Annotated in this window: 56 protein-coding genes (2 of these 56 only partly in view); 24 read left to right on the forward strand and 32 right to left on the reverse strand. The window is 67.4% G+C overall.

What is annotated here, in order from left to right:
• Positions 1-59, forward strand: partial view of a dihydrodipicolinate synthase family protein gene (locus VGN82_RS07385; protein WP_327526486.1) — the final stretch only. It extends 871 nt beyond the left edge of the window; only the last 59 of its 930 coding nucleotides appear in the window; its start codon lies off the left edge, out of view; the stop codon is at positions 57-59.
• Between the two features lie 93 nt (positions 60-152).
• On the opposite strand, the gene VGN82_RS07390 is transcribed toward VGN82_RS07385, so the two are convergent.
• Positions 153-641 (reverse strand): copper chaperone PCu(A)C, encoded by a 489-nt coding sequence (locus VGN82_RS07390; RefSeq protein ID WP_327526345.1) that lies wholly within the window; start codon positions 639-641, stop codon positions 153-155.
• 101 nt (positions 642-742) lie between these two features.
• On the reverse strand, positions 743-1,117 hold the full coding sequence (locus tag VGN82_RS07395) for a hypothetical protein (protein ID WP_327526346.1): 375 nt from the start codon (positions 1,115-1,117) through the stop codon (positions 743-745).
• 477 nt (positions 1,118-1,594) lie between these two features.
• On the opposite strand from VGN82_RS07395, the gene VGN82_RS07400 reads away from it, so the two are divergent.
• From VGN82_RS07400 to VGN82_RS07420, 5 genes are read left to right on the forward strand one after another with little or no spacing between them, the layout of a single operon-like run.
• Complete coding sequence (locus tag VGN82_RS07400; protein WP_327526347.1) at positions 1,595-1,843, forward strand: hypothetical protein; 249 nt, start codon at positions 1,595-1,597, stop codon at positions 1,841-1,843.
• 10 nt (positions 1,844-1,853) lie between these two features.
• Positions 1,854-2,048, forward strand: a complete 195-nt coding sequence (locus VGN82_RS07405) for a hypothetical protein (protein ID WP_327526348.1) — start codon at positions 1,854-1,856, stop codon at positions 2,046-2,048.
• Positions 2,049-2,055: 7 nt separating this feature from the next.
• Positions 2,056-3,162: a methionine ABC transporter ATP-binding protein gene (locus VGN82_RS07410; protein ID WP_327526349.1), complete on the forward strand. Its 1,107-nt coding sequence runs from the start codon at positions 2,056-2,058 to the stop codon at positions 3,160-3,162.
• Positions 3,152-3,832, forward strand: coding sequence for a methionine ABC transporter permease (locus VGN82_RS07415; protein ID WP_414644221.1), 681 nt, complete (start codon positions 3,152-3,154; stop codon positions 3,830-3,832). The genes VGN82_RS07410 and VGN82_RS07415 overlap by 11 nt, the downstream gene beginning before the upstream one ends.
• 54 nt (positions 3,833-3,886) lie before the next feature.
• The gene (locus VGN82_RS07420; RefSeq protein WP_327526350.1) at positions 3,887-4,687 is read left to right on the forward strand and encodes a MetQ/NlpA family ABC transporter substrate-binding protein; all 801 of its coding nucleotides are present in this window, start codon (positions 3,887-3,889) and stop codon (positions 4,685-4,687) included.
• Between the two features lie 120 nt (positions 4,688-4,807).
• On the opposite strand, the gene VGN82_RS07425 is transcribed toward VGN82_RS07420, so the two are convergent.
• Positions 4,808-7,009 carry an esterase-like activity of phytase family protein gene (locus VGN82_RS07425; RefSeq protein WP_327526351.1) on the reverse strand — a complete coding sequence of 734 codons (2,202 nt, stop codon included), beginning with the start codon at positions 7,007-7,009 and terminating at the stop codon, positions 4,808-4,810.
• 145 nt (positions 7,010-7,154) lie between these two features.
• Positions 7,155-7,574, reverse strand: coding sequence for a hypothetical protein (locus VGN82_RS07430; protein WP_327526352.1), 420 nt, complete (start codon positions 7,572-7,574; stop codon positions 7,155-7,157).
• A gap of 136 nt (positions 7,575-7,710) precedes the next feature.
• Between VGN82_RS07430 and VGN82_RS07435 the strand changes: the two genes are divergently transcribed.
• Both VGN82_RS07435 and VGN82_RS07440 read left to right on the forward strand, forming a co-directional pair.
• On the forward strand, positions 7,711-8,544 hold the full coding sequence (locus VGN82_RS07435) for a helix-turn-helix domain-containing protein (protein WP_327526353.1): 834 nt from the start codon (positions 7,711-7,713) through the stop codon (positions 8,542-8,544).
• An 89-nt stretch (positions 8,545-8,633) separates the two neighbouring features.
• Positions 8,634-8,825, forward strand: coding sequence for a CsbD family protein (locus VGN82_RS07440; protein ID WP_327526354.1), 192 nt, complete (start codon positions 8,634-8,636; stop codon positions 8,823-8,825).
• 57 nt (positions 8,826-8,882) lie between these two features.
• On the opposite strand, the gene dnaJ is transcribed toward VGN82_RS07440, so the two are convergent.
• Complete coding sequence (gene dnaJ, locus VGN82_RS07445; protein WP_327526355.1) at positions 8,883-10,013, reverse strand: molecular chaperone DnaJ; 1,131 nt, start codon at positions 10,011-10,013, stop codon at positions 8,883-8,885.
• A 155-nt stretch (positions 10,014-10,168) separates the two neighbouring features.
• Entirely contained in the window at positions 10,169-12,094 is a 1,926-nt protein-coding gene (gene dnaK, locus VGN82_RS07450; RefSeq protein WP_327526356.1) for a molecular chaperone DnaK, read from the reverse strand.
• A gap of 306 nt (positions 12,095-12,400) precedes the next feature.
• Between dnaK and VGN82_RS07455 the strand changes: the two genes are divergently transcribed.
• The 3 genes from VGN82_RS07455 (at position 12,401) to VGN82_RS07465 (ending at position 16,341) form a co-directional block, all read left to right on the forward strand.
• Positions 12,401-13,330, forward strand: coding sequence for a hypothetical protein (locus VGN82_RS07455; protein ID WP_327526357.1), 930 nt, complete (start codon positions 12,401-12,403; stop codon positions 13,328-13,330).
• Positions 13,331-13,477: 147 nt separating this feature from the next.
• Positions 13,478-15,643, forward strand: coding sequence for a protein-disulfide reductase DsbD family protein (locus VGN82_RS07460; protein WP_327526358.1), 2,166 nt, complete (start codon positions 13,478-13,480; stop codon positions 15,641-15,643).
• A 56-nt stretch (positions 15,644-15,699) separates the two neighbouring features.
• Complete coding sequence (locus VGN82_RS07465) at positions 15,700-16,341, forward strand: redoxin domain-containing protein (RefSeq protein WP_327526359.1); 642 nt, start codon at positions 15,700-15,702, stop codon at positions 16,339-16,341.
• Between the two features lie 123 nt (positions 16,342-16,464).
• On the opposite strand, the gene VGN82_RS07470 is transcribed toward VGN82_RS07465, so the two are convergent.
• From VGN82_RS07470 to ugpB, 4 genes are all read right to left on the reverse strand, one after another.
• Positions 16,465-17,544, reverse strand: coding sequence for a sn-glycerol-3-phosphate import ATP-binding protein UgpC (locus VGN82_RS07470; protein WP_327526360.1), 1,080 nt, complete (start codon positions 17,542-17,544; stop codon positions 16,465-16,467).
• 7 nt (positions 17,545-17,551) lie between these two features.
• Complete coding sequence (gene ugpE / locus VGN82_RS07475; RefSeq protein WP_327526361.1) at positions 17,552-18,400, reverse strand: sn-glycerol-3-phosphate ABC transporter permease UgpE; 849 nt, start codon at positions 18,398-18,400, stop codon at positions 17,552-17,554.
• Positions 18,400-19,281 (reverse strand): sn-glycerol-3-phosphate ABC transporter permease UgpA, encoded by an 882-nt coding sequence (ugpA, locus tag VGN82_RS07480; RefSeq protein WP_327526362.1) that lies wholly within the window; start codon positions 19,279-19,281, stop codon positions 18,400-18,402. The genes ugpE and ugpA overlap by 1 nt, the downstream gene beginning before the upstream one ends.
• 132 nt (positions 19,282-19,413) lie before the next feature.
• Entirely contained in the window at positions 19,414-20,739 is a 1,326-nt protein-coding gene (gene ugpB, locus VGN82_RS07485) for a sn-glycerol-3-phosphate ABC transporter substrate-binding protein UgpB (protein WP_327526363.1), read from the reverse strand.
• A gap of 204 nt (positions 20,740-20,943) precedes the next feature.
• On the opposite strand from ugpB, the gene VGN82_RS07490 reads away from it, so the two are divergent.
• From VGN82_RS07490 to VGN82_RS07500, 3 genes are read left to right on the forward strand one after another with little or no spacing between them, the layout of a single operon-like run.
• Positions 20,944-22,122, forward strand: a complete 1,179-nt coding sequence (locus tag VGN82_RS07490; protein WP_327526364.1) for a fumarylacetoacetate hydrolase family protein — start codon at positions 20,944-20,946, stop codon at positions 22,120-22,122.
• Entirely contained in the window at positions 22,119-23,048 is a 930-nt protein-coding gene (locus VGN82_RS07495) for a PfkB family carbohydrate kinase (RefSeq protein ID WP_327526365.1), read from the forward strand. Before VGN82_RS07490 ends, VGN82_RS07495 begins: the two co-directional genes overlap by 4 nt.
• A gap of 13 nt (positions 23,049-23,061) precedes the next feature.
• Positions 23,062-24,084 (forward strand): proline racemase family protein, encoded by a 1,023-nt coding sequence (locus VGN82_RS07500; RefSeq protein WP_327526366.1) that lies wholly within the window; start codon positions 23,062-23,064, stop codon positions 24,082-24,084.
• A gap of 46 nt (positions 24,085-24,130) precedes the next feature.
• Here VGN82_RS07500 and VGN82_RS07505 read toward each other — a convergent pair whose 3' ends face one another.
• Positions 24,131-25,108, reverse strand: a complete 978-nt coding sequence (locus VGN82_RS07505; RefSeq protein ID WP_327526367.1) for a methylated-DNA--[protein]-cysteine S-methyltransferase — start codon at positions 25,106-25,108, stop codon at positions 24,131-24,133.
• 132 nt (positions 25,109-25,240) lie between these two features.
• Here VGN82_RS07505 and VGN82_RS07510 point away from each other — a divergent pair, with 132 nt between their 5' ends.
• Positions 25,241-25,879 (forward strand): class I SAM-dependent methyltransferase, encoded by a 639-nt coding sequence (locus VGN82_RS07510; RefSeq protein WP_327526368.1) that lies wholly within the window; start codon positions 25,241-25,243, stop codon positions 25,877-25,879.
• Here VGN82_RS07510 and VGN82_RS07515 read toward each other — a convergent pair.
• The gene (locus VGN82_RS07515; RefSeq protein ID WP_327526369.1) at positions 25,876-26,400 is read right to left on the reverse strand and encodes a hypothetical protein; all 525 of its coding nucleotides are present in this window, start codon (positions 26,398-26,400) and stop codon (positions 25,876-25,878) included. The genes VGN82_RS07510 and VGN82_RS07515 overlap by 4 nt on opposite strands.
• Complete coding sequence (locus VGN82_RS07520) at positions 26,401-26,913, reverse strand: DUF2244 domain-containing protein (protein WP_327526370.1); 513 nt, start codon at positions 26,911-26,913, stop codon at positions 26,401-26,403.
• Between the two features lie 47 nt (positions 26,914-26,960).
• Between VGN82_RS07520 and nth the strand changes: the two genes are divergently transcribed.
• The 4 genes from nth to VGN82_RS07540 all read left to right on the forward strand — a co-directional run bounded on the left by nth (position 26,961) and on the right by VGN82_RS07540 (position 30,941).
• Positions 26,961-27,662, forward strand: a complete 702-nt coding sequence (gene nth / locus VGN82_RS07525) for an endonuclease III (RefSeq protein ID WP_327526371.1) — start codon at positions 26,961-26,963, stop codon at positions 27,660-27,662.
• 105 nt (positions 27,663-27,767) lie between these two features.
• Complete coding sequence (gene xylF / locus VGN82_RS07530; protein ID WP_327526372.1) at positions 27,768-28,829, forward strand: D-xylose ABC transporter substrate-binding protein; 1,062 nt, start codon at positions 27,768-27,770, stop codon at positions 28,827-28,829.
• Positions 28,759-30,156, forward strand: a complete 1,398-nt coding sequence (locus tag VGN82_RS07535; protein ID WP_414644222.1) for a sugar ABC transporter permease — start codon at positions 28,759-28,761, stop codon at positions 30,154-30,156. The genes xylF and VGN82_RS07535 overlap by 71 nt, the downstream gene beginning before the upstream one ends.
• 5 nt (positions 30,157-30,161) lie before the next feature.
• Complete coding sequence (locus VGN82_RS07540; RefSeq protein ID WP_327526373.1) at positions 30,162-30,941, forward strand: ATP-binding cassette domain-containing protein; 780 nt, start codon at positions 30,162-30,164, stop codon at positions 30,939-30,941.
• Positions 30,942-31,031: 90 nt separating this feature from the next.
• On the opposite strand, the gene VGN82_RS07545 is transcribed toward VGN82_RS07540, so the two are convergent.
• On the reverse strand, positions 31,032-31,406 hold the full coding sequence (locus VGN82_RS07545; protein ID WP_327526374.1) for an SPW repeat protein: 375 nt from the start codon (positions 31,404-31,406) through the stop codon (positions 31,032-31,034).
• Between the two features lie 197 nt (positions 31,407-31,603).
• Positions 31,604-32,962: an esterase-like activity of phytase family protein gene (locus tag VGN82_RS07550; protein WP_327526375.1), complete on the reverse strand. Its 1,359-nt coding sequence runs from the start codon at positions 32,960-32,962 to the stop codon at positions 31,604-31,606.
• A gap of 206 nt (positions 32,963-33,168) precedes the next feature.
• On the opposite strand from VGN82_RS07550, the gene VGN82_RS07555 reads away from it, so the two are divergent.
• On the forward strand, positions 33,169-34,026 hold the full coding sequence (locus VGN82_RS07555) for an SDR family NAD(P)-dependent oxidoreductase (RefSeq protein ID WP_327526376.1): 858 nt from the start codon (positions 33,169-33,171) through the stop codon (positions 34,024-34,026).
• Here VGN82_RS07555 and VGN82_RS07560 read toward each other — a convergent pair.
• The 10 genes from VGN82_RS07560 to VGN82_RS07605 form a co-directional block, all read right to left on the reverse strand.
• Entirely contained in the window at positions 34,020-34,964 is a 945-nt protein-coding gene (locus tag VGN82_RS07560) for a 2-hydroxyacid dehydrogenase (protein ID WP_327526377.1), read from the reverse strand. The genes VGN82_RS07555 and VGN82_RS07560 overlap by 7 nt on opposite strands.
• A complete protein-coding gene (gene deoA / locus VGN82_RS07565; protein WP_327526378.1) occupies positions 34,961-36,289 on the reverse strand; it encodes a thymidine phosphorylase in 1,329 nt (442 codons plus the stop codon). Before deoA ends, VGN82_RS07560 begins: the two co-directional genes overlap by 4 nt.
• Position 36,290: 1 nt before the next feature.
• Positions 36,291-37,055, reverse strand: coding sequence for a deoxyribose-phosphate aldolase (deoC, locus tag VGN82_RS07570; RefSeq protein WP_414644224.1), 765 nt, complete (start codon positions 37,053-37,055; stop codon positions 36,291-36,293).
• Positions 37,055-37,867 carry a purine-nucleoside phosphorylase gene (locus tag VGN82_RS07575; protein WP_327526379.1) on the reverse strand — a complete coding sequence of 271 codons (813 nt, stop codon included), beginning with the start codon at positions 37,865-37,867 and terminating at the stop codon, positions 37,055-37,057. The genes deoC and VGN82_RS07575 overlap by 1 nt, the downstream gene beginning before the upstream one ends.
• Positions 37,868-37,921: 54 nt before the next feature.
• Positions 37,922-38,335 (reverse strand): cytidine deaminase, encoded by a 414-nt coding sequence (locus VGN82_RS07580; protein WP_327526380.1) that lies wholly within the window; start codon positions 38,333-38,335, stop codon positions 37,922-37,924.
• Positions 38,336-38,340: 5 nt separating this feature from the next.
• Positions 38,341-39,315, reverse strand: a complete 975-nt coding sequence (locus VGN82_RS07585; RefSeq protein ID WP_327526381.1) for an ABC transporter permease — start codon at positions 39,313-39,315, stop codon at positions 38,341-38,343.
• A gap of 2 nt (positions 39,316-39,317) precedes the next feature.
• A complete protein-coding gene (locus tag VGN82_RS07590; RefSeq protein WP_327526382.1) occupies positions 39,318-40,418 on the reverse strand; it encodes an ABC transporter permease in 1,101 nt (366 codons plus the stop codon).
• On the reverse strand, positions 40,415-41,950 hold the full coding sequence (locus VGN82_RS07595) for an ABC transporter ATP-binding protein (RefSeq protein ID WP_327526383.1): 1,536 nt from the start codon (positions 41,948-41,950) through the stop codon (positions 40,415-40,417). The genes VGN82_RS07590 and VGN82_RS07595 overlap by 4 nt, the downstream gene beginning before the upstream one ends.
• Positions 41,947-42,690 carry an MBL fold metallo-hydrolase gene (locus VGN82_RS07600; protein ID WP_327526384.1) on the reverse strand — a complete coding sequence of 248 codons (744 nt, stop codon included), beginning with the start codon at positions 42,688-42,690 and terminating at the stop codon, positions 41,947-41,949. Before VGN82_RS07600 ends, VGN82_RS07595 begins: the two co-directional genes overlap by 4 nt.
• A 109-nt stretch (positions 42,691-42,799) precedes the next feature.
• Complete coding sequence (locus tag VGN82_RS07605) at positions 42,800-43,795, reverse strand: BMP family lipoprotein (RefSeq protein WP_414644231.1); 996 nt, start codon at positions 43,793-43,795, stop codon at positions 42,800-42,802.
• Positions 43,796-43,930: 135 nt separating this feature from the next.
• Between VGN82_RS07605 and VGN82_RS07610 the strand changes: the two genes are divergently transcribed.
• Positions 43,931-44,707 (forward strand): HesA/MoeB/ThiF family protein, encoded by a 777-nt coding sequence (locus tag VGN82_RS07610; protein ID WP_327526386.1) that lies wholly within the window; start codon positions 43,931-43,933, stop codon positions 44,705-44,707.
• Positions 44,708-44,835: 128 nt separating this feature from the next.
• Here the strand turns inward: VGN82_RS07610 and gshB are convergent, their stop codons facing one another.
• From gshB to rsmI, 3 genes are all read right to left on the reverse strand, one after another.
• Positions 44,836-45,786 (reverse strand): glutathione synthase, encoded by a 951-nt coding sequence (gene gshB, locus VGN82_RS07615; protein WP_327526387.1) that lies wholly within the window; start codon positions 45,784-45,786, stop codon positions 44,836-44,838.
• A gap of 86 nt (positions 45,787-45,872) precedes the next feature.
• Entirely contained in the window at positions 45,873-46,268 is a 396-nt protein-coding gene (locus tag VGN82_RS07620; protein ID WP_327526388.1) for a YraN family protein, read from the reverse strand.
• Positions 46,265-47,179, reverse strand: coding sequence for a 16S rRNA (cytidine(1402)-2'-O)-methyltransferase (gene rsmI / locus VGN82_RS07625; RefSeq protein WP_327526389.1), 915 nt, complete (start codon positions 47,177-47,179; stop codon positions 46,265-46,267). The genes VGN82_RS07620 and rsmI overlap by 4 nt, the downstream gene beginning before the upstream one ends.
• A 191-nt stretch (positions 47,180-47,370) precedes the next feature.
• Here rsmI and VGN82_RS07630 point away from each other — a divergent pair, with 191 nt between their 5' ends.
• Positions 47,371-48,573 (forward strand): penicillin-binding protein activator, encoded by a 1,203-nt coding sequence (locus VGN82_RS07630; RefSeq protein ID WP_327526390.1) that lies wholly within the window; start codon positions 47,371-47,373, stop codon positions 48,571-48,573.
• A gap of 89 nt (positions 48,574-48,662) precedes the next feature.
• Here the strand turns inward: VGN82_RS07630 and hemW are convergent, their stop codons facing one another.
• The 3 genes from hemW to rph are packed head-to-tail and all read right to left on the reverse strand — an operon-like array spanning position 48,663 to position 51,215.
• Positions 48,663-49,865, reverse strand: a complete 1,203-nt coding sequence (hemW, locus tag VGN82_RS07635) for a radical SAM family heme chaperone HemW (RefSeq protein WP_327526391.1) — start codon at positions 49,863-49,865, stop codon at positions 48,663-48,665.
• Positions 49,862-50,497, reverse strand: coding sequence for an RdgB/HAM1 family non-canonical purine NTP pyrophosphatase (rdgB, locus tag VGN82_RS07640; protein ID WP_327526392.1), 636 nt, complete (start codon positions 50,495-50,497; stop codon positions 49,862-49,864). The genes hemW and rdgB overlap by 4 nt, the downstream gene beginning before the upstream one ends.
• Before the next feature lies 1 nt (position 50,498).
• On the reverse strand, positions 50,499-51,215 hold the full coding sequence (rph, locus tag VGN82_RS07645; protein WP_327526393.1) for a ribonuclease PH: 717 nt from the start codon (positions 51,213-51,215) through the stop codon (positions 50,499-50,501).
• Positions 51,216-51,365: 150 nt separating this feature from the next.
• Here rph and hrcA point away from each other — a divergent pair, with 150 nt between their 5' ends.
• Both hrcA and VGN82_RS07655 read left to right on the forward strand, forming a co-directional pair.
• Positions 51,366-52,451 (forward strand): heat-inducible transcriptional repressor HrcA, encoded by a 1,086-nt coding sequence (gene hrcA, locus VGN82_RS07650; protein WP_327526394.1) that lies wholly within the window; start codon positions 51,366-51,368, stop codon positions 52,449-52,451.
• Positions 52,448-53,107 carry an ankyrin repeat domain-containing protein gene (locus tag VGN82_RS07655; protein ID WP_327526395.1) on the forward strand — a complete coding sequence of 220 codons (660 nt, stop codon included), beginning with the start codon at positions 52,448-52,450 and terminating at the stop codon, positions 53,105-53,107. Before hrcA ends, VGN82_RS07655 begins: the two co-directional genes overlap by 4 nt.
• A 56-nt stretch (positions 53,108-53,163) precedes the next feature.
• Here the strand turns inward: VGN82_RS07655 and VGN82_RS07660 are convergent, their stop codons facing one another.
• Positions 53,164-53,858 carry the 3' portion of a homocysteine S-methyltransferase family protein gene (locus VGN82_RS07660; protein WP_327526396.1) on the reverse strand. It continues 262 nt past the right edge of the window, so the window shows 695 of its 957 coding nt (coding positions 263-957); its start codon lies beyond the right edge, outside the window — the gene reads right to left on this strand; its stop codon occupies positions 53,164-53,166.

The following is a 53,858-nucleotide window of genomic DNA, read 5'->3' on the forward strand; positions in this document are numbered from 1 at the left end:
CCGAGGTCGATTACCTGCTGGCGCGCGTCGCGAAAGTCGATCCGCGCGCGAAGATCTGAGCGTGACGTCATTCTCGGGCGCCGCGCAGCGGTGACCCGAGAATCTCATCCCTAAGATGCTCGGGGCAGGCCCGAGCATGACGATTGCGGGCTTCAGTGCCCCTTGTGGGCGCCCTGGTCGCTGCTGCCGCGGGCGCCGACGGCCTCGACCTTGAACTCGACCTCGACAGGGCCGGCCTTCTCGAAGGTCAGGGTGCCCTTGACGCCCTCGCCCTGCTTCAGCGGCTGCTTCAGTTCCAAGAACATGATGTGGTAGCCGCCGGGCTTGAACTCGACCTTGCTCCCTGGTGCGATCGCGACGCCGCTCTCGAGCAGGCGCATCGTCATCACGCCGTTGTTCACCGCCATTTCGTGGATTTCGGCGCGCCCGGAGATGGCCGGAGCCGAGATCGAGACGAGACGATCGGCGCTCGTGCCGGTATTCTCGATTGTCAGATAGCCGCCGCCGACCTTGGCGCCACCTGGCGTGGCGCGGCTCCAGGGATGGTCGATCTTGAGCGCGCCGGCCTTGTAGTCATGGGCGAGCGCGGCTCCGCCTAGCGACAGGGAGATCGCAAGCGCGGCGAGAATGGACTTGGTCATGGCATGTCCTGATCGGATTGGCAGCGCTGTCGCGCTTTGAGAGGGCGGATGCGCGGCGGTCGATTTCGCTCGCGCAGTCACGCAGAAACAGAGGATTCGGATCAAGCGGCCCAAGCGATCGGCGGGGCTCGCGCCGGAGGCAGCCTCAAGCTCGGCGAAGGCGCTGTCCGTTCCACCGGTGGGCGTTTCGCGAGGAGCGCGACCGGCTCCCTGGCGATACCGGCCGGGGCTAGCGGGACCGGAGAGGCCAGCACCGGGTTCAGCGGGCAGCCCTTGCAATGAGTGGGCTCGCCAGCCGGCTCCGGGACCGGCGTGGAGGCCTCCTGCGCCGGCAGCGGCAGGCCAGAGCAGAGGATCGCGCCGTCGAGGAAGCCATGTGCCGCCGCCGGCGCAGGCGCCAGCCCGGAAGCCAGCATCGTCAGCGCATAGGCGACCGCGAGCCAGGCTCCGAGCGCGGAGCGGCGCAAGCGTCCCAACAGAGGCATCCTGACGGTCATGCCGGGAGATGGCGCTCCACCCGCTCTGGCGTCAAGCCGCGACGGTGCCGCAGGTTGATGCGGTGCAAGCGGAGAATGATTTTCTCCCGCGCGGCTGTCTCTCGGTAATCCCATCTCGATCAGATCGTTTCTTTAAAAGAACGATCGAGTTGACAAAAAGGACATGAGGCTGCATCTTGCATTCTGTCATCCGGCGCTGCCGGAAGGCCGCGGGGATTTGAGCGAGCAGCTTGCGCCGCGTCACCAAACGCTAAAGCGCCACGACGTGGTCGTGGGCTCCAGTCGATAGGAGACGAACATGACCGACGCGACCCTTCGCCGAACCTCCTCGCGCCCTCAGGGCGGCGCCTGTTGTTGTCGACTCTGATCCAGGCCTGGAAGCCGCGCTGACACGGCTTCGCAAACCAGTCTCATCGGATGTCCACAGGCGCCGCGTGGCGCGGCGGGAGCGCAGTCATGACCACATTCCAGCAGGGCAGCGGCCGGCCAGTGCCGGGTCGGCAAGCCTATGTCATCGAGATCGGCGAGACCCAAGCGGGGCTCGTAAGCCGGCGCGGTGACGAACGCTACTTCACCTTCATCGCCGCCTCGTCCGTCTTCAATGCGATCGAGGGCCACCGCTTCGCCTCGCCGAGTGCAGCCGAGCTCGCGGCACGGCAACTCGCAGCACCGCGTCGCCACGACGCGACCCGACTGGCCGTCTGAGGCGTTGGCCGTGAGCCTGCTGTCTCATCTCTGGCATCGCCTGGTGGAGTGGTTCGCCAAGGCGGTGCTGGCGGGCGCGCCCGAACCGGATCATCGCCCGGCGCTTCTGGATGAAGAAGACGACGAGGCGCGCCGGACATCCATCCATGACGTGACGCTCGAACAGCTGGGCGTTGCCCATTGGTCCAGCCACGCCCATTTCTGAGGCCATGATGAACGCCCCCGTAAAGCCCGGCGCCTTCGAGGCCGGTATCGCAATTTCCGTGGCGCAAGCGCCGATCATCCGCTTCGAGCGGATCGGGAAGACCTATCCCGGCCGAGGCACGCAAGGCGCCGTTACGGCCCTGACGGGCATCGATCTCGACGTGCCAAAGGGCGCCGTCGTTGGCGTCATCGGCCGTTCGGGCGCCGGAAAGTCGACCCTGATCCGCCTCGTCAACGGGCTCGAGCAGGCGACCTCCGGGCGCCTCCTGATCGACGGCGAGGATGTCACGAGCCTCACCGAGGCGGGATGGCGGACGCGTCGCCGCTCCACCGGCATGATCTTCCAGCATTTCAACCTGTTGTCCTCGCGCACGGTGTTCGACAATGTCGCGCTGCCGCTCGAGATCGCGGGGACGCCGAAGGCGGAGATTGAGGAGAAGGTCGCGCGCCTGCTCGATCTGGTCGGCCTTGCCGACAAGCGCGGGCGTTATCCGGCCGAGCTTTCCGGCGGCCAGAAGCAGCGCGTCGGCATTGCCCGTGCGCTGGCGACCGATCCGAAGGTCCTGCTCTGCGACGAGGCGACCTCGGCGCTCGACCCCGAGACGACGAAGTCGATCCTGGCCCTGCTGCAGCAGGTCAATCGCGATCTCGGCATCACCATCCTGCTGATCACCCACGAGATTCCGGTCATCAAGGAGATCTGCGACCGGGTGGCGGTGATCGAGGACGGCCGGATCGTCGAGGAGGGCGACGTCTTCTCGGTACTGACGCGCCCGCAGCACCCGACCACGGCGCGCTTCGTCGAGGCGGTCACCGGGGTCGAGCTGCCGGCCTATCTTGCTGGCCGCATCCGGGCACAGGCGAAGCCCGGCGACGACACCGTGCTGCGCATCACCTTCACCGGCGAGAATGCGACGGCGCCCGTCATCAGCCGGCTGTCCTCGACCATCGGCGTCGACGTCAACATCCTCGCGGGGCGCATCGATGCGATTGCGGGCAAGCCCTTCGGCAGCCTGCTGGTCTCGGTGCCGACGCGGGAGCCGGAACTGGCGGCCGTGCTCGGCGCGCTCAACAGCCTCGAACTCAAGGCGGAGGTCATCGGCCATGTTTCCTGAGATCATCTCGCCGCAGATCCTCGCGCTGATCCTGCAGGCCACGCTCGACACGCTCCAGATGGTCGCGGTTGCTGCCGGTCTCGGCACGCTTCTCGGCCTGCCGCTCGGCGTCTTCCTCGCCACGAGCAAGCGCGGCGAACTCTTCGCCGCGCCCGTCACCAACGCGGTGCTCGGCACGCTGGTCAACGCCACGCGCTCGACGCCCTTCATCATCCTCGTCGTCGCGATCATTCCCTTCACACGGTTGATCGCCGGCACTTCGATCGGCACCACCGCGGCGATCGTGCCGCTCACCGTGGCCGCCACCCCTTTCATCGCCCGCCTGATCGAGGGCGCCGTCCGCGAGGTCGACCAGGGCCTGGTCGAGGCCGCCCGCGCCATGGGCGCGACGCCGGTCCAGATCGTCCGCAAGGTACTGGTGCCCGAGGCGCTGCCGGCCATCGCGCTCGGCCTGACGCTCGCCATCGTCAGCCTGATCGGCTTCTCGGCCATGGTCGGCGCGGTCGGCGGCGGCGGGCTCGGCGATCTCGGTATCCGCTACGGCTACCAGCGCTTTATGCCCGAGGTCATGGCCGCCGTCGTCGCCGTCCTGATCGTACTGGTCCAGACCGTCCAGACCATCGGTGACCATCTCGCCCGCCGTCTCAACAAGCGCCTGCGCCACGCCTGAGCCAACCGCTTCCCGTCCTGTTCATCATCCCGACTGCCTGAAGGAATAGCATCAATGTCCAGCATCACCCGCCGCGCCGCGCTCGCCGCCTCGGCTGCCCTCGCGCTGACCCTGTCCATTCCCGCCCTCGCCCAGACCACGCAGGTCGTCCGCATTGGCGTCTCGCCCGGTCCGCATGCCGAGATCCTGGAGAAGGTGAAGCCGCTCCTCGCCCAGAAGGGCATCGACCTCAAGATCATCGAGTTCTCCGACTACGTCGTGCCGAACCAGGCGCTCGATGCCGGCGAGCTGGAGGCGAACTCCTTCCAGAACAAGCCTTATCTCGACAATCAGGTGAAGGATCGCGGCTTCAAGATCGAGAGCGTCGGGCTGACCGTGAACTTCCCGCTCGGCATCTACTCCGCGAAATACAAGAGCTGGGCCGATGTGCCTGACGGCTCCTCGGTCGCGATCCAGAACGATCCGACCAATGGCGGGCGTGCGCTCCTGCTCCTGCAGGACAAGGGCGTGATCAAGCTGAAGGACGGCGTCGGCTTCAAGCCCAGCCCGGCCGACATCGTCGCCAACCCGAAGAAGCTGAAGATCATCGAGGTCGAGGCGGCCCAGACGCCGCGCACTTTGGCCGATGTCGCCGCTGCCGCGATCAACACCAACTACGCCGTGGACGCCAAGATCGAGCCGACCTCGGCGATCCTGCGCGAGGACCCGAAGGGCCCCTATGTCAACCTGATCGCCGTGCGAACGGCTGACAAGGACAAGCCTTGGGTCAAGACGCTGGTCGAGACCTACCAGACGCCCGAGATCAAGGCCTTCGTCGCCGAGCGCTTCAAGGGCAACGTCCTCGCCGGCTGGTAATCTTTCCTCCCCACCTGGCCTCATCGCGGTCAGGCGACTGCCCCGGATGCGAAGCGCATCCGGGGCTTTTTCTTCGTCGCGTCATGGTCGGGCTTGACCCGACCATCTTCCGCGGCTGCATCAGTTCGGCAACTTCCCGAAGGCGAAGAACTGCGTCTCGCCCGAGGAATCATCGACACCGTCATTGTCGGTGACGACGAACAGGTTGCCGTCCTTGTCGACCGTCATGCCCTCGACCTTGTCGAGGCCGTAGCCGCCGACCGCCATCAGGTCCGGCGTCAGGTCGCGCAGCAGCTTCTTCTCGACGGTCGGGATCGTGGCGGAGCCCAGAGCGGCCGGGGTCAGGCCTTTGACCGAGAAGGTCGCGAGCGTCTTCACCGCCTTCGCGCCGAAGAGGTTGTCGCGCTCGATCACGGCGAAGGTGTCGTTGCCGAGATAGGTCAGCTCGGACAGGCCCATCCAGGCACCGGCTGCCGGCGTGCTAAGCGGGTAATGCAGGGCGCCCCAGCTCTTCGTCGAAGGCTTGTAGGCCAGGATCTTGGTCTTGCCCTTGGGATCGTCCTTCCACTCGCGCTGAACGGCGAGCCAGACGGTCTCGTCCGCGCCGGTGCCCGTGACGGCGACGCCCTCGAAGCCGAAGCGCGTCGCGTGCTTGGCCAGTTCTTCGGGGAGAAGGATCTCCTCCTCGACCTCGCCCTTGGCCGAGACCCGCAGCAGGATGTTCTGCGTCGGCTTGTCCTTGATCTCGGGATTGCCCTCGGAGGCCAGCCAGAACCCGCCGCCGCTGCGGTTCGCGATCGCCTCGACATCATAGGAGGCCGGCTTGCCGTCCTTGGTCAGCGTGATCTCGCCGACGATCCGGGCGGGCTTCTGAGTGGCGTCGATCTCGAGGATACGGGACGGCGTGTAGGCGCTGTCGGTGACGGCGTGCAACCGGCTGGCGGTCGTGGCGTGAGCAGCGAGGCCCGATAGGGCGCCCCAGCCGATCGGCGCACCACCGACCTCGACTGACGCGATCGTCGGATAGGCGGCAGGCCGCTCGGAGCGCTCATAGATCGTCACGACCGAGCGGGCTCCGCCCTTCTCGCCGACATCGGTCTCGGAAGCGGAGACGAAGAGATTGCGCTGCGGGATCGCGAGCAGGCCCTCGGGTCCGATGCCGCCCGGCAGGGCCTGAAGGTAGCGCGGCGCGCGGCCCGGTCCCTCGTCCTTGTAGACCAGCACCAGCGAGGCCCGCTCGAGCCCGACGAAGATCAGCCTGTCATTGCCGTAAGTGCCGACCTCGATGCCTTCCGGCTCGCTGCCCTTGGCGGCCGAGCGGCGCTCCGGATAGTGGCCGAGCTGGATCGCGAGCCGATCGACGGTGTTGCCGGAATCGAACTCGATCGTGCCGTCCTTGCGGAAGATCGTGAAGCCGCGCGAGCCGCCCTTCCAGTCGCCCTCATTGGCGGTGACGAAGCGGTCATTGTCGAGCCAGCGCACGGCGTCGGGCTCGCGCGCGACGCCCTTGAGTTCCTCGACCGGCTTGATCTGGCCGTCACGGGTCTTGTCGATGCCGGTAAGATCGGCCGTGCCAGCCGGAAAATGCGTCACCAGCTTGCCTGTCTTCGTGTCGATGATGGCGAGGTGGTTGTTCTCCTGCAGCGTCACGACGGCGAGCCCGTCCAGGTTGACGTCGACGAATTCCGGTTCCGGATCCGTCGGCTCGACCGCGGCGATGCCTGTCAGGTCGACGACCTGGCGCGAGGCGCAGTCGATCGCGCCGTCCTTGATCCCGATCAGCGTCAGGTTGCCGCCCGGCAGCTGGGGCAGCGCGCCCTTGTTGAGCTTCTCGTCGCGCTCGTTCTCGATCGCGATGACGATCTTCGTCTTGTCCTTGCTGAGCGTGACGGAATCCGGCTGGCCGCCGAGATCGCAGGTTGCCACGACCTGCTTGCTCTTCAGGTCGACGGTGGCGAGATGGCCGGCCGGTTCCTTGAAATTGTCCCCGGAGGTGACGACGGCGACGAAGGCCTTGTCGCCGAGGATCGTGACGGAGGTCGACTCGCCGCCGAGTGGCACGAAGCCGGCGGACTTCGGCGCTTGTGCCGTCGTGATGTCGACGAGGCCGAGCGCCTTCTGCTCGGCGTCCGTATAGGCCAGCAGGGTGCCGTCCTCGGTCGCGGCGATGATCTCCGCGACGGTCTTCTTCGATGCGTCCCGATCCGCCGGCAGGTTCAGCGGGACCTGAAAGGTGGCGATGCGGTTGAACGTCGGCTCGGCAAGCGCGGTGCCGCCGAGCAGAACGGTCGCTAGGGCGGCGAGAACGAAGGGATTGCGCATGGGACGGTCCTGTCCGGCTGGAGAGTGAAACAGCAGGTTGACCGGCTAGTGAGTGTGGATGACAGTTTCGTGACGTTCCGTCATCGGGCTCCGGATCGCCGTGCCCCGCTCGCTGCGAGAGGGCACGGCATCGGGTCCTTCGGGATCATTGCGCAGCGGTGGCGACGCCCGCCGCCGAGGCCGAACGCTTCAGCCCGATCACCTCGAGTTCGGTCACCAGGGCGACAGCCGCCGCCTGCGTCAGCACGAAGGCGATACCGAGACCCGTCGGGGCGAACCAGCCGGCGAGCAGGATGGCGACACTGTCGGCGATCCAGAGCAGGTTGACGCCGATGACAGCGAACACCGCGAGGCGATGCAGCGTTTCGCGGCTGGCGAACCAGGCCAGAAGGGCGGCGCAGGGCAGGAGCACGAGCCCGGCACCCCGCAGAAGTCCTTCAGGCAGGCCGAACACGCCAGCGAGCGGACCGGCGGCGAACGAGAGCAGCAGGCCCATGGCGGCGCAGGCGGCGGCATCGAGGGCAAGAGCGGTCCGCAGGAAGCGCGAGGACTGGATCATGGACATGGAAGGTCTCCTTGGCTGGGAGGCTGCCGAAAGGCGCCTCGTTGTCGATGGAGGCCATGCTGACGGGATCGGGTCCGACGGTCGATTAAGCGGGAGGTAATTGGAGCAGGTCCGCCCGCCAGCTAGGTTCGTCTGCATGAACAGGCATCATCAACCGACCATCGGTCATCTCATTCGCGACTGGCGTCAGCTGCGCCGGCTCAGCCAACTCGACCTCGCGCTTGAGGCCGAGATCTCGCAGAAGCATCTCTCCTTCGTCGAGAGCGGCCGCTCGCAGCCGAGCCGCGACATGGTCCTGCTGCTGGCCGAGCATCTCGGCGTGCCCCTGCGCGAGCGCAACGCCCTGCTGCTCGCCGCCGGCTATGCCCCGGTCTATCTGGAGCGTGCGCTGGAGGACCCCGGCCTGCAGGCCGCGAAATCGGCAATTGACCTGGTCTTGCAAGGACACGAGCCCTATCCGGCTCTCGCCGTGGACCGGCATTGGACCTTGCTTGCGGCCAATGCCGCCGTCGGCCGGCTGCTCGGTCTCGTCACCGACCCCGACCTGCTGCGCCCGCCTGTCAACGTGCTCAGGCTGTCGCTGCATCCCGAAGGCCTGGCGTCGGCGATCGCCAATCTGGAGGAATGGCGCTCGCATCTCGTCGCGCGCCTGCGCCAGCAGGTCAGGACGACGGCGGACCCAGTGCTCGCGGATCTGCTGGCCGAGCTTCTGGCCTATCCCGTCCCGGGTTCGCGCAACGGGAGGGGGCATGGGGCCGGGCCCGCGGACGAGCCGGCCATCGTCGTGCCGCTGCGGCTGCGGGTTGGCGAGGCAACGCTGTCCTTCATCTCGACGACCACGGTCTTCGGCACGCCCGTCGACATCACCCTGTCGGAGCTGGCGCTGGAGACATTCTTTCCTGCCGACGCCATGACGGCTGGCGCGCTGCGCGCGATGGCGGAAGGCGCGGCGCAGGCTGCCGGCACCTAGAAAAATTCTTTTGGAACCTTCCGCAGCCCCACCGGTTACCTCGTCACAAGCCGCGAGGCGGTACGGAATTCATCAGAAGGATCAAGATGATGGGCGCCACCATGGACAAGGTCAAGGGTCTCGCTAACGAGGCCGCCGGCAACGTCAAGCAGGCTGCCGGCAAGGCGCTGAACAAGCCCGAGCTCGAGGCCGAAGGCTTCGCTCAGGAGCGCAAGGGCGAGGCCCAGCAGGCGCTCGGCAAGGGCAAGGAAGCGATCAAGAAAGTGGTCGACAAGGCCTGATCTCGATCAGAGCCTGACCAAGAACGGGCCGCCGTGAGGCGGCCCGTTTTTTCGTGCTCAGGCGGCGCCGCCGATGCCGCCGAGGAAGTCCTTCACGCGGCCGAAGAAGCCGGCGGATTCCGGATGCGTCGCGCCGGAGCTCTCGCGCTCGAATTCCTGCAGCAGCTCGCGCTGGCGGGCGGTCAGCTTCTGCGGCGTCTCGACCACGACCTGGATGTAGAGATCGCCGACATCGCGCGAGCGCAGCACGCTCATGCCCTTGCCCTTCAGGCGGAACTGCTTGCCGGTCTGCGTGCCCTCGGGGATCTTCACCCGCGCCTGCTCGCCGGTCAGCGTCGGCACTTCGATCTCCCCGCCGAGCGCGGCCGAGGTCAGCCCGAGCGGTACGCGGCAGAACAGGTCGGCTCCGTCGCGCTGGAAGATGGCGTGCGGCTTGATCGACAGGAAGATGTAGAGATCGCCCGCCGGGCCGCCGCGTAAGCCGGCCTCGCCCTCGCCGGCGAGCCGGATCCGCGTGCCGTCCTCGACACCGGCCGGGATGTTGACCGAAAGCGTGCGCTCGCGCGTGACGCGACCGGCGCCCTGGCAGTTCTTGCAGGGGTCGTCGATGATCTCGCCGCGGCCCGAGCAGGTCGGGCAGGTCCGCTCGACCGAGAAGAAGCCCTGATTGGCGCGCACCTTGCCGTGGCCGCCGCACGTCGGGCATTGCCGCGACTTGGAGCCGGGCTTGGCGCCGGTGCCGGAGCAGACTTCGCAGGCGATCGAGGTCGGCACGCGGATCGAGGCGTTCTTGCCTGCGAAGGCGTCTTCGAGGCCGATTTCGAGGTTGTAGCGCAGGTCGGCGCCGCGCTCGCGGCCGTTGGCACTGCGAGGCCCCCCGCGCCGCGCATCGCCGAAGAAGGAATCGAAGATGTCCGACATGAAGTCGGAGAAATCGGGGTTGCCGCCGCCACCGCCGCCATTCTCGAACGCCTGGTGGCCATAGCGGTCATAGGCGCCGCGCTTCTGGCCGTCCGAGAGTACCTGATAGGCCTCGTTCAGCTCCTTGAACTTGGCCTCGGCCGCCGTGTCGCCAGGATGGCGGTCGGGATGGCAGCCCATGGCGAGCTTGCGGAAGGCGCTCTTCAGCTCGGCGTCGCTGGCGGTCTTGGAGACGCCGAGGATTTCGTAATAGTCGCGCTTGGACATCAAACAGCGGCCCCTTCGTTCCCCGCCGCGTCAGTGCCGGGCCGGCCCGGCACATCCTCGCGGGAGAACGAGAATGTTGTCTTCACGACGCATTCCTTCAGCGCAATGGCCGGGTCAAGCCCGGCCATCACGTCGTCGTGGATGAAAGAGCGCGATCAGGCGCTCTTCTTCTTGTCACCCTTGTCGTCGCTGACGTCCTTGAAGTCGGCGTCGATCACGTCGTCTTCCTTCTTGGCGTCCGCGGCCGGCTCGCCATCCTCGGCCGTGGCTTCGGCCTGGCTGGCGGCATACATCGCCTCGCCCAGCTTCATCGAAGCCTGCATCACGTCCGTGGTGCGCGAGGTGATCGTCTCGGCATTGTCCTCGGCCAGCGCCGCCTTGAGCGCGTCGAGAGCCGTCTCGATCGCCGTCTTGTCGGCGGCGGAGACCTTGTCGCCATAGTCCTTCAGCGACTTCTCGGTCGAGTGGACCAGGCTTTCGCCCTGGTTCTTGGCCTCGACCAGCTCGCGGCGCTTCTTGTCCTCGGCGGCATTGGCTTCTGCGTCCTTGACCATCTTCTGGATGTCGGCGTCGGACAGCCCGCCCGAAGCCTGGATGCGGATCTGCTGCTCCTTGTTGGTGGCCTTGTCCTTCGCCGTCACCGAGACGATGCCGTTGGCGTCGATGTCGAAGGTCACCTCGATCTGCGGCATGCCGCGCGGGGACGGCGGAATGCCCATCAGGTCGAACTGGCCGAGCATCTTGTTGTCGGCCGCCATCTCGCGCTCGCCCTGGAAGACCCGGATCGTCACAGCCTGCTGATTGTCCTCGGCAGTCGAGAAGACCTGGCTCTTCTTGGTCGGGATCGTGGTGTTGCGGTCGATCAGGCGCGTGAACACGCCGCCGAGCGTCTCGATGCCGAGCGACAGCGGGGTCACGTCGAGCAGCAGCACGTCCTTGACGTCGCCCTGCAGCACGCCGGCCTGGATCGCGGCGCCGATGGCGACGACCTCGTCAGGATTGACGCCCTTGTGCGGCTCCTTGCCGAAGAACTGCTTCACGACCTCCTGAACCTTCGGCATGCGGGTCATGCCGCCGACCAGGACCACTTCGTCGATCTGGCCCGCCGACAGGCCGGCATCCTTGAGCGCCTTCTTGCAGGGCTCGATGGTGCGCTGGATCAGGTCGTCGACCAGGCTCTCGAATTTGGCGCGGGACAGCTTGATGGCGAGATGCTTCGGGCCCGAGGCATCGGCCGTGATGTAGGGCAGGTTGATTTCGGTCTGCGCGGCGCTGGAGAGCTCGATCTTGGCCTTCTCGGCAGCTTCCTTCAGGCGCTGGAGCGCGAGCTTGTCCTTCTTCAGGTCGATGCCCTGCTCGCGCTTGAACTCCTCCGCGAGATACTCGACCAGGCGCATGTCGAAGTCCTCGCCGCCGAGGAAGGTGTCGCCATTGGTCGACTTCACCTCGAAGACGCCGTCGCCGATCTCGAGGATCGAGACGTCGAAGGTGCCGCCGCCGAGGTCATAGACCGCGATCGTGCCGGCCTGCTTCTTGTCGAGGCCATAGGCCAGCGCCGCAGCGGTCGGCTCGTTGATGATGCGCAGCACCTCGAGGCCGGCGATCTTGCCGGCATCCTTGGTCGCCTGGCGCTGGGCGTCGTTGAAATAGGCCGGGACCGTGATGACGGCCTGGGTGACCGGCTGGCCGAGATAGGCCTCCGCCGTCTCCTTCATCTTGGTCAGGGTGAAGGCCGAGATCTGCGAGGGCGAATAGTCCTTGCCGTCGGCTTCGACCCAGGCGTCGCCGGTCGAGGCCTTCTTGATCTTGTAGGGGACGAGATGCATGTCCTTCTTCGTCATCGGATCCTCAAAGGTCCGACCGATCAAGCGCTTGATCGCGAAGAAGGTGCGCTCGGGATTGGTGACGGCCTGGCGCTTGGCCGGCTGGCCGACCAGACGTTCGCCGTCGTCGGTGATGGCGACGATCGACGGCGTGGTGCGCGCGCCTTCCGAGTTTTCGATGACTTTCGGCGTAGTGCCTTCCATGACCGCGACACAGGAGTTGGTCGTGCCGAGGTCGATACCAATGACTTTACCCATGGATGGGATCCCTTTCGATTGAGCAGATCGCCGGCCTGCAGCGCTTGGCGCCACCTGCCGGCCCATGGACCGGTTCGCCCCCACCTGTCGCGGCGAACGAAACCGGCATTCCACGTTTGACGGTCGTGAAACCGCCCCTTGGCGGCGTATATAGTGAGGGTGTTCCTGCCCTTGCAAGACAGGCGAGCCGATTAAGAATCCGCGCGCGCAAGGTTTCGCCCGTCATCGACGACGCTTGCGCGCTCTTGCATCGCATTGACGGCAAGTGTTGCGGATGTGCCCTTGCGCGGCGCGCCGCGACATTTCATGCAGAAGCGGTTGTTTCAGTTCCAAACTGGCCGCCTCGTGACCCGACGGACGCATCTTGCCCTCTGCCTCGCGCTGCTGGCCTTCGCCGGCGCGTCGCAGGCTGCGCTGGCCCAGCCGCTGCAACTGCCGGGCGCGCAGCCCTTCAATGCGCCTGGCACACAGCAGGCCGCGCCCACCTCGTCCATCGCGCCGGCGGCGCCGCGTGCCCCATCCATGCCGGCGATCAAGGTTGCCGGCGAGGATGCGATCGTCGGGCGTGTCCTGCGTCATAATGGTGGCCCCGGCGAGGCGGTCTTCGAGAAGACGTCGGCGGGCTTCGGCTTGAAGCTCACCGTCGACGGCTTCCAGTCGAGCAATCTGGTCGAGCCCTGTGCCGTGTCCTTCGGCGACGCGCCCGTGCCGGTGACGTCGCTCGGCCGGCCGGCCGGAGTGCCCCGCTACCGGCTCGAGGCGCCGATCTGCCCGATCGTCTTCGACGTGCTCGATGGCGCTTTCCTCGTGGTCGAGCCGGCGCAGCCCTGCGTCGTCGAGGCGGCCGCATGCCGGATCGATCCGCGTGGCCTCTGGGGGCCGGATGCGCGCACCCTGCCGGCGCGCGCCAAGGAGATCGAGGCCGCGCGCGGCGCAGCCGAGCGCGCCGTTCGCGAAGGCTATCGCACCTTGACCGCCAAGGCCGATGCGGTCGACCAACGCGCGATCGCACGTGAGCAGGCCGGCTTTTCGGCCGAGCGCGAGCTGATCTGCCGGGCCTTCCAGCGCGAAGGCCAGATCGGTTTCTGCGGCGCACGCCTGACCGAGGCCAGGGCCGCCTCGATCCGCGCGCGCCTCGGCATCAGCAGCGAGCCGGCCAAGCCGGCCGCCAAGCCGAGGCCCCGTCCGGCGGCGCCGGCAGCCGGAGCCGGGCCGCTGCCCCTCACGCCGCAATAGACGGCCATCCTCACCGCCGCTTCCGGCAGTTCGCCCCGCATCCGCGGCCATATCGCGCATCGTCCTCACTGCCTTGTCATTGGCCACTTCGGCTACGATGAGGCATCTGCTCGGCGTAGGGCCGAGCCGAGAGGAGGCGACGTGAAGATGGTTTCGACTCTGACCGGGCGTTTCTGGCGGCAGGCCGTCCTGGCCCTCGCGCTGGTAGCGCCGGGCTTGGCAGTGGCGGCGGAATCGGTTGCCGTCTCCTCGCCACGGGTGACGGCGACGCTGCTGTCGAGCCGTGACGCGGTGGCTCCCGGCGAGCGCTTCCAGGTCGCGCTGGTCCAGAAGATCGCGCCCGGCTGGCACACCTATTGGCGCAATCCCGGCGATTCCGGCGAGCCGACGCGCATCGACTGGACGCTGCCGGCCGGCATGAGCGCCGGGGACATCCAATGGCCTGCTCCGAAAGCGCTGCCGGTCGAGCCGCTGGTCAACTTCGGCTTCGAGGGCACGGTCCTGCTGCCCGTCGAGATCGCCGTCCCGCCGGACGCCAAGCCAGGCGAGCGCCTGACGCTGAAGGCCGATGCGACCTGGCTGGTCTGTGAAAAGATCTGCATCCCCGAGGAGGGCGCCTTTACGCTCGACCTGCCGATCGCGCCGGTCGCGGCCGTCGATGAGGCCGCGCAGGCCCGCATCGAGGCCGCCCGTGCCGCGCTGCCCGCTCCCGCCGACTTCAAGGGCCGTCTGGCCGCCGATGGCGAAGGGCTCGCGCTGACGCTGCCGGGCCTGTCCGGGTCGCACAGCGATCTGCGCTTCTTCCCACTCTCGGACACGCTGATCGAGCATGCCGCCAAACAGGATTCTTCAGCCGGTACCGACGGGACTGTGCTGCGCCTGATCCGCTCGAGCGCCTTCAAGATCACCGGGGCGGAGATCGAGGCCGTCCTGACCTTCAAGGAGGGTGGCAGTACCCGCGCGCTCAGCCTCCTCGCTGCAGTCGATCCCGTTCTGGTCGCGAGCGGCGCGGATGCCGCCGCCTCGCCGCGTCCTGCGGTCGTTCGGATACCACTGCCGGCCGAGGGCGCGGACCTGACGCTCTGGGCGGCGCTGCTCTTTGCCTTCGCGGGTGGACTGATCCTCAATCTGATGCCTTGCGTGCTGCCGGTCCTCTTCATCAAGGCGCTCGGCTTCGCGCAGCTCGCGCGGGCGAACCGCGCGGAAGTGCGCGAGCAGGGTCTGCTCTTCCTTGCCGGCGTGGTCGTTACCTTCATGGCGTTGGCCGGGATGGTGATCATCCTCGGCGCGCTCGGTTCCAGTGTCGGCTGGGGCTTCCAGTTGCAGTCGCCCCCGCTGGTGATTGCGTTGGCTGTGGTGATGACGCTGATCGGCCTCAATCTGCTCGGCGCCTTCGAGGTCGGCACGTCCGCGGCCGGCGTCGGTCATGGCCTCGCCAGCCGGGGCGGCCGGCTGGGTGCGTTCATGACAGGCGCCCTGGCCGTGATCGTCGCGACGCCCTGCACGGCGCCGTTCATGGGCGCGGCCGTCGGCTATGCGGTGACGCAGCCTCCCACGCTCGGACTGGCCGTGTTCATGGCGTTGGCGCTGGGCTTCGCGCTTCCGGTCGTGGCGCTGTCCTTTGCGCCCGGCCTGTTGCGCCTGCTGCCGAAGCCCGGCCGCTGGATGCTGATCCTGAAGCAGGCCTTCGCCTTTCCGATGTTCGCCACCGCGATCTGGCTGATCTGGGTCGCCTCGGTTCAGGCCGGGCCGGGCGGTGTGCTGGCGGCGCTGGTTGCGGTGCTGGCTGCCGGCTTCGTGGTCTGGCTCGTCGGCGTCACGCGGAATGCAGGGCGCGGCCGGATCGCCGCCTCGGCGCTCTCTGTCCTCGTCGCCTTCGCAGCTGGCTGGTTCGTGATCCAGAGCGCCGTGCCCGAAGTGACGACGCAGGCCCGTGCCGGCGACATCCAGGCCTGGACGCCGGAACGCGTCGCGGCCTTGCAGGCGGAAGGGCGCCCGGTCTTCGTCAACTTCACCGCTGCCTGGTGCATCACCTGCCTCGCCAATGAGCGCGTCGCGCTCGCGCGCCAGGAGGTCAAGGACGCCTTCGCCGAGCTGAAGGTCGTCTATCTCAAGGCCGATTGGACCAACCGCAACAGTCAGATCGCCATGGCGCTCGCCGAGCAGGGTCGTGCCGGTGTGCCGCTCTATCTGTTCTACCCCGGCACGAAGGGCGCTCAGCCCGAGGTCCTGCCGCAATTGCTGACGCCCGACATGATCGTTACCGCCGCGAGGCGTGCCGCCGGCAAGGAGATGAAGACCGCCGCCCGCTGACTGCGTTTCGTCGGCGAAGCCTCACAAGGAATCCACCCCGAAGACAGGAGACAGACGTGAAAGCCAAACTGACCCGCCAGACTTTCATCGCCGGCCTCGCCATCGCAGGTCTTTCGTTCGCTGCCGGATCGGCCCTGGCCCAGGCCTCGGCCAAGATCGGGGCGCCCGCACCCGCCTTCGAGGCTGTCGACGCCGACGGCAAGGTCCGCAAGCTCTCCGAGTTCACCGGCAAGACCGTGATCCTCGAATGGACCAATCACGACTGCCCCTATGTCCGGAAGCACTACAACAGCGCGACCATGCAGACGCTGCAGAAGGACATGGCCAAGGAAGGCGTCGTGTGGCTCTCGGTCATCTCCTCGCCTGTGGGCGAGCAGGGCCATGTCGATGGCGCCAAGGCCAAGGAACTGACGAAGACTCGCGACGCCGCGCCGGCCGGCATCCTGCTCGATCCCAACAGCAAGATGGCGCGTGCCTATGGCGCGACCACGACGCCGCACATGTACATCGTCGATCCCAAGGGCACGCTCGCCTATATGGGCGCGATCGACGACAAGCCGTCCGCCAGCGCATCCAGCCTCGACGGCGCCAAGAGCTATGTCCGCCAGGCCATGTCCGAGCTCAAGGCTGGCAAGCCGGTCTCGGAAGCCGCGACCAAATCCTATGGTTGCGTGGTGAAATACGCTCCGGTTAGCTGAGCGGCCTCGCGCCCGCTCTTTGCTGCGTCATGGTCGGGCTTGTCCCGACCATCCACGCCTGCTTCGACAGAGAGCGGTGTTCGCCTCGTGAATGCTCGCCACAGGCGGGCATGACGATGGGCGTCAGGCCCGCCCCAGCCGCGCGCCCGTCTTCGAATCGAACACATGGACGCGGTCGGGATCGACCGTGATCCAGATCCGCCCGGTATGCGCCGCCAGGGCATCGGTCGCGGCCTGCATCACGAAGGGTTGGCCGGCGAGCTGGCCGTGGAAGAGCTGCGTCGCCCCCAGCTCCTCGATGAACTCGACATCGAAGGGCAGGGATCCGGCCTGGCCCTCGGAGGCGATCTCGATATCCTCCGGCCGCAGGCCCACCTCGACCGGCATCTGGGCGGGCAGGTCCTCGCGCAGATCGCGCGCTTCCAGGATCGCATCGCCCAGCGCCACGATGCCGGGGCCGTCCGTCGTGCCGGGCAGGATGTTCATCGGCGGCGAGCCGATGAAGGTCGCGACGAACTTGCTCGCCGGCTTCCTGTAGACTTCCGATGGCACGCCGATCTGCTCGACCTGGCCGCCATTCATCACCACGAGCTTGTCCGAGAGCGTCATCGCCTCGACCTGGTCATGCGTGACGTAGATCGAGGTGACACCCAGCGCCCGCTGCAGCTTCTTGATCTCGACGCGCATCTGCACGCGCAGCTTCGCATCGAGATTGGAGAGCGGCTCGTCGAAGAGGAAGACCTGCGGTTTGCGCACGATGGCGCGGCCCATGGCGACGCGCTGGCGCTGGCCGCCCGAAAGCTGGCGCGGCCGGCGCTCCAGCAGCCCCTCGATCGCGAGGATGCGCGCCGCTTCCTTGACGCGCTTCTCGATCTCGTCTTTCGGCGTGCCGCGATTGCGCAGCCCGTAGGCCATGTTGTCGTAGACGCTCATATGCGGATAGAGCGCGTAGTTCTGGAACACCATGGCGATGTCGCGGTCGGCGGGACCGACCTCGTTGACGGTGCGCGAGCCGATCGAGACCTCGCCGGCCGAGATCGTCTCGAGCCCCGCGACCATGCGCAGCAGCGTGGACTTGCCGCAGCCGGACGGGCCGACGAGCACGCAGAAGCCGCCATCGGGAATGTCGAAGGAGACGCCCTTCACGGCCTCGACGCCGCCGGGATAGATCTTCTTGACGCTGGTGAGGGTGACCTGAGCCATCGGCGGATTATTTCTCGGTTTCGACCAGGCCCTTCACGAAGAGCCTCTGCATGGCGATGACGACGAAGACGGGCGGCAGCATCGCGAGCATGGCCGTGGCCATGGCGAGCTGCCATTCGGTGAGGGCGTCGGAGGTGACGATCATCTTCTTGATCGCGATGACGATGGTCTGCATCGAGTCCTTCGTCGTCACGAGCAACGGCCAGAGATACTGGTTCCAGCCATAGATGAACTGGATCACGAACAGCGCTGCGATCGTGGTGATCGAGAGCGGGATGACCGTGTCCTTGAAGAACTTGAACGCGCCGGCGCCATCGATCTTCGAGGCCTCCAGCAACTCGTCGGGGATCGTCATGAAGAACTGCCGGAACAGCAGCGTGCCCGTCGCGGACGCGATCAGCGGCACGGCGAGCCCCTGATAGGTGTCGAGCATCCGCAGATCCGAGACGACCTTGAAGGTCGGGAAGATGCGGACCTCGACCGGCAGCATCAGCGTCACGAAGATGATCCAGAACGCCGCCATCCGGAACGGGAAGCGGTAATAGACCACTGCATAGGCCGAGAGCACGGAAATGAAGATCTTGCCGAGTGCGATCGCCATGGCCATGACGAAGGAGTTGAACATCATGCCGAGCACCGGCTCACGCGTCGTGCTCGACGTGCCGATGAACAGGATGCGGTTGTAGTTCTCGAAGAAATATGGCCCCGGATAGAGCGGCAGCTTGCCGTTGATGATGGTCGCGGCGTCCCAGGTCGAGGCGACGAAGGTCAGCCAGACCGGGAAGGCGACGATCAGCACGCCGATCGAGAGAATGACATAGGCGATCGCATCACCCAGGCGGCGGTCCTCGACCATCAGTAGCTGACCCTGCGCTCGATGAAGCGGAACTGGATGGCGGTCATCGCGATGACCATCACCAGCAGCACGACCGACTGAGCCGCCGAGCCGCCGAGATTGGAGCCGCCCTTGCCGTCGGCGAAGACCTTGTAGACAAGCGTCTCGGTCGCGCCCGAGGGGCCGCCGCCGGTGACCGTGTCGATGATGCCGAAGGTGTCGAAGAAGACGTAGACGATGTTCACCACCAGCAGGAAGAAGGTCGTCGGCGAGAGCAGCGGGAAGACGATCGTCCAGAAGCGCCGCATCGGCCGCGCGCCGTCGATCACGGCCGCCTCGATCACGCTCTTGGGGATCGACTGCAGGCCGGCGAGGAAGAACAGGAAATTGTAGCTGATCTGTTTCCAGGTTGCCGCGAGGATCACGAGCAGCATCGCGTCATTGCCGTTCAGCCGTGGGTTCCAGGCAATCCCGAGCGACTGCAGCCCGCGCGCCAACATGCCCAGCGACGGATCGAACATGAACAGCCAGAGCACGCCGGCGACCGCTGGCGCCACCGCATAAGGCCAGATCATCAGCGTCTTGTAGATTTCGGCGCCGCGGATCTGCCGGTCGGCCATGACGGCGAAGAGCAGCGCCAGCGACAGCGAGAGCACGCAGACGAAGCTCGAGAAGATCGCCGTGTTGATGAAGGCCCTGAGATAGCCGGGGTCGGAAAACAGCTGGATGTAGTTCTCGAACCAGACGAATTCGGTCGAGGTGCCGAAGGCGTCCTCCAGCAGGAAGGACTGCCAGACGGCCTGGCTCGCCGGCCAGTAAAAGAACACGATGGTGATCGCCAGCTGCGGCAGGAGCAGCATCAGCGGGATCGTCAGGCCATTGAAGACGGCGTTCTTCTGCATCGTGTCGCTTTAGTCCGCTCCGTCGTCCCGGGCGACCGTAGGGAGACCCGGGATCCAAGCAGGAACCGTTCCGGCATGGATCCCGGGCCTTCGCTTCGCTACGCCCGGGATGACGCAGCGTGGTGCATCAGCTCAGCGCGAGGCAGTCCGCTCGAACTGGCGAAGCATCTGGTTGCCGCGCTCGGCCGCCGCATCCAGCGCCGCCTTCGGCGCCTTCTGGCCGTTCAGCGTCGCTTCCAGCTCCTCCGACCAGATGTCGCGGATCTGCACGAGGCTGCCATAGCGCAGGCCCTTCGAGTTGTCCGTCGGCTCCTTGTTGTTAAGCTCCAGGATCGGGGTCTCGAGATAGGGCTTGTCCTTGTAGAAGCCCGACGCCTTGACCTTCTCATAGGCCGCCTTGGTGATCGGCAAATAGCCCGACTCGGTGTGCAGCTTCACCTGCCGGTCGACATCGGAGAGGAAGGTGAAGAACTTGGCGACGCCCTTGTACTCGTCCGCCTTCTTGCCACCCATCACCCACAGCGAGGCACCGCCGATGATCGAGTTCTGCGGAGCCCCAGCTGCCTCGGGGTAATACGGCATCGGCGCATTGGCCCAGTCGAACTTGGCGTTCGCCTTGACGTTGCCGAAGAAGCCCGAGGAGGTCAGCATGATCGGGCATTCGCCCGAGGTGAAGCGGCCCTCGCCGGTGTTTGTGCGGCCCGAATAGCTGTAGACGCCTTCCTTCTGCAGCTCGGCCAGATTGGTCCAGTGTTTCAGGAAGAGCGGGCTCTGGTTGAAGTTCATGACGGCGTCGAAGCCGTCCATGCCGTTGACCTTCGTCGAGAGCGGGATGTTGTGCCAGGCGCCGAACTGCTCGATGTTCGCCCAGGGCGCCCAGGCATTGGTGAAGCCGCACTTGTCGAAGCCGGCAGCCTTCAGCTTCCTGCCCGCCTCGAACACTTCGGGCCAGGTCTTCGGCGGCGCGTCGGGGTTCAGGCCGGCCTTCTTGAAGGCATCCTTATTGTACCACATCACCATCGAGGATGAGTTGAACGGCATCGAGAGCATCTCGCCCTTGGCCGTCGAGTAGTAGCCGGTGATGGCGGGCAGGTAGGCCTTCGGATCGAATGCTTCGCCGGCTTCCTTCATCAGCTCGTGCACGGGCTTCACCGCACCCTTGGCCGACATCATCGTGCCGGTGCCGACTTCGAAGACCTGCAGGATGTGCGGCGCCTGGCCGGCGCGGAAGGCCGCGATGCCGGCGTTCAGCGTGTCCGGATACGAGCCCTTATAGGCCGGGACGACCTTGTAATCCTTCTGCGAGGCGTTGAAGTCCTCGGCCAGCTTCACGACGACGTCGTTGTTGGCGCCGGTCAGCGCGTGCCACCACTGGATTTCGGTCTGGGCCGCGGCGGGCGCTGCGCCGGCGAGCGCGAAAGCCGCGACGGACATCAGGATGCGAGATTTCACTGTCATCTTTGTCTCCCTTCCGCCCTCGGGTCGCTTGGGCGGCTGTTATTGTTGGTGCGCAAGCTAGCATGAAGGGCGGGCGACGTTTCAATGACAAATTCATGACAGGCGCAAGCCGCTCGCTTGCGCGACTTTGTGCTGAGGCTCTTGCACATTCGCCCGGAAGCGGCTGTTCTCCCCGCCCACCTCGCCGATCGATGGATCTTCGCCATGCCGCGCTTTTCGCTGACGCCCGCCCAGACCCTGCCGAAGGATGCCTCGAATGCGACCCTGCTAGGTCGTGTCTGGCGTCCCGATGTCGCCGGCCCGGCGGTGGTGACCCTGCGCGACGGCGTTCTCGTCGATGTAACCCGTGCCTTTCCGACCAGCCGCGATCTCTGCGAGGCCAAGGATCCGGCCGCCGCGCTGCGGGCGGCGCAGGGCGAGCCCATCGGGACGCTTGCCGACATTCTGGCGAACACTCCCGTTGACGGGCGCGACAAGGGCAAGCCCTGGCTGCTCTCGCCGCTTGACCTGCAGGCGGTGAAGGCGGCCGGCGTCACCTTCGCCATCTCGATGCTGGAGCGCGTCATCGAGGAGAAGGCACGGGGCAACCCGGGCGCGGCCGCTGCGATCCGCGCGGAAATCGGCAAGCTGATAGGCGACGATCTCTCCAAGCTCAAGCCCGGCTCGCCCGAGGCGATGAAACTCAAGGAGGTACTGATCAGCCAGGGCGCCTGGAGCCAGTATCTCGAGGTCGGCATCGGACCGGACGCCGAGATCTTCACCAAGGCACCGCCGATGTCGTCGGTCGGCACCGGCTTCGACGCTGGTCTGCATCCGGCCTCGACCTGGAACAACCCGGAACCGGAGGTGGTTCTGATCGTCGCCTCCGACGGCCGCATCGTCGGCGCGACGCTCGGCAACGACGTCAATCTGCGCGATGTCGAGGGACGCTCGGCCCTGCTGCTCGGCAAGGCCAAGGACAACAACGCCGCCGCCACCGTCGGCCCGTTCATCCGCCTGTTCGACGCAGGCTTCACGCTCGACCATGTCCGCAACACCACGGTCACGCTGACGGTCGAGGGCGAGGACGGCTTCACGCTGGAGGGCTCGTCCTCGATCGCGCAGATCAGCCGCGACCCGGCCGATCTCGCCAGCCAGATGCTCGGCCCGCATCATCAGTACCCGGACGGCGCGGCGCTCTATCTCGGCACCATGTTCGCGCCGATCAAGGATCGCGACACGCCAGGTGGCGGCTTCACCCACAAATATGGCGACGTCGTCACCATCGCCGCGCCCGAGCTTGGGGCGCTGGTCAACCGCATGCGTCGCACCGATGAATGCGAACCCTGGACCTTCGGCACCTCGCATCTGATGCGCAGTCTGGCGAAGCGCGGTCTGCTGTGAGCGCAGCCGACATCCTCGTCGTCGGCGAGGCCATCGGCGATTTCATCCCGCGCGATGCCGAGGGCCGGCACTACGAGGCGGTGCTGGGCGGCTCCGGCTTCAACGCGGCGCTGGCGCTGGCGCGCTTCGGTGCAAGGCCCGCCTACGCCGGAGCGCTTTCGCTCGATGCGTTGGGACGGCGTTTCCGCGGCGCTCTCGAACGCGAGGGAATCGGCACGGCGCTGGTCCAAGACAGCGCACGGCCGACGGCGGTAGCGATCGTGTCGCCGCTCGGACCCGGCGGCGTGCCGGAATTCGCCCTGCATCTGCACGAGACGGCCCATGTCGAGCCCGAGGGCACGCTACGCAGCATGCCGGCGGGCGCACGCCATCTCCATGCCGCCTCCTTCGGCGCGACCGTCGGCGCCTCGGCCGAAGCTGTGGCGGCGCTGGCGGCGAGCGCAAGGGCCCAAGGCGCGACCGTCAGCTACGACGTCAATATCCGCCCGTCTGTGCTGCCGGGGCGCGAGCATTCGCGTGACCTGATCGAGGCGCGCATCGCTCAGGCCGATATCGTCAAGGCGAGCCTCGACGACCTTGCCTGGCTCTATCCGGGCGAGGCGGCCCACGGGGTCGCACAGCGCTGGCACGCACTCGGCGCGCATCTCGTGCTGATCACGCAAGGGCCCGATGGCGCCGTCTGCCATGCTCTCGACGGGCCGCTTGCTGCTGTCGCTCCGCCGGTCAGCGTTGTCGATACGGTCGGCGCCGGCGACACCTTCATTGGCGGTTTCCTCGCCGTGCTGTCGGCGCGTGCCCGGTTGGGGACAGGATTCGCCGGTGCAGACCGCGGCGATCTCCAGGCGGCACTCGCCTTCGCCTGTGCCGTCGCGGCCGACAGCTGCACCAGACCCGGCTGCGATCCGCCGCGCCGAACTGCCACCTGACACCGGAACTGAAATGATGCGCCTGAACTATCTCGATTATCACACCTGCGGCGAGCCGGTCCGCATCGTCACCGCCGGCTATCCGGAGCTGAAGGGCCGAACCATCCTGGAAAAGCGCCGCGATGCGCGTGAGAACCATGATCACCTTCGCCGGGCGATGATGCTGGAGCCGCGCGGCCATGCCGGCATGTATGGCGTGATCCCGGTCGCCTCTTCCTATCCCGAGGCGGCCTTCGGCGTGCTCTTCACGCACAACGAAGGCTATTCCACGATGTGCGGCCACGCCACCATCGCGCTCGGCCGCTATGCGATCGAGCATGGGCTCGTGCCGGCCGTTGAGCCGGTCACGCGCTTCGCCATCGAGGCGCCCTGCGGCCTGCTGCGGCTGGAATGTGCGGTTCGCGACGGCAAGGTCGAGAGCGTCGTCTTCGAGAGCGTGCCGGCCTTCGTCTTTGCACGGGATCTCGTCGTCGAATTGCCGGGCTTCGGGCCGGTCACCACCGACATCGCCTATGGCGGCGCCTTCTACTGCATTCTGCCGGCCTCGCGCTTCGGACTCGATCTCTTCGAGAGTTCGGTCGAGGCGCTGACCGATGCGGCGGCGGCCCTGACCGACCGGGTGCGGGCGACGCTCGCGATCACGCATCCGACCGAGCCCGACCTCGGCTTCCTCTATGGCACGATCATCACCGACGAGGCTCAGGCCGACGAGACGAGTTTCAATCTCTGCATCTTCGCCGAGCGCCAGATCGACCGCTCGCCGACAGGCTCGGGCGTGACGGCGCGCATGGCGCTCGACCACGCCAAGGGACTGGTCGCGGCGGGGCGGACGCGCAGCTTCCGCAGCATCACCGGCGGCACCTTCACAGGGCGCGTGCTGGGTGATGCCGCCGGTCCCGCCCCCGGCGCCGTCACGGTTGCCGTCGGTGGCACGGGGCATTTCGCCGGCGAGGGCACCTTCGTCATCGAGGCGGACGATCCGCTGCGCCATGGCTTTTCGCTGCCGGCGCGCTTCGCCGAGATCGCGCGCGGCTGACGCCTCGATTGCATGACGGCGCGGCTGCGCCGGAGGAACGGCGGCTTTACTCCGCAGCCGTCTGCCCGGCCTCCCAGCCGAGGATGGCGCGCTTGCGCGTCAGACCCCAGTGATAGCCTGTCAGCGCGCCGGATTTGCCGATGACGCGATGGCAGGGCACCACGAAGGAGATCGGGTTCTTGCCGACCGCCATGCCGACGGCCCGCGAGGCCGTGGGCTTGCCGATATGGCAGGCGACGTCGCCATAGGTGGTGGCGCGCCCGACGGGGATGCGCAGCAGCGTCTCCCAGACCCTGACTTCGAAATCGGTGCCGATCAGCACGACGCGCAGCGGTGTCTCGGCCGACCAGGCCTTCGGGTCGAAGATGCGGGCGGCATAGGGCGCTGTCGCCTGCGGGTTGAAGCGGTAATCGGCATGGGGCCAGCGCCGCATCATATCGGCCAGCGCCTCGGCCCGGCCGCCGACGACCTTGCCGCCGTCGAGCCCGTCCGACACCCAGCCGAGCCCGGCGAGGCCTCGCTCGGTGGCGACGATCAAGGCCTCGCCGAAGGGAGAGGCATGGAAGCCGTAGGAGAGCGCAAGGCCCTCGCCGCCCGCCTTCCATTCACCCGGCGACATCGCCTCATGCGTCACGAAGAGATCATGCAGACGGCCGGGCCCCGAGAGGCCGACCTCGAGCGCCGTGTCGAGCACGCTGGCGGAGGCGCCGAGCAACCCCTTGGCATGGTCGAGCGTGATCGCCTGCAGGAAGGCCTTGGGCGTCAGGCCGCACCAGCGCCGGAAGAGGTGGTGCACATCGGTCGGCGTCGCACCGGCCGCCTCCGCGATCGCCTCGATCGTCGGCTGGGCGCGCCAGTGCTCGGTGATGTAGGCCAGGATGCGCCGCACCGTGTCGTAGTCGGAGCCCGGCGCGGTCGACGGGAAATCGGCTGCTGCCGGAATCGCCTCGGCGGCGCGGGCCAGCACGGCGTTGGAAAAGCGGGTCGGCGTCATCACGCCGAGCTTCTGGATATGAGCGGTCATCGTTGTCACTCTCGCATCATCGATCATGCACCGAAACTAGGGAGAGCATTGCCGGGACTCCACCCGAAAGCTGGCAATCGCGCCCGATCTCCTGCACACAGACCGTCCAGCGGCGGCTTCGGAAAGACGTCCATGTCGACAGTGGCCAAGGAGATTGTCGGGCTCTACGAGCGGCACGCGAGCGCCTTCGACGCGCAGCGCGGCCGATCCCTGTTCGAGAAGCCCTGGCTCGACCGTTTCCTCGCCCTCCTGGCTCCTGGCGCTTCGGTCCTCGACATCGGTTGCGGCTCGGCCGAGCCGATCGCACGCTATATCATCGAGGCGGGATATGCGGTTTCCGGCGTCGACAGCTCGCCCTCCTTGATCGCTCTGTGCCGGACGCGCTTTCCGGACCGGGATTGGCAGGTCGCCGATATGCGCACCCTTGCACTCAGCCGCACTTTCGAGGGCCTGCTCGCTTGGGACAGCTTCTTCCATCTGACGCCGGAGGATCAGCGCGGCATGTTCGCGGTCTTCCGCGCTCATGCCGCCCCTAGCGCCGCGCTGATGTTCACGAGCGGGCCCGCTCATGGCGAGGCGATTGGAACCTTTGGCGGCGAGCCACTCTATCACGGCAGTCTCGCCCCGGCCGAGTACCGCGCTCTGCTGGCCGATCAGGGCTTCGAAATCGTGCATCATCTGGCCGAAGACGAGAGTTGCGGCGGGCACACCGTCTGGCTCGCGCGCAGGAACGAGGCGGCTTACGACGCGCGCTCAGGGGACTTGCGCTAGGCGCCAGACGGCGCGGGGCCGGCGAGCCAGTGCAGAAGCTTCGCGCGGGTCAGGCGCTGGTTGTTGCGGTGCCAGTCATCCTCGGTGACGAAGACCGGAGAGGACGCGTCCCAGCCGCTGCAGCTATAATCGGATTGCTCGGCGAAAAAGCTGACGAAGCCCTCTCGCGATGGCCATTCGGCGATGGCCGGGCCCACGACATGATGGCCATCCAGGATGTCGCTGAGCTTCACGCCCTTATCGGTGCGGATCAGCCCATGACCGCAGTAGTCGCGATGGAACTCGTGGATCAGTCCTTCACCGACCGGGCATTGCATCAGGCGGTCCCAGATCTGCCCGGCCAGCGCCGGCCCGAACAGCGCCCGGTCGAGCCTGTCACGCAGAACCAACGCATAGGCCCTGCGGTCGCTTTCGATCTGTGATGGATCTCCGTTGGCCACGCGCCGCCGCGGCACCAGCGCCACGATGAGAACGATGACGATAATTGCCAAGGTCAGGAGCGGGACGATGGTCGCGGCCATTCACGCCGCGCCGTAATCCGGCCCGCGACGGGCTTTGGCCAGCGCCGTGCCGAGCGCCTCGGCGAAGCCCTCGCGCTCCCCCGGCGAAAGCGCGCCGGCGACCGAGATGCTGCGCCCGCGGGAGACCAGGTTGAGCCCGAGCAGCCCGTAATCCTCGTCGGTCTGTCGTTCGAGCTTCGTCCAGGCCGGGTTGGAGCGCCAGACGGCTTCGCGGCCATGATGCGAGACCTTGCGCAGCAGCACTTCGAGCGGCGTGACGACGATGCGCTCGAAGGCGCGGGCATGCCGGAAATTGACATGGAACGCGATGAACAGCGCGATCACGTCGAGACCGAAGAAGCCTGCGACGGGCCAGGCCCCGAGCACGACGAAGGGAATCGAGGAGACGATGCTGGCAAGGCAGACCAGCGTCATCACGATGCGGAAGCCGTTCTGGCCGAGCGAGCGATGTGGAGTGATCGTCGCGTCGAAGACCGGGCGCTCGGCGGCGGCCGAGGCGTCTTGCTCAGGCACTCCTGAATCGCGCTTGCCGAGGTCCATGCGCCAATTATAACGCCCCCATGACGCAAGAGAACAGCCGCCAGCGCCGCGCCACGCCGAAAGCGCGGATCACGAAGCCGCGTGCCCGCAGCGCTGCCGAGGTGCGTGAGATCTTCACCCGTTTCCAGGCGGCCAATCCCGAGCCCAAGGGCGAGCTCGAATCCGTCAACGCCTTCACGCTACTCGTCGCTGTGGTGCTGTCCGCGCAGGCGACCGATGCCGGCGTCAACAAGGCGACGCGTCCGCTCTTCGCCATCGCCGACACGCCGCAGAAGATGCTGGCGCTCGGCGAGGAGCGCGTGCGCGACTACATCAAGACCATCGGCCTGTTCCGCACCAAGGCGAAGAACGTCGTAGCCCTCTGCGAGAAGCTGATCGCGGAGTTCGGCGGCGAGGTGCCGACGACGCGGGCCGAGCTCGAAAGCCTGCCCGGTGTCGGCCGCAAGACGGCCAATGTCGTGCTCAACATCGCCTTCGGCGAGATTACCCATGCGGTCGACACCCATGTCTTCCGCGTCGCCAACCGGCTTCGCATCGCGCCGGGCAAGAACGTGCTGCAGGTCGAACTTGGCCTGGAGAAGGCGATTCCCCCCGAATTCGGCCGGCATGCGCATCACTGGCTGATCCTGCACGGGCGTTACACCTGCAAGGCGCTGAGGCCCGAATGCGGCCGCTGCCTGCTCAACGACATCTGCGACTCGGCCGATAAACGGGTCGCTTGACGCTTCCCCTGCGATAGGCTCACCTCCCCTTGTCGAGGCGCTCCGGACGCTGACCACGCGATCCCAGAAGAGAGCGCAAGGCCAGAGGAAACGCGGGAGATCGCCATGTTCAGACAGATCTTGCTTGCAGCCGGCGTCGCGATGGCGGCGTCGGGAGGTTTATTGCCCGCGCTGGCCCAGGCCCAAGCTCCGGCCAAAGGCCCGGTCATCGGGGTCAGCTGGTCGAACTTCCAGGAGGAGCGCTGGAAGACCGACGAGGCGGCAATCAAGGCCGCGATCGAGAAGGCCGGCGGCACCTATCTCTCCGCCGACGCGCAGTCCTCGCCGGCCAAGCAGCTCACCGATGTCGAGAGCCTGATCGCGCGCGGTGCCAAGGCGCTGATCGTGCTGGCGCAGGATGCGCAGGCGATCCGCCCTGCCGTCCAGAAGGCTGTCGATGAAGGCATCGCCGTCGTCGGCTATGACCGGCTGATCGAGATCCCGCAGGCCTTCTACCTGACCTTCGACAATGTCGAGGTCGGCCGGATGATGGCGCGCGAGATCGCCAAGGCGAAGCCCGAGGGCAACTACGTCTTCATCAAGGGCTCGTCGGCCGATCCCAATGCCGGCTTCCTCTATCAGGGCTCGATCGAGGTGCTGAAGCCCGCGCTCGACAGCGGCAAGATCAAGAATGTCGGCGAAGCCTTCACCGATGGCTGGCTGCCGGCCAATGCCCAGAAGAACATGGAACAGATCCTGACGCGCAACGCCAACAAGGTCGATGCGGTCGTCGCCGCCAATGACGGCACCGCCGGCGGCGCCATCGCCGCCATGGCCGCGCAGGGGTTGGCCGGCTCCGTGCCGGTTTCGGGGCAGGACGCCGACCGCGCCGCGCTGAACCGGGTGGCGCTCGGAACGCAGACGGTGACGATCTGGAAGGATGCGCGGGAGCTCGGTCGCAACGCCGCCGAGATTGCGATCAAGCTCGCCGGCGGCGCCAAGCTGACGGAAGTCGCGGGCGCGACGAGCTGGAACCAGGGCCCGGCCAAGCAGGCGATGACGGCCCTGTTCCTCAAGCCCGTACCGGTGACGCAGGACAACCTCAACGTCGTCATCGATGCCGGGTGGGCGCCGAAGACGGCCGTGTGCCAGGGCGTCGCGGCGGGCAAGGTCAAGGCGTGTGACTGAGATCGCTCCGGCGCCGGCCAAGCCGGTGCAGGGCGACACGAGCCTGGACGCAGCCAGCACAGGCTCGCGCAGCCTTGCCGATCACCTGCGCGAGATCGAGTTCGATCCGCGCATGATCGGCATGGTCGCGGCCCTGGCCGTGATCTGGCTCGGCTTCAACTGGTTGTCAGGCGGCGCCTTCCTGACGCCGCGTAACCTGTGGAACCTGCTGGTCCAGTCCGCCTCCATATCGGTGATGGCCTGCGGCATGGTGCTGGTCATCGTGACCCGCAACATCGACCTCTCGGTCGGTTCGATGCTCGGTTTCGTCGGCATGGTCGTCGGACTGATCCAGGTTCGGCTGTTGCCGGAGCTCTGGGGCTTCGAGCATCCCGCGACCTGGGTCGTCAGCCTCTCCGCGGCAGTCGCGCTCGGCGGCGTCATCGGCTTGCTGCAGGGCGCGCTGATCGCGTTCCTCGCCATCCCCTCCTTCATCGTCACGCTGGGTGGTCTCCTGGTCTGGCGCGGCGCCGCCTGGTGGGTCACGCAGGGCCAGACCATCGCTCCGATGGATTCGCGCTTCCGCCGGCTTGGCGGTGGCATCGAGGGAGCGATCGGCACCAGCGCCTCCTGGGCGATCGGCCTGGCGATCTGCGCCGCGATCGCCGTGGCCAGCTTCGCCGCGCGCCGCCGGCGCATGCGTTTCGGCTTCTCCTTACGCCCGCTCTGGGCCGATTTCGCCCTTGCCGGGTTGGGTTGCGGCGCGGTCGTCGCGACCGTCATGGTCGCCAACGCCTATGCGCTGCCAGCCGGCATCGCCCGCCGGCTGACCGAGGCGCGCGGGGAGATCTGGCCCGAGGGCGGGCTGGTCATCGGGCATGGATTGGCCGTGCCGGTGCTGCTGGCGCTGGCGGTCGGCGTCGCCATCACCTTCCTGGCACGGCGGCTCCGCTTCGGCCGCTACGTCTTCGCCATCGGCGGCAATCCCGAGGCGGCGCAATTGTCCGGCGTCAACACTCGCAAGGTGTTGATGCTGGTCTATGGGTTGATGGGAGCGCTCGTCGGCATCTCCGCCTGCATCGCGACGGCACGCTTGAACGCTGCGACGAACTCGGCCGGTGCTCTCGACGAGCTTTATGTCATCGCCGCCGCCGTCATCGGCGGGACCTCGCTCGCCGGCGGCGTCGGGACGATCGCCGGCGCGATGCTCGGCGCATTGGTGATGCAGTCGCTGCAATCGGGCATGGTGCTGATCGGCGTCGACACGCCGCTGCAGAACATCGTCGTCGGTCTCGTTCTGGTGGTGGCGGTCTGGCTCGACGGCCTCTACCGCAAGCGGCTGGGGTGAGCGCCATGGACATGACGAGCCCGCTCGTCGAGATGCGCGACATCTCGATCGCCTTCGGGGGCATCAAGGCCGTCGATGCGGTCAGCGTCGATCTCAACCCGGGCGAGGTCGTCGGCCTGCTCGGACACAACGGCGCCGGCAAGTCGACGCTGATCAAGATCCTGTCCGGCGCCTACCGGGCCGATTCCGGCGAGATCCGGGTCAATGGCGAGCCGGTCTCGATCGCCAGCCCGCGCGATGCCAAGCGCCATGGGATCGAGACGATCTACCAGACGCTCGCGCTGGCCGACAATGTCGATGCCGCCGCCAACATCTTTCTCGGACGCGAGCTGCTGACGCCGTGGCGCACGCTCGACGACTCGGCGATGGAGGCCGAGACACGCAAGGTGATGGGCCGGCTCAACCCGCATTTCCGCCGTTTCAAGGAGCCGGTGAAGGCGCTCTCAGGCGGCCAGCGCCAGTCGGTCGCGATCGCCCGCGCGATTTATTTCAACGCCCGCGTGCTCATCATGGACGAGCCCACCGCGGCGCTCGGCCCGGCCGAGACGAGGCAGGTCGCGGAACTCATCCTCGAGCTCAAGAAGCAGGGCATCGGCATCTTCCTGATCAGCCATGACCTGCATGATGTCTTCGACCTCGCCGACCGCGTCAGCGTGATGAAGAACGGCCGCGTCGTCGGCATGGCCCGGACCGGCGACGTTACCCAGGACGAGGTTCTGGGCATGATCATCTCGGGGAAATGCCCGGCAGGCGCCGTGCCGGGCCCCGGGGCCTTGCGAGGGTAGGGCAGGGCGAGGCTCTGGAGTGCAGGCCGCGGCAAAAACCCGTCGCTTGGCAGCGGCGGGTCGCGAACTTTGCATCACATGGCGGCCGGGTCAGGCCGTTGCATGTGGCTCGTGCCGGTAGTCCCACACCGCCCAGGCCGAGACCGCTGCCGTCAAGACGCCCAGGATCATATGGGTCCAGAACGCGCGTGAGTTGCCGGTGAAGCCGAGCATCCACGGGGCCACCACCAGCCAGAGACCGAGCACCAGGTTCATCCATTCCTCCCATTCGGCGAACGCCGAAAGCGCCGCGGACGCCACCAGGGCGAGCACCACGGCGACGATCCAGGCATTTCGCGTGGGCCTGATTTCGCCCACGAAGCCGAAGAGCCAGGGGGAGATGAACAGGCACGCGGCGAGGATCAGGTTGAAGAAGTCCTGTGGCCGTCTGCTGTTCGTACTCGCGGTCAACATGATCACCTCCATGAGTGTCGATCATCCGAACCACCACGCCTCATGCAAACATGCACTTGGCGTCGAATAATATAATTCTGCACAAAACGCCGTTCAAGGCCGCCCTTCCCAAACGGGAATGGCCGGCAGGGCGCCGACCATGACTTGAGTTTGAGGACAGGTTCGGAAGAATGACCTGCCAACGACTTTCGTGAAGGCAGGCCTTCAGCTCACTTGGCGTCGAGCAGTTCCTTCACCGAAAGCAGGACCAGCTCGTTATCGTCGGCCTTCTTCGGGTCGCGCGACGACGAGAAGGGCAGGTTGTTGTCGTTGCCGACGACGATGATGCCGTTGCTCCGGTCGACCACGTCGACGTTCTCGATCGTGAAGAAGGGGAAGGGCAGCACGCCGTCGATGGCGCCCTGCTTCGCCTTGCCGTCGGGGTCGGCGATCTTCATCAGGTCGATGAAGCCGATCTTGCGCACGGCCTTGCCGACATTGGCGTCGGTCATCTCGATCTTCACGATGCGCTTGAACTTGGCCAGGTCGTGGAAGCAGTCCGGTCCCTTCTGCCCGGCCGCGCAGGCACGGTCGGCGGTGCCTTCGCCGTTATCTCTTTCGATGATCAGCGCTGTAGTGCTGTCGATCATGTTGAAGTCGCCGATCGCGAGGCCCGCCTGTTCGAGCGGGAAGAACCAGGAGCGCCCGGTCCATTTCTCGGCCTGCACGTCGAATTCGAGGATGCGCAGCACTTCCTTGCCATCGATCAGCTCGTTGCCCTTGGTCTCGGCGTTCCAGAGCGGGCCTTCGAGCAGGGGGTAGAGGAAGCGCCCGTCCGGGGACTGGGCCATGCCCTCATAGCCCTTGGAGCGGCGGACATTGAACTCGACCGGCAGGTTCGGGGCGCCGGGCGTGGTCACGGCATAGTGGTCGGGCGAGCGGGCCGGCTTGCCGTCGACCAGCGTCTCGAACACCGCCTCGACCTTGCCGCTGGCGTCGACGCGCAGGAGATAGGGGCCGAACTCCTCGCCGATCCAGAACTTGCCGCCGATCGGCTGGATCGATTCCGGATCGAAATCGGCGCCGGTCAGGTAGCGCTTCTCCGTGCCTTCATTGGCAATCCGGAAGGGCACCTTCTTGTCGGGATCGTGCAGGAAGGTGGTGGCGAGTCGCTCGATCTTGCCGCCGGCGAAATCGGCCTTGATGCGGTGGAAGAACAGCATCGCGTCCGGCGAGTTCGCCTTGGCGCCGAAGCCGTTGTCGGTCAGCACCAGGAACTCGCCATTGCCGAGCGAGCGGATGCCGGAGAAACCCTGGACGGGCTGCCCCTGGAACGGCGTCGAGAGACCCGTCGGGCGGCCGCCCGAGGTACCCATGACCGTGCCGACGGCCTCGACGCGCTTGCCTGGCGAGATGAACTTGCCGGAGACCTTGAGATCGGCCGGCGCATCTGCGGGCGGGGCGACCATGGTGTTGGCCGGCAGCAGGGCGTGGCCGACGAGCCTGGCCGGGAATTCCTTCTGCGTCTCCTGCGCACTGGCCAGGATGGTCGAGGAGAGCAGCATCGCTGCGATCAGGGAGAGGCGCATGGAACGCTCCGTTTCGGAAGGGGGCCTCGCTCGATTGACGGCGTCGGATTTCAGCGCTGCGACAGCTTGGTGACGATTGGAAGACGCCACGCCGCCAGCGATCACGTCGGCGGAGCAGCCGCGGCAAGCACCAGTCATCATGGCGCCGCCATCGCATGGCAACTCGGCCTGCGCAGACGAAACCGCACATCGAGAGGCACGACATCATGACGATCCATCCCGCTCTCGCTCCCGGTCATGTCGCGGTGGTCACGGGCGCTGCTTCCGGCATCGGCCTGGCCGCGGCGCGCGCCTTTGCCGCGCTGGGCATGAAGGTCGTGCTCGCGGATCGCGATGAGGCCTTGCTTGCAGCGGCGGTCGCGGAACTGGCCGACGCCGGCGCGACCGTGCTGGCACGCGCGGTCGATGTCGGCAACCGGGCCTCCCTGGAGGCGCTGAAGGACGAGGTGATCGGCCATTTCAGGGCGGTCCATGTGCTGATGAACAATGCCGGCATCCAGCCCGGCAGTGCGGTCTTCGGCCCAGTCGAGAACTGGGAACGCGTTTTCGCGGTCAATCTCTGGGGCGCGATCCATGGCTGCCAGATCTTCGCGCCCGCGATGCTGGAGGGCGGGCAGCCCGGCCTGATCGTCAACACCGGTTCGAAGCAGGGGATCACCACGCCGCCCGGCGATCCCGCCTATAACGTCTCGAAGGCCGGGCTGAAGGTATTCACCGAGGCCTTGCAGCACGAATTGCGCGGGCGCGAAGGCGCGCGCCTCAGCGCCCATCTGCTGATCCCGGGCTTTGTCTTTACGGGCCTGACGGCGCGTGGGCGCCCTGAGAAGCCGTCCGGCGCCTGGACGCCGGAACAGACGGTCGCCTTCATGCTCGAACGCCTCGCCGCCGGCGACTTCTACATCCTGTGTCCCGATGGCGAGACCACGCGCGATCTCGACGAGAAGCGCATGGCCTGGGCGATGGGCGACATCATCGAGAACCGCCCGCCGCTGTCGCGCTGGCATCGCGATTACGGCGACGCGTTCAAAGCCTTCCTCGAGGAGGAGACGCGGCCGGCTCAGTAGCCCCGCGCCGGGTCCACCCCGTGTTCCAGCGGCTCGCCGGCCTCGAGCCGCCTGACCTGGGCGGCGATCAGGGTCGCGATCGCCTCGGGCTCCGACATCGCCGCGTTATGCGGCGTCACCGTCACGTCCGGATGGCTCCAGAGCCGCGATTCTGTGGGCAGCGGCTCGGTCTCGAACACGTCGAGCGTCGCAGCCCTAAGCGTGCCGGCATCCAGCGCCGCCAGAATGTCGGCCTCGACCTGAAGCCCGCCGCGCCCGGCATTGATCAGGAACGGCCCGCCGAGGCGCCCGTCCTGCGCGAGGCCCGCAAGCAGCGTGGCGTTGATGGTGCCGCGGGTTTCCGGTGTCAGCGGCAGCAGGCTGACGAGGATGTCGGTGCGGGCCAGGAACGGCGTCATGCCTTCTGCGCCGGCAAAAGTCGTGAGCCCGTCGATCGTCTTGGGAGAACGGCTCCAGCCAGCGACGTCGAAGCCCATGACCTGAAGCTTGCGTGCCGCGTCCTGCCCGAGCTCGCCCAGCCCCATGATGCCGACGCGCACCGAGCGTGCTGCCGGCTGGTTGCGATCGTCTTCCCAGAGAGCCTCGCGCTGCTGGCGGTCATAGCGCGGCTGCTGGCGCAGATAGCGCAGGCAGTGGAGGACGATGTACTCGCTCATCCGCGTCGTCAGGTCGGGATCGACCACCCGTGCGATCGGCACGTCGGGCAGACGGCTATCGGCGAAGAGATGGTCGACGCCCGCGCCGAGCGAGAACACCGCCGCGAGATTCGGCAGGCCGGCAAGGCTGCCCTCAGGATGCTTCCAGCTCGCGACATAATGCACCGAGCGACGGTCGAACGGCTCGCCCAGTATCACGATCGGCATGTCCGGGAGCAGCGCCTTGAAGCGCGCGCGCCAATCCTCGACATGCCAGCCGGTCATCGCCAGAAGCAGACTCATGCGTGCGAACTCTCCGTAATGCGTTCCGCGATCAGTACGCCGCGTTCCGGCGCACCCTCTCCCAGGCGATAGGCATCGCGCAAGCGCCTCTGCGCCATGGCGAAGCCGGCCTCGTCGCGGGCGTGGACGATGCCGAGCGGGTGATCGGCTCCGACAGCGTCGCCGACTCCGGCCAATTCAGCGATGCCGACGGCGTGGTCGATCGGGTCCTGCGGTCGCGTGCGCCCGCCGCCGAGCGCCACGACGGCCTGCCCGGCGCCGCGCGTGTCGACAGCCTGCACGATTCCGGATGTCTCCGGATAGACAGCCCGAGTGATCGGCGCGGCGGCGAGGTGGTTTTCGGGGCGCTCCAGCAAGTCGGCCGGGCCGCCCAGCGCCACGATCATCCGGGCGAAACGCTCGGCCGCCGCCCCGCTGGCGAAGGCCGCTTCGATCTTCCGCCTCGCCTCATCGATATCGACGGCGAGCTTGCCGAGTAGCAGCATCTCGGCTGCGAGTGCCACGGTGACCTCATGGAAGCGCGGCTCGCGCCGCTTGCCGGTGAGATGGTCGAGCGCATAGCCGACTTCGAGCGCATTGCCGGCGCTGGTCGCGAGCGGCTCATCCATGTCGGTCATCAAGGCGGTCGTCGGCAGGCCTGCTCCATTGGCGACGCCGACGAGTGCATCTGCCAGCGCCAGCCCCTTGCGATACTCAGGCAGGAAGGCGCCCGAGCCGTACTTCACGTCCATGACGAGGCCGTGCAGGCCGGCGGCGAGCTTCTTCGACAGGATCGATGAGGTCAGCAGCGGAATGGTCTCGACCGTCGCGGTGACGTCGCGGATGGCGTAGAGCCGCTTGTCGGCCGGAGCGAGATCGGCGGTCTGGCCGATGATGGCGCAGCCCTCGGCCCGCACCACCTTGCGGAAAAGCGCGTTGTCCGGCTGCGTGACATAGCCTGGCACCGCATCAAGCTTGTCGAGCGTGCCGCCGGTGTGGCCGAGGCCGCGCCCCGAGATCATCGGCACATAGCCGCCGCAGGCCGCGACCGCGGCCGCCAGCGGCAGGCTCACCGTATCGCCGACGCCGCCGGTCGAATGCTTGTCGAGGGCCGGGCCGGGAAGGTCGTCCCAGTTCAGCACCGCGCCGGAGTCGCGCATCGCGAGCGTCAGCGCGACGCGCTCGCGCACACTCATGTCGCGGAAGAATATCGCCATGGCGAAGGAAGCGGCCTGGCCCTCGCTGACCGAGCCGTCGGCGATGCCGGCGACGAACTGGCGGATATCCGCATCGGGCAACTCGCCGCCATCGCGCTTGGCGGCAATGATTTCCTGCGTCAGCTTCATCTCAATAGGGTCCGCTCGCCTGTCCTGCCGTGCTTCCGGCGATCGTATCCACCAGCACCTGATGCAGCCCGCTCGCGCCGAAGCGGAAGGTCTCCGGCCGCGCCCAGCCCGGCCCCATGATCTCGTCGGCCAGCGTGAGATACCCGGCCGCGTCGGCGAGGCTGCGGATGCCGCCCGAGGGCTTCAGCCCGACCGGTCGCCCGGCCTTGGCGATGACCTCCAGCATCGTCCGCGCTGCGGGCAGGCTGGCGGACTGAGCGGTCTTCCCGGTCGAGGTCTTGATGAAATCGGCTCCCGCAGCGATGGCGAGCTCCGACGCTTCGCGGACGCGCTCGAGATCGGGAAACTCGCCGGTCTCGAGGATCACTTTCAAAGTCTTGCCGCCGCAGGCTTGCCTGATCCGGGCGACCATCATTCTGGCGGCCTCGCGCTCGCCCGCCAGGAACGCGCGCCAGGGCAGGACGAGGTCGATCTCGTCGGCGCCCGCTGCCAGAGCCGCCTGTGCATCGGCAACGACCACATCGATGTCGGTACCGCCGGCGGGAAAGTTCACCACGGTCGCGATCCTGACCGGCCCGGCCCCGAGGATCGCCCGCGCCTTGGCGACGAAGCGCGGCCAGATGCAGATCGCCGCCACCGGCCCGGGTGTCGAGACTGCCCTGGCGCAAAGGGCCGCAAGTCCTGCCTCGTCGGGAGCATCCGAAAGATCGGTGAGATCGAGCAGCGCCAGGGCGCGTGCCGCGAGTCTTGCGTCGGTCATCGGCATCACAGCGCCCTCACGAAGGAGCGCAGCAGGCGCGCGAGATCGGCGGCCGCGGCGCTGGCGACATCCTTGGTCTCGCCGTGATGCGGAGCGCCGCCATGGAGGCCCGCGCCCATATTGGTCACGACCGAGAGCCCGGCGACCCGCAGGCCATGGCGGCGGGCCAGGATCACCTCCGGCACGGTCGACATGCCCACCAGATCGGCGCCCATCACCTGTGCCATGCGAATCTCGGCCGGCGTCTCGAAGCTCGGGCCGGAGAACCACATATAGACGCCCTCGCCGATCGACAGACCCTCAGCGGCAGCCGCTGCCTTCAGGCCCGCGCGCAGCTTCGGGTCATAGGCGTCCACCATCGGCACGAAACGCCCGTCGCCGTCGTCGCCGACCAGCGGATTCGGCCCGTTGAAATTGATGTGGTCGGTGATCACCGCCATGCTGCCCGGCGGCATCTCCGGTTTCAGCGAGCCGGCCGCATTGGTCAGGATCAGCGGTGGCGAGCCGAGAGCGGAGAGCATGCCGAGCGGAACCCGCATCACCGCGGCGTCACCGCCCTCGTAGTAATGTGCCCGGCCCTGAAAGATCAGCACCGTCTTGCCCTCGAGCCGGCCGATGCAGACCTGCCGCGCATGGCCCGACACGGCGCCAGCCGGAAAACCGGGAATGGCGGCGTAGGGAATCCGGATGGCGTCGTCGAGCTGGTCCGCGAGCCCGCCGAGCCCCGTGCCGAGCACGATGGCGCAGTCGATCGGCCCGGTCACGCCATGAGCCCGGATGGTCCTTGCGGTTTGTTGGAAGCTGTCTTCGGCGTTCATGCAAGCGTATCCGGCATCACACTGTTCTTCGATGCGGAGAAACGGAGCCGCAAATCACCGGCGCAAATTGTCCGGTCCGAAGGAGGCTGGCAACAGCTCCGCCAGCGAAAACATCTGCCGTACGCCGCCGGGCCCGGCGATCGCCACGGGCGTCTCCGGTGTCGCGAATTCACGGATGCGCTGTCGGCAGGCGCCGCAGGGCGTGACCAGGGCCTCTCCCTCGCCGAGCACGAGGATGGCCGCGATGCGGCCGGCGCCGCCCGCGATCATCGCGGAGATCGCGCCCTGCTCGGCGCAGCTGCCGGACGGGTAGGCGGCGTTTTCGACATTGCAGCCGGAATAGACGACGCCGTCATCCGCGAGGATCGCCGCGCCGACCTTGAAGCGCGAATAGGGCGCGTAGGCGCGCGGCTGGGCGCGTGCTGCTGCCGCGAACAACGTCTCGAAATCGACGCTCGGCTCGCTCATCGCGCTCAGCGCTCCTTCACATAGGGCAGGCCGGAGGCCTTGGGCGGCGTCGACTTGCCGATGAAGCCGGCCAGCAGGATCACGGTCATCAGATAGGGCAGGGCCTGGATCGCCTGCACCGGAACCTGTCCGATGCCGGGCAGCGCCACGCCCTGCAGCCGGATTGCGATCGCGTCGAGCCCGCCAAAGAGCAGGCAGGCCCAGAGCGCTTGCCAGGGGCGCCAATTCGCGAAGATCACGGCGGCCAGCGCGATAAAGCCCTTGCCGGCTGTCATATGCGGCAGGAAGCCGGCTGATTGCGAGACGGCGAGATAGGTTCCGCCCAGGCCGCAGAGGGCGCCGCAGATGACCACTGCGCCATAGCGCAGCGCGGAGACCGAGATTCCGGCGGTGTCGACCGCGGCCGGGTTCTCGCCCACGGCGCGCAGGCGCAGCCCGAAGCGCGTGCGCTTGAGGACCAGCGCAGTCAGGACGACGGCGAGCAGGGCGAGATAGGCCGGCACGGCGTGGCCCGACACGACCTCGTCATAGAACAGGCCGAGCGCGGGGACGTGCTCGCGCAGCGTCGCAGCGAAGGGCAGGGCGATGTCGCCGAAGCGCGCCGCCCCCTCCAGTGTCGGGGTCCGGCCGCCTTGCCCGTACCAGGCATTGCCGAGGATCACGGTCAGCCCTGCCGCCAGCATGTTGATGGCAACGCCGGAGACGATCTGGTTGCCGCGCCAGGTGATTGCCGCGAAGCCATGCACGAGCGCCAGCCCAATCGAGGCCAGAATGCCGGCCCCGAGCCCGGTCCAGGCCGAGCCCGTATGATAGGCGGCGACGGCCGACGCGAAGGCCGCGATCAGCATCTTGCCTTCGAGCCCGATATCGACGACGCCGGCCCGCTCCGACCAAAGCCCCGCCATGGCGGCGCAGAGCAGCGGTACCGAGAGCCGGATCGCGGAGTCGAGGATGACGGCGAGGGTCGCGATCCATTCCATCGTCAGCTCGCCCTTCCGAGCCGCAGTCCGCTCGCCACCACACGCCGGAACAGCCCGTCCAGCGCACCGGCGAAGAGAATGACGACGCCGCCGATAACCACGACCATGTCGCGGGTGATGCTCGGCTTGTCGAAGGAGAGTTCCGCGCCACCCTGGTAGAGCACGCCGAAGAGCAAGGCGGCGAGTGCCACGCCGACGGGATGGCCGCGCCCCATCAGCGCCACCGCGATGCCGACGAAACCGTAGCCCGCGGTGAAATCGAGCAGCAGCCGGTGCTGCACGCCCATCACCTCGTTGACGGCGAGCCCGCCGGCGAGCGCGCCCGAGATCGCCATCGCGACCATGGTGATCCGGGCCGGCGAAATCCCGGCATAGGCGGCGGCTTTCGGATTGGCGCCGACGGTACGGATGGCATAGCCCAGCCGCGAACGGAAGATCAGCGCCCACACCGCGACGAGGGCGGCGAGCGCCAGCAGGAAAGCCGAGTTCAGCGGGGTCGCGGGGAGCTTGATGCCGAGTGGCGCAAGCAGCTTGTGCATCGGCGTCAGGATGGCATGGGCGGCGAATTCCGGCGTTTCCGGCTGCATCGAGCCCGGCTTCCCCATGACCTCGACCAGGAGATAGACGGTCAGCGTCGCGGCCAGGAAGTTGAACATGATCGTGGTGATGACGACGTGGCTGCCGCGCGTCGCCTGGAGCCAGCCCGGGACGAGCCCGTAGAGCGCCCCGCCCCCTGCCGCGGCGAGCACCGCCAGCGGCACCAGCAGGACGCCTGGCAGCGGCGCCAGCCAGAGGCAGGCGAGCGCGGTGAAGATGCCTGCGATCGTCGCCTGTCCCTCGCCGCCGATGTTGAACAGGCCGGCATGGAAGGCGACCGCGACCGCGAGCCCCGTGAAGATGAAGTTCGTGGCGTAGTAGAGCGTGAAGCCGATGCCCTCGGCCGAGCCGAGTGCGCCTCGCAGCAGGAGCGCGGTTGCCTCCAGCGGGCTCTCGCCGATCCCGAGCACGACGAGCCCGGCGACGGCGAGGGCGGCCGCAACCGAAACCAGCGGCACCAGCGCGGTATCGGCCCAGCGCGGGAGTTCGATGGGCGCCGCGCTCACGCAGCCTCCTCCGCCACGCCTGCCATCAACAGTCCGAGATCGCGCTCGTCGGCGGTCTCCGCCATGCGCTCGCCGGTGATCCGGCCACCGCACATCGCGAGAATGCGGTCGGACAGCGCCATCACCTCCTCGAGTTCGACCGAGACGAGCAGGATCGCGACACCAGCATCGCGCAGCGCGATCAGGCGGCGGTGGATGAACTCGATCGCGCCGATATCGACGCCACGTGTCGGCTGGCCGACGAGCAGCACCTTCGGCGCCCGCTCGATCTCGCGTCCGAGCACGATCTTCTGCTGGTTGCCACCGGAGAACTTCGCGGTCTTTAGCGCGGGGTCCGGCGGGCGCACGTCATAGGCCGCGAAGGTCTCGCGGGCATGTGCCGCAATCGCCGCCGGCGACAGGAAGGGGCCGGGGCCAAGGGCGGGATCGTGCTGATAGCCCAGGATCGCGTTCTCGGCGGCCGGAAAGGCGGTGACGAGGCCACTGCGGTGGCGGTCCTCGGGGATATGCATCACGCCAAGCTTGCGCAGGCGGGCGGGGTTGCGGTCGGCGCTGGAGAGGATGTTTCCGGCCAGCCTGACGACACCGCGCGACGGTTGGCTGAGGCCGGCGAGCACTTCGAGCAATTCGCTCTGGCCGTTCCCGGCGACACCCGCGATCCCGACGATCTCGCCGGCATGGAGGGTCAGGTCGACGCCTCGCAGGAGCGCGACGCCGCGCGCATCGACGAGCTCGAGCCCGACGGCCTCCAGAACCTTTTCGCCGCGCGGCCTCGGCTCCTTCTCGACCCGCAGCAGCACCCGGCGCCCGACCATCGCCTCGGCGAGTTCGGGCGGTGAGGTCTCGGCGGTCGCAAGATGCGCGACCATCTCGCCGCGCCGCATCACCGAGACGCGGTCTGTCACCGCCATGATCTCGCGCAGCTTGTGCGTGATCATGATCACGGTCTTGCCCTGGGCGCGCAGCGCCCTCAGCAGGGCAAAGAGCTGGTCGGCCTCGGGCGGCGTCAGCACGGCGGTCGGCTCGTCGAGGATCAGGATCTGAGCGCCGCGATAGAGCGCCTTGAGGATCTCGACCCGCTGCTGGAGGCCGACGGACAGATCACCGACGATCGCATCGGGCTCGATGGCGAGGCCGTAATCGGCCGCCAGCCGCGCGAGCTCGGCGCGGGCCCGGGCCAACCCGCCCTTGAGGAAGGGGCCGCCCTCGGCGCCGAGGACGACGTTCTCGACGACGCTCAGCGTCTCGACCAGCATGAAATGCTGGTGCACCATCCCGATGCCGAAGCCGATCGCATCCGCCGGCGTACGAATCCGGCACTCGGCGCCGCCGATCCGGATCGTGCCGGCATCGGCCTCGTAAAAGCCATAGAGGATCGACATCAGCGTTGATTTGCCGGCTCCATTCTCACCGACGATGCCGTGGATCGAGCCCTCGGCGACGGACAGCGAGACGTCGCGATTGGCCTGGACCGGCCCGAACCGCTTGGAGATGCCCGACAGCTCGATCGCGGGAGCGGCGTGTGCCGTCATAGCTCGATCGTCATCCCGTCATGGGCCCGTTCCTCGGGCAGGTCACCGTGCCCTGCCAGCATGGACATGCCCATATGGGTCAGCACGATCCGCGCCGTGTCGAGTTCGCTCCGATGTGCGCTTAGCGTCCGGTAGTCGAGATGGTTCGCGAGCTTGGTGTCGTAGGCGTAGCATTCGACGAGCAGGACGTCGGCGCCGGCGGCGAGCGGGATCAGCGCGTCCGTCCATGCGGTGTCGCCGGAGAAGGCGAATATCCTTCCCGCATGGTCGAGCCGGTAGCCCTGACAGGGGCCGGCGCGCTCGTCATGCACCATCGGGAAGGCGCTGACATTGATCCCGGCGAGCGTTGCCGGCTGCTCCGGCGTCACCTCGACATAGGTGATGGGAAAGCGCCAACGGTTGGTCGACGAGCCCGGGAAATCCGCTTCGAGAGCATGCAGGGTTCGGTGTTCGATGCCGGCAGGCCCGGCGATGGTCAGCGCTTCCGTCCGCCGCGAGGCGAACTGCGCATCGAGCAGGAAGGCCGGCAGCCCGCCGAAATGATCGCCGTGGAAATGCGTGAAGAGCAGGGTCGAGAGGCCGTTGCGCTCGATCCCTGCCCGATTCAGCGCGACCATGCTGGACGCGCCGCAATCGAGCAGCATGCGCTCGGCCCCGGCCCCGGCCTCGACATGCAGGCACGTATTGAAGCGCCCGCCGGTACCGAAGGCGTCGCCGGAACCGAGAATGGTGACCTTCATGGAAGGCGAGCCGCCCTGGCCGTCATGCTCGGGCTCGCCCCGAGCATCTGCATGAGATTCTCGGGTCTGCGCTCCGCTTCGCCCGAGAATGACGAATTTCTACCGCGTCTCAGATCGTGCACTTCGAATCCGACATGTAGTCATGGACCTTGACCGAGCCGCTGATGATGTCGGCGCGGGCCTTGTCGGCGGCGGCCTTCATCTCGGGCGTGATCAGCGCCTTGTTTGCGTCGTCGAGCGCCCAGCCGACGCCGTCCTCCTTGAGGCCGAGCACGGAGATCCCGGGCTTCCAGGCGCCGTCACGCGCGGCTTTGAACGAGGCGTAGGTGGCAACGTCGACGCGCTTCAGCATCGAGGTCAGCACCTTGCCGGGCTGCAGTGCGTTCTGGTTGGAGTCGACGCCGATGCCGAGCTTGCCGGCGTCGGCGGCCGCGCGCAGCACGCCGATGCCGGTGCCGCCGGCGGCGTGGTAGATCACGTCGGCGCCGCGGTCGATCTGCGACTTGGCGAGCTCGCCGCCCTTGACCGGGTCGTTCCAGGCGGCCGGCGTCGAGCCGGTCATGTTCTGGAAGATCTCGGCGTCCTTCTTGGCCGCCTTGACGCCCTGGACGTAGCCGCAGGCGAATTTCCGGATCAGCGGGATGTCCATGCCGCCGACGAAGCCGACCTTGTTGGTCTTCGAGGCGAGGCCAGCCAGAAGTCCGACGAGATAGGAGCCCTCATGCTCCTTGAACACCACCGACTGCACGTTCGGCAGGTCGACCACCATGTCGATGATCGTGAACTTCAGGTCGGGGAATTCGGCCGCCACCTTCTGCAGCGCGGTCGCCTGCGAGAAGCCGACGGCGATGATCGGCGAATGCCCGTCGCGCGCGAAGCGCCGCAGCGCCTGCTCGATCTGCGCCTCGTTGGTGGGTTCGAAATCGCGGAACTCGATGCCGGTCTCGGCCTTGAACTTCTCGGCGCCCGCGAAGACGCCCTCGTTGAAGGATTTGTCGAACTTGCCGCCCTTGTCATAGACGACCGCTGGCTTCATCGCCGTCTGCGCCATCGCCGCGACGGCCGAGAGAGCGACGCCGGCCAGCGCCAGCGCAAGCGATTTCAGACGCATGGAAGATCCCCTGTTCGACGTGAGGGGTCGTTGGTCGCCCCATCTGGCCGACACGATGGCATGGCTTTGCGGCGTGGCCAAGCGGGGTGACGATTGCCCCCGGCGCAGGATCGGCTTAACCCTTCGCGGATGAGCCTGAACGACGACGAGATCGAACGCTATGCGCGCCATCTGGTGCTGCCGGAGATCGGCGGTCCCGGCCAGCAACGTCTGAAGAACGCGCGCATTCTCGTCGTCGGGGCGGGCGGCCTCGGTGCGCCGCTGCTGCAATATCTCGCCGCCGCCGGCGTCGGAAAGATCGGCATCGTCGACGACGATATCGTCTCGCTGTCGAACCTGCAGCGCCAGACGATCTACGGAACGGACGATGTCGGCGCCCACAAGGCAGTGGTTGCGGCAGATTTCATTCGCCGTCTCAATCCGCATGTGGTCGTCGAGGAGCATGTCACCCGCATCGACCCGCATAATGCGCGCGCGCTGATCGCCTTCTACGATGTCGTCGCCGAGGGCTCCGACAATTTCGCCACGCGCTATGCCGTCTCGGATGCCTGCTTTCACGAGCGCAAGCCGGTGGTCATGGCGGCGCTCGGGCGCTTCGATGGTTCGCTGACGACGATCCGCGCCCATGAGAAGGGCCCCGACGGGCGCCCGAACCCGACCTGGCGCTGCCTCTTCCCCGACATGCCGCCCGCGGGCGCGATTCCGACCTGTGCCGAGGCCGGCATCCTCGGCGCGCTGCCCGGTGTCGTGGGCTCTCTGATGGCTCTCGAGGTGATCCGCGCCGTGACCGGCTTCGGCGAGCCCCTCGTCGGCAAGCTGCTGCTGATCGATGCGCTGACGATGCGCTTTGAGACGCTGCGCTATGGCTGGGACGAGACGAATGCGCTGAACGGCACCGCTCGGTAGGCCCGTCAGCGAAGCTTCGAGCTGCTTCCCGGCTGGCCTTAAGGCCGAATGGGCGAAGCCTGCCTCCGGCCGCAGGCCCCCGACCATGGTTTCGGGGGCGGAGCGCGTGCGAGAGCCGGTGCGCGTCGCTACGCTTTGCTGGCGCGCTTCGCCTCGATCACGTCGAAGAGCTGGGCCGCCAGGTCCGGCCCGCCGAGTTTCTTGATCGCGCGTACGCCGGTGGGCGCCGTCACGTTGATCTCGGTCAGCTTGCCGTGGATCACGTCGATGCCGACGAGCAGCAGGCCGCGCTCGCGCAAGGCCGGGCCGATCGCCTCGCAGATCGCCAACTCCTGCTTCGAGAGGTCGGTCGGCTTGGCCGCGCCGCCGCGAACCATATTGGCGCGCAGGTCGCCGACCGCCGGCACGCGGTTGACCGCGCCGGCCGCCTTGCCGTCGATCAGGATGATGCGCTTGTCGCCCTCGCTGATCTCCTTGATGAAGCCCTGCACCACCCAGGGCTCGCGGAAGAGATTGCTGAACAGGTCGAAGAGCGAGCCGAAATTCGGATCGGTCTTGCTGGTCTTGAACACGGTCGCACCGCCATGGCCGTAGAGCGGCTTCATCACGATCTCGCCATGCTCGTCGCGGAAGGCCTCGATCTCGGCCTTGTCGCGGGTGATCAGCGTCGGCGGCATCAGCTCCGGGAAATGGGTGACGAAGATCTTCTCCGGGGCGTTGCGCACCTGGGTCGGATCGTTGACCACCAGCGTCTTCGGATGGATCCGCTCCAGCATATGCGTCGTGGTGACATACGCCATGTCGAACGGCGGGTCCTGCCGCAGCAGCACCACGTCGAGCGTCGAGAGATCGACCTTCTCCTCGGAACCGGCGGTGAAATGGTCGCCCTCGACGTCGCGCACCGTCACCGGGCGCATCGGCGCCGTGACCTTGCCGTCGCGCATCGAGAGCTTGTCGGGGGTGTAGGTGTAGAGCGTGTGGCCGCGCGCCTGCGCTTCCAGCATCAGGGCGAAGCCGGTGTCCCCGGCGATCCGGAGGCGCTCGATCGGATCCATCTGGATGGCAACGGTCAGGGACATGGCTTCCGCTCCGATGAGGCGAAGGACGACGATGGGGCGTCCTTATCGGACGATGCGGCCGGAATCGGCAAGTGGCATGGCTTGCGTCACAGGACGAGCGGGAAGACGGCCGGCACATGGCGCGGCCAGCGCCGGGGCGCGAGGAAGACCGCGTCCGCCCGCAGGTGATGATCGTTTGCCCAGGGGTTCCGCGCCAGCCATTGCCGGATGCGGGCCTCGATCAACCGGCGCTTCTGCGGGGTGATCGCGCCCAGTGCGTCCTCGATCGCGCCGCGTGCCTTGACCTCGACGAAGGCCACCGTGCGGCCGCGTTTCACGATCAGGTCGATCTCGCCGCCCTTGCCGCCGAAGCGCCGCGCCAGCAGCCGGTAGCCCTTCGCTGCGAGCCAGAGGATCGCGAGCCATTCCGAGCGGCGGCCGGTGGTGCCGGAACGCCTTGCGCGCCGGCTGCGAAGTGCCTCGCCCCCGCCTTCGGCGGTCACGGCGTCTCGCGAGTGAGTTCGAGGGCGCGTGCATAGACCTTGCGGCGCGGCTGGCCGGTCTCGGCCGCGACCTGTGCGACGGCCTCCTTCAGCGAGACCTGGGCGAGAGCCGCGCGCAGCCGCTCCTCGATGACGTCGCCGGCCGGCGTCAGCACTTCGGCGCCGGGCGGGCCGATGATCACGACGATCTCGCCGCGCGCCTCTTCCTCCCCGTCGTAATGCGCGGCCAGGGCCGAGAGCGGCCCGCGCTGGACGTTTTCGTAGAACTTGGTCAGCTCGCGCGCGACCGCACCCGGCCGCTCGCCCAGCACCGCCGCCGCGTCCGACAGCATCTCGGCAAGGCGCCGCGGTGATTCGAAGAAGACCAGCGTTCCCGGGATGGCCGCCAGTTCGGTCAGTCGTCCGCGCCGAGCCGCGGCCTTCGGCGGCAGGAACCCCTCGAAGAAGAAGCGGTCGGTAGGCAGCCCGGCGAGCACCAGCGCGGCCAGCACGGCGGAGGGGCCGGGAATGCCCGTAACCGGCAAACCCTCGGCAACGAGTCCGGCCACGAGCTTGTAGCCGGGGTCCGAAACCAGCGGCGTGCCGGCATCCGAGATCAGCGCGAGCTTGCCGCCTTCGCGCAGCTTCTCGAGGATCTTGGGCCGCATCTGCTCGGCATTGTGCTCGTGATAGGGATAGAGCGGCGTCGAGATGCCGTAATGCGCCAGCAGCGTCTTCGAGGTTCGGGTGTCCTCGGCCAGGATCGCATCGGCGGCCGCCAGCGTCGCCAGGGCCCGGAACGAGATGTCGCGCAGATTACCGATCGGAGTCGCGACGATATGCAGGCCGGGCGAAAGCGGCTCGGCTTCGGCCTTGACCCCGAAGGCGGTGTAGCTTGGTGCGCGCGGCGCTGCGGAGGGGGCTGTCGACATCGCCGCGAACCTGCCACAAGCGCTCCCTCCGCGCCATCGGCCCGTCGGGCCATCGTCAACCTCCGCTGGCGCAACACAGAGTTAACAACTTGAAAATACCATGTCGCACTGGCAGGAGAGTCCCCGAGGTCGGGGGACTGCACCGCCGGACGGGCGGTCTGCCTTTCCGGCACAAGAACTGGAGATCGCCCGTGTCGCGTCATCGGCTTCTTGCACCGGTTGGTCGGCGAAGTGCCTGTTCGCTGGTCGCGCTCGCCTGTCTGGCGCTCGCGGCCTGCACCGGCGGCCCCGGCGGGTTGCCCGGTTTCGACAGCGCGGGGTCTCAGGGCCAGCCGAGCACCGGGCAGACCATCGGCACGGGCAAGGTCAAGGTCGGGCTGATCCTGCCTCTGACGGCCGAAGGCCAGGGGGCCGTCGTCGGCAATTCGCTCCGGAACGCCGCCGAGATGGCGCTGGCCGAGTTTCCCAATGCCGACCTGACGCTGCTGGTCAAGGATGATCGCGGCACGCCCGAGGGCGCTCAGGCTGCGGCGCAGGAGGCGCTCGGCGAGGGCGCCGAACTCATCATCGGGCCGCTCTTCGCACCGTCGGTCCAGGCGGTGGGACAGGTCGCGCGCGGCGCCAACCGCCCCGTCATCGCCTTCTCCAGCGACACCAATGTCGCGGGGCGCGGTGTCTATCTCCTGTCCTTCCCTCCGGAGAACGACGTCAACCGCGTCATCGCCTATGCCTCGCAGCAGGGCCGCAGGTCCTTCGCGGCGCTCGTCCCGGATACCGCCTATGGCAAGGTCGTCGAGGCCGCCTTCCAGCAGGCCGTCGCGGCGCGCGGTGCCCGCGTGGTCGTGATCGAGCGCTTCTCGCCGGACCAGAACTCGATGCGCGCCGCCGCGACCCGGCTGACGCCGGCTCTGGCGCAGGCCGATGCGCTCTTCGTGCCCGCCGCCGCCGATACGATGCCGGCGCTCGGCACCGCGCTCCAGCAGGCCGGCTATGATCCGGCGAAGGTCAAGCCGCTGGGGACGGGCGTCTGGAACGACTCGAATGTCGCGCGCGTGCCGGCGATCCAGGGTGGCTGGTTCGCGTCGCCCGACACGGCCGGCTTCAACGCCTTCGCGGGCCGCTATCAGGCTCGCTTCAACAGTGCGCCGACGCGTACCGCGACGCTTGCCTATGATGCGGTCTCGCTCTCGGCGGCGCTGGCGCGCACGCAGGGCTCGCAGCGCTTTTCGGAACAGGTCCTGACCAATGCCTCGGGCTTTGCCGGCGCCGATGGTGTCTTCCGCTTTCGGCCTGACGGCCAGATCGACCGGGGCCTCGCGGTGCTGGAACTGCGCAACGGTCAGATCGTCACGGTCAACGCAGCGCCGCGCGATCTGGGCCCGCGCACGCAGTAGCCAAGCGTCATGCTCGGGCTCGACCCGAGCATCTTCTCGCGGAGATTCTCGGGTCTGCGCTTCGCTCCGCCCGAGAATGCCGGGTCGGGCTACGCCGCCAGATCCGCCACGACAGCGTCCAGTACTAGGGCGCCCTCGGGCGTGCAGGCGAGCTTGCCGCCGGGCTTTCGAGCCAGGAGCCCATCCAGGACCAGACTCGTGACGCGGGGTTCGCGGAGCGCGCGCCCGGACAGGGCCTTGAACACCGCGGGATCGATGCCCTCGACCAGCCGCAGGCCCATCAGCAGATACTCGTCGCCTTGCGCCTCGGCGCTGAGCCGCTCATCCTCGACCAATGCGTGCCCCTCACTTTCGACGCGCTCGAGCCAGGTCTCCGGCCGCTTCTCGGTCGAATGCGCCATCCGCCCATCGGCCGTGACGAGCCGGCCATGGGCGCCCGGGCCGACCCCGGCATATTCGCCATAGCGCCAGTAGACCAGGTTGTGCCGGCATTCGGCGCCCGGTCTCGCATGGTTGGAGATCTCGTAGACGCCGAGTCCGTGCCGGGCCGTGATCTCCTGCGTGATCTCGTAGAGCGCCGCGCCCGCCTCATGATCGGGGATCGAGAGCTTGCCTGCCTTGAACAGCCGCTCGAACATCGTGTCGGGTTCGATGGTGAGCTGGTAGAGCGAGAGATGCTCGGCCGCATGGCTGATGGCGAGTTCGAGCTCGGCCCGCCAGAGCGCCGGCGTCTGCGTGGCCGCGCGGGCATAGATCAGGTCGAAGGAATAACGCTCGAAATATTTCCGGGCGATCGCAACCGCATCGAGCGCTTCCCTCGCGGAATGCATCCGCCCCAGCGCCTTGAGGTCGGCGTCGTTCAGGGCCTGCACGCCGAGCGAGACGCGGTTGACGCCGGCCGCGCGGAAATCGGCGAAGCGCCCGGCTTCGACGCTGGTCGGATTCGCTTCCAGCGAAACCTCGCAGTTCGGATCGACCGCCCAGAACTCGCCGATCGCATCGAGGATCGCGCCGACCGTGCGCCCCTCCATCAGTGACGGCGTGCCGCCGCCGAAGAAGATCGAGGTGACCGTACGGCCCGGTGCAAGTTGCGCCCGATGGGCCAGCTCGCGCCGGAACGCGGCGACGTAGCGGGCCTGGTCGGGCGGCTGCAGCCGCACATGCGAATTGAAGTCGCAATAGGGGCATTTGGCCAGGCAGAACGGCCAGTGCACATAGACCGCGAAACCCGCATCCGCAGTCGGATGCAGGATCGCGCCCTGCCGCTCGGCGCTGGCCGCGGCGCCGCTCAATGCGGTTTCCTGAGGCAGGCGGCCGCAAGCTGCTTGAAGGCACGCGCGCGATGCGAGAGCGCGTCGTCCGCGCCGCTCTTCACCGTGCTCGACATCTCGGCAAAGGTCACGTCATAGCCCTCGGGCTGGAAGATCGGATTATAGCCGAAACCGCCCGTGCCGCGTGGTGCGTCGACGATCCTGCCGTAGACCCGCCCCTCGAACAGTTCCTCGTGTCCGTCCGGCCAGGCGATCACCAGCGCCGAGACGAAATGAGCGCGCCGCTTCTCGGGAGCGGTCGCGCCGCGCTTGGCCATTTCGGCGAGGACGCGCGCCATGGCCGGCTTGAAGTCCTTGCCCGGCCCGGCCCAGTTGGCCGAGAACAGGCCGGGTGCGCCATCCAGCGCCTCGACGCAAAGCCCGGAATCGTCCGAGAGCGCCGGCAGGCCGCAGGCCTTCGCCGCAGCATGCGCCTTGATGGCGGCATTCTCCGAGAACATGTAGCCGGTCTCGTCGGGCTCCGGCAGTCCGAGCTCGCCGGCCGAGACCAGCTCGATCCCGTAAGGCGCCATCAGCTCGCGCATCTCGGCGAGCTTGCCCTTGTTGTGGGTCGCGAGAACGACCTTGCCGGCGAGGAGACGATGCTCGCTCATCTCAGGCAACCGCTGCCTTCTGCAGCGTGACGAGCTTGCCGACGCCGCCCTTGGCGAGCTTGAGCAGCGCCATCAGCTCCTCTTCCGAGAAGGGCGCACCCTCGGCCGTGCCCTGCACCTCGACGAGGCCGCCCGAGCCGGTGATGACGAAGTTCGCATCGGTCTGCGCACCGGAGTCCTCGACATAGTCGAGGTCGAGAACCGGGTTGCCGGCGACGATGCCGCAGGACACCGCCGCGACATGATCCTTGAGCGGGTTCGAACCCTTGAGCATGGAGCGGCCCTCCATCCATTTCAGCGCGTCGTGCAGCGCGACCCAGGCGCCGGTGATCGATGCGGTGCGCGTGCCGCCATCGGCCTGCAGCACGTCGCAATCGACGACGATCTGGCGCTCGCCGATCGCGGTCAGGTCGACCACCGCGCGAAGCGAACGCCCGACCAGGCGCTGGATCTCCTGGGTGCGGCCGGAGGGCTTGCCGGAGGTGACCTCGCGGCGGGTTCGCTCATGCGTGGCGCGGGGCAGCATCGAATACTCGGCCGTGACCCAGCCCTTGCCGGTGCCGCGCAGCCACGGCGGGCCCTTTTCCTCGACGGTCGCCGCGCAGAGCACCTTGGTCTCGCCGAAGGTCACCATGCAGGAGCCCTCCGCATAGCGCACGACGCCGCGTTCGAGCGTCACCTTGCGCATTTCGTCTGCGGCGCGTTTGGAGGGTCGCATGGGCATATCCTGATTGTTCTGGGTCGCCGGCTTGTAGGCGGTTGCGCGGGGGGCGGCAAGGTTGGCGCCGCCGCGTCATGCGTTTTCGCTTGATCCTTCTGGGGTCCGGGCGGACAATAACGCCATGTCGAACCCGTCTTTCCGGCCGAAATGAGCGCCCATACGCCGCGCCCCGAATCCGCCAGCGGCTTGATCGAGACCGACCAGCGCTCGCGCGAGATCTTTCGCCAGATCGTCGACGGCTACTTGGCCACGGGCGAACCAGTCGGCTCCCGCAACATCGCCCGCCTGCTGCCGATGGCGCTGTCGCCCGCGACGGTACGCAACGTCATGACCGACCTCGAGCTGGCCGGGCTGATCTATGCGCCGCATACCTCGGCGGGGCGCCTCCCAACAGAGAGGGGCCTGCGCTTCTTCGTCGATGCGATGATGGAGGTCGGGAACCTCACCTCCGACGAGCGCACACGCATCGAGGCGCAGATGAAGGCGGCCGCGACCGGGCGCACGCTCGATGGCACGCTGACCGAGGCCTCGGCGCTGCTTTCGGGTCTCTCGCGCGGCGCCGGCGTCGTCGTCACCACCAAGGCGAATGCCCGGCTGAAGCATATCGAATTCGTTCGGCTCGATCCGGCGCGCGCGCTCGTCGTGCTGGTCGCGGATGACGGCACCGTCGAGAATCGCCTCCTGACTCTGCCGCCGGGACTGCCGGCTTCGGCTCTGACGGAGGCCGCGAATTTCCTGAACGCCCGCATCATGGGCAAGACGCTGGGCGAGCTGCGCAGCGAGATTGCCCAGCATCGTGCGCAGATGGAGCAGGAACTCGATTCGCTGACGGCGCGGCTGGTCGAGAGCGGCATCGCCACGTCTTCGGGGCCGAGCAGCGACCGGCATCTGATCGTGCGCGGCCAGGCCAACCTGCTCGAGGATCTGAAGGCGCAGGAGGATCTCGAGCGCATCCGCCTGCTCTTCGGCGATCTCGAGACGCAGACCGACGTCATCGACCTGCTGTCGCGCGCCGAGGCTGGCGATGGCGTGCGCATCTTCATCGGCTCCGAGAACAAGCTGTTCTCGATGTCGGGTTCGTCGATGGTGGCCGCGCCCTTCCGCGACGCAGAACAGCGCATCGTCGGTGTCGTCGGCATCATCGGCCCGACACGGCTGAACTATGCCCGCATCGTGCCGATGGTCGACTATACCGCCAAAGTGGTCGGCCGGCTGCTGGATGGCGAGCGATGAAGGGTCTCCGCCGCCTGCTTGCGGCGGTGTTGGGTGTGATGCTGATGAACTCTGCTGTTCACGCGACGGGTCCTGCCTTGATCGAAGCCGCCGCTGCGGGGCGTGCCGACGAGGTCGCCCGACTGATTTCCGCCGGCGCGCCGTTGGAGGCGCAGGACTCCCAAGGTCGGACCGCCCTGCTGCAGGCCGTCGCGGGTAATCACGTCGCCATCGCGAAGGCGCTGCTCGACGCTGGCGCCAGCCCGAATACGCAGGCCGCCAATCGCGACACGCCCTGGCTCCTCGCCGGTGCGTCGGGCCGCACCGAGATCATCGCGGCGATGCTGCCGCGCAAGCCCGATCTCTCGATCCGCAACCGCTATGGCGGCAATGCCCTGATCCCGGCCTGCGAGCGGGCCCATGTCGAGACGGTCAGGCTGCTCCTGCCAAGTGGCATCGACCTCGATCACGTCAACGATCTCGGCTGGACCTGCCTGCTGGAGATCGTGATCCTCGGCGATGGCGGGCCGCGTCACCAGGAGGTCGCGAAACTGGTCCTCGATGCCGGCGCCAATCCCAATCTCGCGGACAAGGACGGTGTCTCGCCGCTCGCCCATGCCCGCCACAAGGGCCAGCGCGCGATCGCGGCCCTGATCCAGCAGGCCGGCGGCCGCTGATCCCCGCAGATTTGGATCGCTGCCGGATCGCGCTGCCTGTGCCCGCCTTGCGGCGCTCAGGCGCTCAGCGTCATCGGCGGAACGCAAGCCTCGCACATCGCTGCGACATGGCGGTGATCCGTGCCGCAGCATCCGCCGAGAATCCGGAAACTGGGGAAGTTGCGCCGGAGTGCCTGATAGCGCCGGCCGAGATCGATTGGGTCGCCCGCGTCCAGCGTCTCCGATTCGTCGAGTTCGGCATGGCTCTTCGTCGAGGCATTGGCACGCACGCCGTGCACCCGCTGCAGCCACGCCTCACCTGCCTCCAGCGCGTGCTCGAAATGCGTCGGATGGGCGCAGTTGATCATGTAGTAGAGCGGCGCGCCGCCTGTTTCGTCGTCGACGATCTCGATCGCCTCTCGCAGCGAGCGGCCGCTGACCAGCCTGCCGTCCGTCTCGACCGTGAAGGAGATCGCGCAGGGCATGTCGTGAGCTTGCGCGGCGAACGCGATGCCGATCGCCTCCTCGACCGTGCCGAGCGTATAGGCCGCGACCATGTCGGCTTGCGAGTCGGCGAAGGCGGCGATCTGCGCGCTATGGTAGTCGCGTGCCTCGACCGCGCCCATGGATCCTTCCTTGTACCCGTCACCCCGCGGCCCGATCGCTCCCGCGATGACGCAGGGCATGGTCGGCGTCTCCCACCGGTTGCGCAGCTTTTCCAGCAGCGTGATGGACCCTTGGTTCGCCGCCCTCAGCGCGGCGGCGTCGTAGC

It is taken from the genome of Allobosea sp. (genome assembly GCF_035999205.1).
Lineage (GTDB): Bacteria > Pseudomonadota > Alphaproteobacteria > Rhizobiales > Beijerinckiaceae > Allobosea.

Excerpts from the sequence above, each read along its gene's own strand:
- VGN82_RS07435 (WP_327526353.1), top strand. The coding sequence starts at position 7,711 with ATGAACAGGCATCATCAACCGACCATCGGTCATCTCATTCGCGACTGG.
- ugpB (WP_327526363.1), bottom strand. The coding sequence starts at position 20,739 with ATGACAGTGAAATCTCGCATCCTGATGTCCGTCGCGGCTTTCGCGCTC.
- VGN82_RS07430 (WP_327526352.1), bottom strand. The coding sequence starts at position 7,574 with ATGTCCATGATCCAGTCCTCGCGCTTCCTGCGGACCGCTCTTGCCCTC.
- VGN82_RS07440 (WP_327526354.1), top strand. The coding sequence starts at position 8,634 with ATGGGCGCCACCATGGACAAGGTCAAGGGTCTCGCTAACGAGGCCGCC.
- deoC (WP_414644224.1), bottom strand. The coding sequence starts at position 37,055 with ATGCCGATGACCGACGCAAGACTCGCGGCACGCGCCCTGGCGCTGCTC.
- dnaJ (WP_327526355.1), bottom strand. The coding sequence starts at position 10,013 with ATGTCCAAGCGCGACTATTACGAAATCCTCGGCGTCTCCAAGACCGCC.
- ugpA (WP_327526362.1), bottom strand. The coding sequence starts at position 19,281 with ATGCAGAAGAACGCCGTCTTCAATGGCCTGACGATCCCGCTGATGCTG.
- VGN82_RS07470 (WP_327526360.1), bottom strand. The coding sequence starts at position 17,544 with ATGGCTCAGGTCACCCTCACCAGCGTCAAGAAGATCTATCCCGGCGGC.
- VGN82_RS07560 (WP_327526377.1), bottom strand. The coding sequence starts at position 34,964 with ATGAGTCTGCTTCTGGCGATGACCGGCTGGCATGTCGAGGATTGGCGC.
- VGN82_RS07415 (WP_414644221.1), top strand. The coding sequence starts at position 3,152 with ATGTTTCCTGAGATCATCTCGCCGCAGATCCTCGCGCTGATCCTGCAG.
- ugpE (WP_327526361.1), bottom strand. The coding sequence starts at position 18,400 with ATGGTCGAGGACCGCCGCCTGGGTGATGCGATCGCCTATGTCATTCTC.
- nth (WP_327526371.1), top strand. The coding sequence starts at position 26,961 with ATGACGCAAGAGAACAGCCGCCAGCGCCGCGCCACGCCGAAAGCGCGG.
- VGN82_RS07600 (WP_327526384.1), bottom strand. The coding sequence starts at position 42,690 with ATGAAGGTCACCATTCTCGGTTCCGGCGACGCCTTCGGTACCGGCGGG.
- VGN82_RS07575 (WP_327526379.1), bottom strand. The coding sequence starts at position 37,867 with ATGAACGCCGAAGACAGCTTCCAACAAACCGCAAGGACCATCCGGGCT.
- VGN82_RS07595 (WP_327526383.1), bottom strand. The coding sequence starts at position 41,950 with ATGACGGCACACGCCGCTCCCGCGATCGAGCTGTCGGGCATCTCCAAG.
- VGN82_RS07400 (WP_327526347.1), top strand. The coding sequence starts at position 1,595 with ATGACCACATTCCAGCAGGGCAGCGGCCGGCCAGTGCCGGGTCGGCAA.
- VGN82_RS07550 (WP_327526375.1), bottom strand. The coding sequence starts at position 32,962 with ATGCGCCTCTCCCTGATCGCAGCGATGCTGCTCTCCTCGACCATCCTG.
- rsmI (WP_327526389.1), bottom strand. The coding sequence starts at position 47,179 with ATGTCGACAGCCCCCTCCGCAGCGCCGCGCGCACCAAGCTACACCGCC.
- VGN82_RS07410 (WP_327526349.1), top strand. The coding sequence starts at position 2,056 with ATGAACGCCCCCGTAAAGCCCGGCGCCTTCGAGGCCGGTATCGCAATT.
- rph (WP_327526393.1), bottom strand. The coding sequence starts at position 51,215 with ATGCGACCCTCCAAACGCGCCGCAGACGAAATGCGCAAGGTGACGCTC.
- deoA (WP_327526378.1), bottom strand. The coding sequence starts at position 36,289 with ATGAAGCTGACGCAGGAAATCATTGCCGCCAAGCGCGATGGCGGCGAG.
- VGN82_RS07510 (WP_327526368.1), top strand. The coding sequence starts at position 25,241 with ATGTCGACAGTGGCCAAGGAGATTGTCGGGCTCTACGAGCGGCACGCG.
- dnaK (WP_327526356.1), bottom strand. The coding sequence starts at position 12,094 with ATGGGTAAAGTCATTGGTATCGACCTCGGCACGACCAACTCCTGTGTC.
- VGN82_RS07460 (WP_327526358.1), top strand. The coding sequence starts at position 13,478 with ATGGTTTCGACTCTGACCGGGCGTTTCTGGCGGCAGGCCGTCCTGGCC.
- VGN82_RS07535 (WP_414644222.1), top strand. The coding sequence starts at position 28,759 with ATGCCGGGTGGGCGCCGAAGACGGCCGTGTGCCAGGGCGTCGCGGCGG.
- VGN82_RS07420 (WP_327526350.1), top strand. The coding sequence starts at position 3,887 with ATGTCCAGCATCACCCGCCGCGCCGCGCTCGCCGCCTCGGCTGCCCTC.
- VGN82_RS07500 (WP_327526366.1), top strand. The coding sequence starts at position 23,062 with ATGATGCGCCTGAACTATCTCGATTATCACACCTGCGGCGAGCCGGTC.
- VGN82_RS07490 (WP_327526364.1), top strand. The coding sequence starts at position 20,944 with ATGCCGCGCTTTTCGCTGACGCCCGCCCAGACCCTGCCGAAGGATGCC.
- VGN82_RS07555 (WP_327526376.1), top strand. The coding sequence starts at position 33,169 with ATGACGATCCATCCCGCTCTCGCTCCCGGTCATGTCGCGGTGGTCACG.
- VGN82_RS07505 (WP_327526367.1), bottom strand. The coding sequence starts at position 25,108 with ATGACCGCTCATATCCAGAAGCTCGGCGTGATGACGCCGACCCGCTTT.
- VGN82_RS07540 (WP_327526373.1), top strand. The coding sequence starts at position 30,162 with ATGGACATGACGAGCCCGCTCGTCGAGATGCGCGACATCTCGATCGCC.
- VGN82_RS07545 (WP_327526374.1), bottom strand. The coding sequence starts at position 31,406 with ATGGAGGTGATCATGTTGACCGCGAGTACGAACAGCAGACGGCCACAG.
- hrcA (WP_327526394.1), top strand. The coding sequence starts at position 51,366 with ATGAGCGCCCATACGCCGCGCCCCGAATCCGCCAGCGGCTTGATCGAG.
- VGN82_RS07455 (WP_327526357.1), top strand. The coding sequence starts at position 12,401 with ATGCAGAAGCGGTTGTTTCAGTTCCAAACTGGCCGCCTCGTGACCCGA.
- VGN82_RS07425 (WP_327526351.1), bottom strand. The coding sequence starts at position 7,009 with ATGCGCAATCCCTTCGTTCTCGCCGCCCTAGCGACCGTTCTGCTCGGC.
- VGN82_RS07390 (WP_327526345.1), bottom strand. The coding sequence starts at position 641 with ATGACCAAGTCCATTCTCGCCGCGCTTGCGATCTCCCTGTCGCTAGGC.
- xylF (WP_327526372.1), top strand. The coding sequence starts at position 27,768 with ATGTTCAGACAGATCTTGCTTGCAGCCGGCGTCGCGATGGCGGCGTCG.
- VGN82_RS07655 (WP_327526395.1), top strand. The coding sequence starts at position 52,448 with ATGAAGGGTCTCCGCCGCCTGCTTGCGGCGGTGTTGGGTGTGATGCTG.
- VGN82_RS07580 (WP_327526380.1), bottom strand. The coding sequence starts at position 38,335 with ATGAGCGAGCCGAGCGTCGATTTCGAGACGTTGTTCGCGGCAGCAGCA.
- VGN82_RS07610 (WP_327526386.1), top strand. The coding sequence starts at position 43,931 with ATGAGCCTGAACGACGACGAGATCGAACGCTATGCGCGCCATCTGGTG.
- VGN82_RS07515 (WP_327526369.1), bottom strand. The coding sequence starts at position 26,400 with ATGGCCGCGACCATCGTCCCGCTCCTGACCTTGGCAATTATCGTCATC.
- VGN82_RS07585 (WP_327526381.1), bottom strand. The coding sequence starts at position 39,315 with ATGGAATGGATCGCGACCCTCGCCGTCATCCTCGACTCCGCGATCCGG.
- gshB (WP_327526387.1), bottom strand. The coding sequence starts at position 45,786 with ATGTCCCTGACCGTTGCCATCCAGATGGATCCGATCGAGCGCCTCCGG.
- rdgB (WP_327526392.1), bottom strand. The coding sequence starts at position 50,497 with ATGAGCGAGCATCGTCTCCTCGCCGGCAAGGTCGTTCTCGCGACCCAC.